This window comes from Bacteroides sp. 51, from assembly GCF_010500965.1.
Taxonomy (GTDB): Bacteria; Bacteroidota; Bacteroidia; order Bacteroidales; family Bacteroidaceae; genus Bacteroides.
Genome location: NZ_QVMI01000003.1, coordinates 1 through 57,671, shown reverse-complemented (window position 1 = coordinate 57,671; position 57,671 = coordinate 1). Strand labels below are relative to the sequence as shown.

Below are 57,671 nucleotides of genomic sequence, written 5' to 3'. Positions count from 1 at the left end.
GTCATGGTGCTGATCGGCAATACATTCTTTCCCCTGCGTGGCGCAGATTCCTTGCAAACCAAGAGAATACGTGGTGTTATTCCCCATACCAGCGGTGTTATCGTGGTTACCGCCTACGATGGTCTGTTTCACTGCGATGGCGATCTGTGTATTCCCTACAAAACAGGAGTTGAAGACTTCCTTACCGAAAATGAAATATTCTGTGTAGCCGCTTCGGATGATTTAATCGCATTAGGCACCGTACATAAAGGTATCGTTGTATTTAACCGCTTAACAAGAGAAGTTAAATATTTCAATGAAAATAACGGAATGCAGAATAATACAGTCCTTTCACTGGCTTTCGATTCATCCGCCAACCTTTGGGCCGGGCTGGACAACGGCATTGACTATGTATGTTTGAGTTCTCCTTTGACCAACCTGTACACCTATCCATACTCTTACGGTACCGGTTACGATGCCGCATTGGCAGGCGACCATTTGTTTCTGGCCACCAATCGCGGGTTGTATTATACAAAATACCCCATTGCTTTGAGCGCCAATCGCCCCGATATCCTGCCCGTTCCCCATAGTAGCGGACAGGTATGGAGTCTCCGGAAAATAGGCGACCAAATCTTTTGTATGCACGATAGAGGCTTATTCCTTATAGAAGGGCTGTCTCTGAAAAGAGTAGGACAGATCAGCGGCACCTGGACCTGCCAGTTGGTAACAGGAACAGAAGATAAAATGTATGTAGGCGTTTATGACGGCCTCTACTTATTGCAAAAAAAGGCCGGTCAGTGGACCGTTGTACACCGGGTAGCGGGAACATCGGACTCCTTTCGCTATTTCGAACAGGAATCTGCACACGTGCTCTGGATGTCCGATCAAAACCGATGTATGCGCATCGAACTAGACCCCACCTTGTCTCGGGTAGTGAAGCAAACCCTGTATGATGCAAAAGACGGTTTTCCATCCGATAAAAGAATACGCATAAACAAAATAGGAAGTAAAGTTTACTTTTCTACAGTAGAAGGCATTTATGAATACAATCATTATGCAAGCCGGATGGAACGTTCGGAAGATATAAGCAGCCGTTTGAATGGTGCAGGACCGTACTATTCCATCAAAGAATACAATGACCATATCCTTGGACTGAATCAGCGCGAGATCTGCATATCCAATCTTGTAACCTATAAACGCGGTGCATCAACCCATATCCTTCCATTAGATATGTCCGCAGTAGAGCTGGTTCGTGGAGCCGAGACTTTAGTCCCACTATCCGATTCGCTGGTGATTATTCCCAATGACAATGGTTTTGCACTAGCCCGGGTGTTGGCGCAAAGGCAGCGCAAAGATTACAGTAAAGCGGTCCATATTCGTAACGTATTCATCTCTTATCCTAAAGATTCATTGATCTATACCGATAATTTCCGGGGTGAGAAGCTACAATCCAAAGTTCCTTACGCTCAAAATGCTGTTCGCTTTGAATATGGTATCACCTCTTTCACACACGGTGAAGAAGTTAGTTACCAATACCGGATGGATAATGGCGAGTGGTCCGATTTTACCAAATCAATGGTTAAGGAATATAGTAATCTATCCGAGGGAGAACACACTTTTCAGGTAAAAGCCGTTTTTGCCGATGCCATGTCAGCTACCGATTCTTTTACTTTTCGGGTGCTTCCTCCGTGGTATCGTACCAATATTGCCTATATCTGCTATATCTTGTTGTTTGCAGCCTTGATGTGGTATGTGTATAAATGGGATGATGTGCGTGTGAAACGTAAAAAACAACAAGCCGTTGTCGAAAAGGATAAAGAACTTCAGGAAAGGGAAAGGGAGTTTGAAAAAGAAAATGCACGTAAAGAACGGCAGATCATTCAGCTAGAGAAAGATAAGTTAGAGCACGACCTACAGTATAAAAGTCAGGAAATGGCTAATCTTATGATCAACTTTGTACGTAAGAATGAGATTCTGACCGAAATTAAAGCTGATTTATTTAAAGTTATGTCGGCAGCAAAAGCCGGAGGTGGGAAAGACATAAGGCAATTGCTGTTGTTGGTAAGCAATAAAATTGATTCAAATATAAAATCAGACGATGTGTTGAAGCGCATCGAAGAGCAATTCGACTTGGTGCATAATAACTTAATGAAGCGATTACAAGAGAGGCACCCCGATTTGTCGCTCAACGAACGTATGATGTGTGCATATATCAAGATGAATCTTTCTTCTAAAGAAATTGCTCCGTTATTGAACATCTCTGTTCGTGGAGTTGAAACTGTCCGCTATCGTATTCGTAAAAAACTGTTGCTTGAACGTGAAGATAGCCTGACCGATTATCTGAATTCAAACTTTTAAACTTATTTTGAAACAGGAGAGGCTGAGGTGAAAATTTCAGTCTTTTTTATGTATTTATGTTCTTTAGCATATTTGACGAATTTACTAAGCGTATTATTAATTATTTGATAACTAGTTGTTTACTCTTATTTGACGTATTCCTGGCGTATTGTATTTTTCTGATTGGCGTATTCGCGAATAGGTGAAATTTCTCTAAAATGTCTTTCGAAGTCCTATGTTTGTACTGTTCAAAATGAGCAAGTAGTTAATCTTAATTATTAAAACTTATGAAGAAGTTATTCTCTATTTTATTTCTGTTAGGGGTTACACTTACTGTATTTTCTCAGAACATACAGATACAAGGTGTAATCGTAGGTGGGCAGGACAATGAACCTCTGCCTGGAGTAAATGTATTGGAGAAAGGTACAACTAATGGTACGATAACCGACCTTGACGGTAATTTCACATTATCTGTTCCTTCCGATGCAGTTCTAACCGTATCTTATATAGGATACAAATCTCAGGAAATCTCAGTAAAAGGAAACAAATCACTCCGCATTCTATTACAAGAAGATTCCGAAACACTTGACGAAATCGTTGTTATCGGTTATGGGGTGCAGAAAAAGAGTGTGGTAACGGCTGCTATCGCCAGAGTATCTGCCGATGATCTTGCAGGTGTCGCTCCTGTGCGTGTAGATAATGCATTGAAAGGTTTGACTTCGGGTGTACAGGTAACCACTACTTCCGGTCAGCCGGGTGCTAGTGCGAAAATTCGCGTTCGTGGTACAGGTACTATTAATAACTCCGACCCACTTTATATCATTGATGGTATGCCTATTGATGGTGGTATTGATTATCTGAACCCTAATGATATTGCATCTATTGAAGTGTTGAAAGACGCTGCATCGGGTGCGGTTTATGGAGCTCGTGCTGCTAACGGAGTTGTATTGGTAACCACCAAAAGCGGAAGAGAAGGTAAAATGAAAGTCACTTACGATTTCTCTTATGGTTTTCAACGTCCTTGGAAAGAACGCGACATGTTAAACGGAACTGAGTATGTGACTTTAATGAATGAAGCCAGTAACTATGATAAGAAAGGTGATATGTATGCAAATCCGGAACAATATGGTAGGGGCACAAACTGGCAAAAAGAAACATTTAATTATGATGCTCCGGTTGTGAACCATCAGGTAAGTATGAGTGGTGCTACTGATAAAGTAAACTATTACCTCTCTTTAGGATATTATAATCAAGAAGGTATTGTAGGTGGTGATTACGGACGTTCGAATTACAAACGTATGACTATGCGTTCGAATACTACATATACCGTATTTGATGAAGCTAAGAGTCGTAACTGGTTAAGTAAGTTGGTTGTTGGTGTAAATGTAGCTTATTCCCGTATTAATAATACAACACTTGAAACGAATAGTTTGACTGGTTCGGCGCTTGGTAATGCTATATTTCTTTCTCCGTTAATGGATGTATATGCAACTGACGAACAGACCTTAATAAATGATCACAAGATTGATGTTAATAAGTATGGGGAGTTGATAAGGGATTCTAAGAATGGTAAATTGTTGAATATCCCTGATAAAGAATTTAATGAAATCTCTAATCCGTTGGCTTATCTTTCCTTACCTGGAGAAAAATATAACTCGGACAAGTTTGTTGGAAATTTCTTTGCGGAACTCACCCTATGGGATAATTTGAAATTCAAATCTTCTTATGGTACCGATCTCGCATTTTGGGGTACTGATGGTTGGAGCAAACCTTACTTTATTGGAGCTAATGCTCACAATGATAAATCTAAAGTGTGGTCAGAAATGAACCGTGGTCTTACATGGCAAATAGAAAATGTTCTGACATACGACAAGACATTTGGAGAGCATTCGTTTGCATTCGTTTTAGGTCAGTCGGCTAAGGAATTTACAGGCCGTAGAGTGAAAGGTGATAGACAAGATATGATTGCATTGGATGGTGATAAGGCAAATTTAGACTTTACTACGGGTCTTGCTTCCGATGGAAAACGAGACACCGAAGGTGGTTTGAAAGACCCTTCTACATTGGCTTCCTACTTTGGGCGTTTAAGTTATAACTACGCCGAACGTTATATGTTGCAGGTTACTGTACGTCGTGATGGTTCTTCAAATTTTGGACCGAACAACAAATGGGCTACATTCCCTTCTGCCTCTTTGGGATGGAATATTACAAATGAAAAGTTTATGGAAAAGCGCCCATCCTGGTTGACAAATACAAAGCTTCGTTTATCCTGGGGTAAGAATGGTAATGAAAATATTGGTCCTTTCAAATATACGGCTAATGTGGCTATGAATAATAATTATGTATTCGGTGGCAGTGGTAACCAAACCATTATTAATGGAAGTAAACCTAGTGGTACTCCTAACGCTGATCTGAAGTGGGAAGAATCGGAACAGTATAATGCAGGTCTTGATTTTGGTTTCTTTAACAACTCTCTTACTTTTAGTATTGACTATTTCAAGAAGAAAACTAATGGCATGTTGAAAGAAATGAGTGTACCTTCTTATCTGGGTGAATCTAAACCTTGGGGTAACGTAGGTGAGATGGAGAACTCGGGTATTGAAATGGATTTGGGATATAAATTTCGCAGTGGCGACTGGAATTTTAGAATAGGAGCTAACGCTAGCTACTTGAAAAATAAATTGATCAAACTAGGTAACTCTGATGGTTATGAAATGTATGACCATGTACATCAGCTGGGTAACGTCAGCCGTGCGGAAAATGGTGAAGTATATCCATACTTCTATGGGTTCAAAACAGGTGGTATTTTCCAGAATCAGGATCAAATCGACAATTATGTAAACAGTAAAGGTGAAAAAATACAACCTGACGCACAGCCGGGTGATGTGATCTTCCTGGATTTGGATGGAAGTGGTGATATTGGTGGTGGTGATAAAACCAAAATAGGTAAAGGAACTCCCGATTGGACGTATGGCTTTAATTTTCAAGCTTCTTGGAAAGACTTTGACTTCAGTATGTTGATTGCGGGTTCTATTGGCAACGATATCTTTGATGCGACTCGTCGTTTGGACTTGTATTATGTTAACCTTCCTAAAGAAATGATGAATCGTTGGCACGGTGAAGGAACTTCAAACAAAACACCACGCTTCAGTTGGACTGATGAAAATGATAATACCCAAGTATCAGACCTTTATGTAAAGGATGGCTCTTATATGCGTCTGAAGAATATTCAATTAGGATATACACTACCAAAAGTGTTGACCAGCAAAGTGTTTGTATCTAGTTTGCGTGTATATGTAGCTGCTGAGAACCTATTGACTATTACAGGTTATAAAGGCTTCGATCCTGAAATCTCTTACGATAAATCGGCAGGTATTGATAGAGGTATCTATCCACAGGCTCGTACATTTACCCTTGGTTTCAACCTTAACTTTTAATTTATAAAGACTGACAATATGAAAAAGATAATAATAACTTGTTGTGCTGCTCTAAGTATGATTGGAGCTACTTCATGTGGAGATAGTTTTTTATCAGTTGATCCACCTAGTAGTGTACCTATTGATGGATATTATGTTACTGAGGCCCGTTTAATGGAAGCGGTGACAGCAGCCTACGATCCCTTGCATTGGTATGATTATTTTGCAGGATGGGCACCTTTGAACCTAGTGTTTGACTCAATGAGTGACGACCTGTATGTCGGTGGAGGTAATACAGGCGACCAAGGCCAGATTCACTTGATATCACAATTCCGATCGGACCCAATCAATACGATTGGAGGTGCGTGGACTGGTAGTTATTCGGGTATCAATCGTTCCAATCTGGTGATTGCAGATGTTGAAGAGGTTGAAGGACTGTCCGAGGCTGATAAGAACAAGTATATCGCCGAAGCTCGTGTGTTGCGTGCATGGTATTATTCAGTTCTATGGAAGCTATGGGGAAATCTTCCTTTCTATGACAAGAATCTAACGTTCCCTTACATTACAGAACAAAAAACAGCTAAAGAAGTCTATGACTTTATGGAAGCGGATTTGGCTGAAGTACTTGATAGTAAAGTTCTTCCAATGAAACGTGAAGCTGAATGGGCAGGCCGTGCCACACAAGCTATGGCGGCTATGGTTTATGTAGAGTATGTAATGTATCAAAAAGATGAATCAAAATATGCCAAAGCTTTAGGTTATATGAAAGATATCATCGCTTCTGGGCAATATTCACTACAGCCATTTGAGAACCTTTGGGAAACTGAATATGAATGGAGTGCTGAAACAATATTCGATATTAACTTCATAGCTAAAGGTGGTAAGAGAGACTGGGGGGCTGCACAAGCTGCCGGTGGTACCGTACTTCCTGCAATGATTGGTATCGATGGTTTAAAGGGTAGTCCCGACTATGTTAGTGGCTGGGGATTTGGAACTATAGCAAAAGAAGCTTATGATGCTTATGATACCAATGATAAACGTCGTGATATTGGTATTCTTAACATAGAGAAATATATCACAGATAACGCAGCTAAGGGTATAACTGTTGAATATGGAGGACGTTATCAGAATACTGGTTTCTTCTTGAGAAAGTATTTAGGCCGTATCGGCGGAAATGACGGTGCCGTGGCTAGTGGTGACCTGAACTGGGATAATAATCTTCGTATCTACCGTTATGCTGAAACACTGCTGAATGCAGCAGAACTGGCTTTACGTATAGGTGATGCTTCTGCACAAGGTTATATGGATCAGGTACGTACCCGTGCCGGATTGAGTTCTGTTCCTGTTACATTAGATAATCTTTTATTAGAACGTCGTCTTGAATTTGTAGGCGAAGGTAAACGCTATTTCGATTTAGTTCGTTTTGGTAAGGCTGCTGAAGTATTGAAAGCAAAAGGTGGTAAAGTTCTGGAAAACGGGCAATATACAAAGGATGGTATTCCTGAACGTGTTCAATGGACAGAAAACAAGAAATATCTTCCGATTCCTCAAAGTGAGATTGAAGCAGCCCAAGGTACACTGACTCAAAATCCATATTGATAAAATAGCGAGGAACTGCAACTTGTGTGCAGCGCCTCGCTGCTAAAAGATAATATCATGAAACTACTAAGAGTATGGCCTGCTTGCCTTCTTCTGCTGACTGTTGTTTCCTGTTCGAAAGGACCGGAACCAAAAGATAAAGCATTGGAAGCCAAGGTAGAGAAATTGCTCTCTCAGATGACGTTGGAAGAGAAGATCGGGCAAATGAACCAAATCAGCTCTTTCGGTAACATTGAGGATATGAGCGTAATCATCAAGAAGGGTGAGATAGGTTCCATCCTGAATGAAGTAGACCCTTTACGGGTTAATGCATTACAACGCGTAGCTGTGGAGGAATCCCGTCTGGGCATCCCGTTGCTCATTGCCCGCGATGTAATCCACGGATTTAAAACGATTTTTCCTATTCCACTAGGACAAGCCGCATCTTTTAATCCTGAGGTAGCAGAAGAGGGGGCCCGTGTAGCTGCTATTGAAGCATCTTCCGTAGGTGTCCGCTGGACGTTTGCTCCGATGATTGATATTGCCCGCGATCCACGTTGGGGGCGTATTGCTGAAGGATGCGGTGAGGATACTTACCTGACCTCTGTTATGGGGGCAGCTATGGTCAGAGGATTTCAGGGAGATTCTCTGAGCGATCCGACTTCTATTGCAGCGTGCCCGAAACACTTTGTTGGTTATGGGGCTGCCGAGGGTGGACGTGATTATAATTCCACTTTTATTCCCGAACGCTTGATGCGTAACGTATATCTTCCCCCGTTTGAAGCGGCTGCCCGTGCAGGCGCTGCAACTTACATGACTTCTTTTAATGATAATGATGGTATTCCTTCTACCGGAAATGCCTTCATCCTCAAAGAAGTACTCCGTAAAGAGTGGGGATTCGACGGTATAGTTGTGACTGACTGGGCTTCTGCTACGGAAATGATCTCGCACGGGTTTGCTGCCGATCCTAAAGAAGCGGCATTAAGATCCGTCAATGCAGGTGTTGATATGGAAATGGTGAGCTATAGTTTTGTTCGTAATTTGCCAGAGCTTATAAAAGAAGGTAAAGTGAAACAATCGACGATAGATGATGCCGTACGCAATATCCTGCGTATCAAATTCCGTCTGGGACTTTTCGATAATCCGTATCTGGATGAAAAGAAACCATCGGTATTGTATGCCGAATCGCATCTTGCTGCGGCAAAGAAAGCTGCTGTGGAATCGGCTATATTATTGAAGAATGATAACCACACGTTGCCGTTGACTTCAAAAGTAAAAACGGTTGCTATTGTCGGTCCGTTGGCAGATGCTCCTTATGAACAAATGGGAACCTGGGTGTTTGATGGTGAGAAAGCACATACGCAGACTCCGTTGCATGCCATCCGGGAGATGTATGGCGACCGCGTACAGGTAATCTATGAACCGGGTCTGGCTTATAGTCGCGATAAGAATACGACAAATATAATAAAAGCTGCGGCAGCTGCTGCTCGTGCGGATGTGGTATTGGCATTTGTCGGCGAAGAGTCTATTCTTTCGGGTGAAGCGCACTGTTTGGCAGATCTTAATCTGGTTGGTGCACAATCGGAACTGATTGCTGCTGTTGCAAAAACCGGTAAACCAGTGGTAACAGTTGTTATGGCAGGACGTCCATTGACAATTGGCAAAGAAGTCGATTTGTCTGCCGCTGTACTTTATAACTTCCATCCCGGAACGATGGGTGGACCTGCTATTGCCGATTTACTATTCGGTGCGGCAGTACCCAGTGGTAAAACTCCGGTTACTTTCCCTAAAATGGTTGGACAGATACCGATGTACTATGCTCACAACAATACCGGACGTCCTGCGGCACGTACCGAAACTTTGATAGATGACATTCCGGTTGAAGCCGGACAGACTTCGCTGGGAAACACTTCCTTCTATCTGGATGCCGGTTTCGATCCACTTTTCCCATTTGGCTATGGATTATCTTATACAACGTTTGAATATAGTAACATTCAGTTGTCGTCTGCTACATTAAATAAGAATGATGTGTTGGCTGTGACATTTGATTTGCAGAATACAGGAACATATCCTGCAACTGAAATTGTGCAGTTGTATATTCAGGACAAAGTTGGTTCGGTTACCCGTCCGGTAAAAGAACTTAAGCGTTTTACCCGTGTGGCACTGGAACCGGGTGAGAAGAAGGCAGTGACTCTTGAGTTGCCTGTCAGTGAATTGGCCTTCTACAATATAGATATGATCAAGACTGTTGAACCGGGCGATTTCGGATTATGGGTTGCCGGCGATAGTCAAACAGGTGAAGAATTAGTCTTTAAGGTAATAGATTGAGCGACAATATGTCGCAGTACAGTTCTTAATTAGTTTGTTGAAAAAGGGTCGGACCATTGACAGTATATGGTCCGACCCTTTATTGTATATCATCCGACCTTTTATATAAAAGGTTCGGATGTTAGAATGCACTTGGGTGTAGCGCTTCGCTGCTTACTTCAATTTAGCATAACCGTATACAGCGCGGTTGCCCAATTCTTCTTCGATACGGAGAAGTTGGTTGTATTTCGCCATACGGTCTGAGCGGCTCAATGAACCAGTCTTGATCTGTCCGCTGTTGGTAGCAACTGCGATATCTGCAATAGTTGCATCTTCTGTTTCGCCCGAACGGTGAGAAGTCACTGTAGTATATCCATGACGGTGAGCCATTTCGATAGCATTCAGTGTTTCAGTCAACGAGCCGATTTGGTTTACTTTGATCAGGATAGAGTTAGCACAACCTTCCTGGATACCTTTCGACAAGAAGTCAACGTTGGTAACGAACAAGTCGTCGCCAACCAACTGGCAACGGTCGCCGATGCGTTCGGTCAGCTTCTTCCAGCCTGCCCAGTCGTTTTCGTTCATACCATCTTCGATAGAGTCGATTGGGTATTCGTTGATCAGTTTTTCAAGGTAATCCACTTGCTCATCAGCCGTTCTCTTCACGCCCTTAGCGCCTTCGAACTTGGTGTAATCATACATTCCGTCCACATAGAACTCAGAAGAAGCACAGTCCAGGCCGATAGTGATGTCTTTCTTTGGCTCGTATCCGGCAGCCTTGATGGCGGTAAGGATAGAATTCAAAGCATCTTCGGTACCTTCGAGGGTAGGAGCGAAACCACCTTCGTCGCCTACAGCAGTGCTTAAACCACGGTCGTGCAATACTTTCTTCAAAGCGTGGAATACTTCAGCACCCATGCGCAAACCTTCGCGGAAAGTTTTTGCACCTACGGGGCGGATCATAAATTCCTGGAAAGCGATAGGAGCATCACTGTGCGAACCACCGTTGATGATGTTCATCATAGGAACAGGCAGTACGTAAGTGTTTACACCGCCGATATATCTGTAAAGAGGAAGTTCCAGGTAGTTGGCTGCAGCTTTGGCAACAGCTAGCGATACGCCCAGAATGGCATTGGCACCCAGTTTTGATTTGGTTTTTGTACCATCAAGTTCGATCATAGCGTAGTCGATACCTCTTTGGTCCGTAGCAGGCATACCGATCAGGTGTGGAGCGATGATGTTGTTTACGTTTTCAACAGCCTTTAATACACCTTTACCAAGGTAGCGGCTCTTGTCGCCGTCGCGCAATTCCAACGCTTCGTGTTCGCCTGTTGATGCACCCGATGGTACAGATGCACGGCCCATAACGCCGCATTCCAACACTACATCTACTTCTACTGTGGGATTGCCTCTGGAGTCGAGGACTTCTCTTCCGATAATTTTCTCTATTTTCATGTTTAATACGTATTTAAAAAGCACACAAAATTATAAAATTATTTGGCTTGTTTGTATAGCTATTTATGGGTATTTCTACCTGGTTTACTCACTATAAATGAGTAAACCATTATACGTGAACAAACGAAATGGGTGAATTGTTCGTGTGTGATTCTTAAAAATAGTTACATGCTGGGGCTTAATCGCTTGTTAAGTGTAATATCCGTATTAGCTTTAAAATCAAACTCTCCGAATTCGTAGCCGTTAATTATTAGTTTATATTTCCCATAGCCGGGCAATTTGACCGTATATTCCAAATCGTACGGGCAGGTGCAGTTGGCACTGGTAGACTCTTCTTTTTCAGTGATATAGATAATGCCATTTCCTGCGTTACAATCAAATGTGATCTTTCCGGCTGCACAGTTCAGTATGGCATCTATATGTTTTATATTTAATAGCCCATTGTTTGTTGTTTTTAGTTGTACAAGTTCGGATATTGTACGGGTATATAAACTCTTACACTCGCCGTGGGTAGTGTTGCCAACGGTGGTCATTTCAGATCCTTGCGGAGCGGAGGCCATATCCGAATCTTCGGCTTTATCACAGGAAATAACAAACACGATAAGGTGAATGAACAGTAGGGCGTAGATACTTTTTTTCATAAAGGACAATTCTGTTATTGATTGTATATATCTTATAAATCCCTTGTGAAACGAAATATTGCATAAGCGGACTTATATTTTTTAAGAAAAATTATAATAGCACATTATATTCCCAAAAAAGTGAATTATCTTTGCAGGCAGAAGCTAGAAGCTAGTAGTCAGTAGTAAGGTCTTGTATGGGATTGGCCTTACTACTGACTACTAGCTTCTAGCTACTAAATTCTAACCTATAACTACTAGTAAATGAATTATTATTCTCCTAAAGAGATTGCGGCAGAGTTTGCTGCTTCGGGTGTATATAAAAGTAGCCTTTCTATATCTAAATTTGCTGTTATTGCCATACTTGGTGGTGCGTTTATTGCTTTCGGCGGGTTGCTGACCGTAATGGTTGCCGGAGGAATGCCGGGCATAGGGGCCGGAAACCCAGGTTTAATCAAGTTTATAGCAGGAGCGTTGTTTCCCATCGGACTGATCATGGTGTCCGTAACCGGGGCCGATTTATTCACCAGTGATTGTACGGCGTTTACGCTGCCATTGATGCAAAAACGTATTCGGGCAGGAGTGTTTATCAAATATCTTATCCTTTCTTATCTGTTCAATTTTGTTGGCGCTCAGATTGTTGCCTATCTGCTTTCATCAGGGGTAGGGATGCTGGCTAATGATCCCTGGCAAGGATATTTGTATGGTTTGGCCGAGGCTAAAGTGGATCAGCCGTTTATGAAAGTGTTTATAAAAGGTATTGGTGCCAACTGGTTGGTATGTCTGGGCATGTGGATGGGGTATGCTGCAAAAGATATTATCGGCAAATGTATTGGTATATGGATTCCTGTCATGCTGTTTGTGACGCTTGGTTATGAGCACTCCATAGCTAATATGTTCTTTATTCCCGCCGCCATTTATTCGGGCGCAGATATTCTGTGGAGTGATTTTATCATTCAAAACCTGATTCCGGCAACGCTGGGTAACTTCGTTGGAGGAGCCGGAATGGTAGGGTGTGTGTATTGGTATCTTTATTTAAAGAACTAGGCAGCGAGGTACTACTCAAAGTCGCGGACTACAACTCCAAGCAGCGGTATTAAGTCCATGAGTTGTGAGGAACTGACAATGGCTCCACGTATATCCTGAATGGTAAGTGAGAGCCGTTCGATGTTGGACGTTCTGAAGTCTATTCCTTTTAGTGAAGTTTGTGAAAAATCGGCTTCACTGAACCGGCAAGTGTCAAAAGCAAGATTAGAGAAACGACAGTTGTTAAAACTGCCTTGTTGGAAATCGCATTCGGAGAAACGGACCTGTGTTAGTTTTGACATAGATAGATTGATATACTTTCCGTTACAATCGTGCATCTTTACGTGATTCAGCGTTGCCTCAGAGAGGTTGGCTCCCAGGAGTTTGCACGAAATAAATTCTACGCGGTGAAAAGAACTTTCTGCTAATTGTATATTGGATAAATCGCAGTTTTCGAACCGGACATCGCTGATTTGCGCCGATTTAAATAAGCAGTCGAAAAAGAGCTGCTGGCTGAATCTACAATTTCGTATCGTCAGGTATGGGCGGTTGATGGTATCTGTAACTCCTTTACTGAAATGAATATATTCAATAATATCCTCTCTTTGTAATAAGCCTTTTAAATCGTCATTGCTTTTTAATTCTTCACTAAGGAACGGTGGAATAACTTTGATTGGCTCTGCCTTGGTTGGTTTTCTTTTTATGGCCATCTTCCGGTTTATATTTTATGTGTGATGTAGGCGCCTGCCAGCACAGCAAGTATGCCCAGTATAACACTCGATAGTATATATATGGTAAGTGTGATGTATGCTCCTTCTCTGAAAAGGAAAAGGCTTTCGTTGGAGAAAGTAGAGAAAGTGGTAAAACCTCCACATAGCCCGACGGTAAGGAACAGGCGGGTTTCATAAGATAGGTTGAAGCGTGTGGATAGGGCATAGAAAATCCCAATCAGCAGACTACCTGCTATGTTGACAGTAAACGTAGACCAGGGAAAGCCGACAATCGGACCTTTACCGTTGATCAGCAAATGAAGAAGATAACGGAAAACGCTTCCCAATCCTCCACCTAGAAATATATATATCAGTTCTTTCATACGCTAAAGCCTCCGGATCAGAGTTAGATGATTCGGAGGCTCAAAAATACAAAAAGGGATGGATAAGTTAAGACTGTTGTGTACAGTTTTATTTTAGAATGTTTTGCCTGACTCCTAACTACTGACTACCAACCACCGCCAGTGCAATCGTTTTCGCAAAATTAGTTTATAATTTATGTATATACCGAACAAGTTTATGGTTGGGGTGGTTATCTTTGTGTCAAATAATTCTAATTTAGCTGATTATGAAAAACGGTAGAAACTTATCTGCAAAGATAACCTGCTTATTATTATCAATGTTAATGGGTACAACGATGATGTTTGCCGAAAGTATAACCTCTCCGAATGGGTTGTTAAAACTCAGCTTCTCTGTAAATGCAGCCGGAGAACCAGTCTATGAACTTTCTTATAAAGATAAGGTAGTAGTAAAACCTTCCAGGCTTGGCTTCGAGTTGAAAGCCGACAGCGGTGAAGAAATGCAAACCAACTGGAGCACCGAAGGCGGTAAGGGAATTGGCGCTAACCTGATGAGCGGTTTTGAATTGACTAACGCTAAAACCTCTACTTTCGACGAAAGTTGGACGCCGGTATGGGGTGAAGAAAGCGAGATTCGTAACCATTATAACGAATTGTCTGTAACGCTTACCCAGAAAGCACAAAACAGATATATTGTTGTTCATTTCCGTTTGTTTGATGACGGTTTGGGATTCCGTTATGAATTCCCCGCGCAACCCAATCTGAATTATTTTGTGATCAAGGAAGAAAATACACAGTTTGCTATGGCGGGCGACCATAAAGCATTCTGGCTTCCAGGCGATTATGATACACAGGAATATGATTATACCGAGTCTAAACTATCGGAGATCCGCGGATTGATGAAAAGCGCAATTACGCCTAATTCGTCTCAGACTCCATTTTCGGCAACCGGTGTACAAACCGCACTGATGATGAAGAGCGACGATGGACTTTATATCAACCTGCATGAAGCTGCTCTAATTGATTATTCTTGTATGCACCTCGAACTTGACGATAAGAACATGGTGTTCAAATCATGGCTTACTCCCGACGCACAGGGGTGGAAGGGGTATATGCAGACTCCTTGCCAGTCGCCTTGGCGTACGGTTATCGTAAGCGATGATGCCCGCGATGTTTTGGCTTCGCGCATGACTTTGAATCTGAATGATCCTTGTAAATACGAAGATACTTCATGGATTAAACCCGTAAAATACATCGGTGTTTGGTGGGAAATGATTACCGGCAAAGGCTCATGGGCATATACCGATGAGTTGGCTTCCGTACAATTGGGCGTTACGGATTACACTAAAACCAAACCCAATGGCAAGCATTCGGCTAATGATGAGAAAGTTAGACGTTATATTGATTTCGCTGCCGAACACGGATTCGACCAGGTGCTTGTAGAGGGCTGGAACGAAGGTTGGGAAGATTGGTTTGGAAAGTCAAAGGATTATGTTTTCGATTTCATTACTCCTTATCCTGATTTCAATCTGGTAGAACTCAACAAATATGCTGCATCGAAAGGTGTTAAACTGATGATGCACCACGAAACTTCTGCTTCTGTCCGTAACTACGAGCGTCATATGGATAAGGCTTATCAGTTAATGGCAAATCATGGATATAATTCAGTGAAAAGCGGTTATGTGGGCGATATCATTCCTCGCGGCGAATATCACTACGGGCAGTGGATGAACAACCACTATCTGTATGCCGTGACTAAAGCTGCCGATTATAAAATTATGGTAAATGCGCACGAGGCCGTTCGCCCCACTGGTCTTTGCCGTACTTACCCTAACCTGATAGGCAATGAGTCTGCCCGCGGCACGGAGTACGAAGCATTTGGCGGTAGCAAACCATTCCACACCACGCTTTTGCCTTTCAACCGGTTGATTGGCGGTCCGATGGATTACACTCCGGGGATTTTTGATACTAAATTGTCTTTCCTCGGCGAAGGCGAACACAGTTTTGTGCATACCACTCTGGCTAAGCAGTTGGCGCTGTTCGTAACCATGTACAGTCCGCTGCAAATGGCTGCCGACCTTCCCGAAAGTTATGAACGCCATATGGATGCCTTCCAGTTTATTAAGAATGTGGCGATTGACTGGGACGAAAGTAAATACCTGGAAGCAGAACCGGGTGATTATATCACGATTGCCCGTAAAGCGAAAGGTACAAACAACTGGTTTGTGGGAGGAATTACAGATGAGAATCCGCGTACTTCGACCATCACGCTAGATTTCCTTGAACCGCGAAAAGAATATGTGGCTACCTGGTATGCAGACGGAATAGATGCGGATTACATCACCAACCCAACATCATACCAGATTAAAAAAGGAATAGTTACTTCAAAAACAAAGCTCTCTACGAAGCTGGCCCCTAGCGGTGGTTATGCCATCAGCATCATCGAAGCTACCCCGGCCGCGCGGCAAGGTGTCGTAACCAAGTTGAAGATTAAATAGAATAAGGTTAGTTTGATTGTTTCGGCGTCAGCCGCAATGAGCCGAAACCAAGTTTTTAGGTATTAGATTGATTAAGTTGTGCTCGGAAAGAGGCTGTCTGATTCACTTCAGATGGCCTTTTTCTTCTACCCAGTATGCACTTAACCCTTCGCTTAACTGCACTGTAAGGCTGGCAAGTTTTTACTTAACCTCTATAAAGGATGAAGAATAGCGCTGTTTTTCGCGAAGAACAGCGCTATTCTTCCGGAAAAACAGCGCTATTCTTCATCCTTTATAACGTTTGCGTGCCAACAGTTTACTTATTGCGTACAAACTCCTTATTCGTAGCGTGCCGATAGTACATTAATACAGTATCTGCTATTTCCCGGCCACGCTGGTTGCCGATTCTTCTTTATTCATCTTCTTTTATTTTTTTGCTGATTATTACTGACGCAAAGATATGCGAGAGGCAAATGGCAATCAGAAAAAAGAAATGTCTTTGTGATACTCGCATCTTTTTTTGTACTTTTGTGCCACACTAAAAAAAGGAAAGAATAATGGGAGGTTTTTTTGGAACGGTCTCGAAGGCGAGTTGCGTGACCGATTTATATTACGGAACGGATTATAACTCGCATCTGGGAACAAAGAGAGGAGGGATGGCTACTTATAGCCAGGAAAAAGGGTTCACCCGAGCCATACATAACCTGGAAAGTGCTTATTTCAGAAGCAAATTTGAACCGGGACTTGAAAAATTCAGTGGAAACTCAGGAATCGGAATCATCAGCGACACGGATGCACAACCCATCGTAATCAACTCCCACCTCGGACGCTTCGCTATCGTCACCGTAGCAAAAATAACCAACCTCAATGAACTAGAGGAACAACTACTCGCCAAAAATATGCACTTCGCCGAACTCAGTTCCGGCAACACCAACCAAACAGAGCTTATCGCTCTCCTCATCATCCAGGGAAAAACCTTTGTCGAAGGAATAGAAAACGTTTATAACAGCATCAAAGGCTCGTGCTCTATGCTAATCCTTACAGAAGACGGAGTTATCGCTGCCCGCGACAAACTCGGGCGCACACCTATAGTAATAGGTAAAAAGGATGGAGCGTATGCAGCAACAAGCGAGTCTTGCAGTTTCCCCAATCTTAATTTCGCAGTCGACCGCTACCTTGGTCCCGGCGAGATTGTCCGTTTGCGCGCCGATGGTATAGAACAAATGCGTAAGCCCACGGAAGATATGCAAATCTGCTCTTTCCTTTGGGTGTACTACGGTTTCCCGAATTCATGCTATGAAGACCGGAACGTAGAAGAAGTGCGGAGTACAAGCGGATATAAAATGGGTCAGGAAGATACCACCGACGTCGATCTGGTTTGCGGTATCCCGGATTCCGGCATCGGACAAGGGTTAGGCTATGCCCAGGGACTAGGAGTGCCTTATCGCCGTGCCATAACCAAATATACTCCGACATGGCCTCGTAGTTTCACACCAAGCAATCAGGAATTACGTAGTCTTGTGGCTAAAATGAAACTAATTCCCAACCGTGCAGTGCTGGAAGGTAAGAGAATCGTTTTCTGTGACGACTCAATTGTACGCGGAACACAACTCAGAGATAATGTGAAAGTGCTTTACGAATACGGAGCAAAAGAAATTCATATGCGTATCGGTTGCCCCCCCCTGATATATGGCTGCCCGTTCATAGGATTCACCGCATCTAAAACAGATATGGAACTGATCACCCGCCAGGTGATTAAAGACCTTGAAGGAGATGAAAATAAAAATCTGGATAAATACGCCACCACAGGATCTCCCGAATATCAAAAAATGGTAAGTGTTATCTCAGAAAGATTAAAACTAACAACACTCAAATTCAATTCACTCGAAACCTTGGTCGAAGCCATCGGACTACCAAAATGTAAAGTCTGCACCCATTGTTTCGACGGTTCAAGCCGTTATTAAGTTGAAAATTGAAAGTTGAAAATTGAAAGTTAAGAAAGCGGTAAGGTTAACTCCGTTGAGAATCTTTAACTTTCAATTTTCAACTTTCAGCTTTCAAATTACTACCTTTCGCCTATAAATCAATTTAGGTATACTTATAAGTAAACCTAATTTTCAACTTTCAACTTTTTAACTATGGACGTAACAAAACGTTTTTTGAAATACGTAAGCTTTGATACACAGTCTGACGAGAATACCGAGGTTACCCCCAGCACTCCCGGTCAGATGGAATTTGCCAAGTATCTGAAAACCGAATTAGAAGAACTCGGTCTGGAAGATATCACACTCAACGAACATGCTTATCTCTTTGCCACCCTTCCGGCAAACACCGATGAAAAGATCCCTACCATTGGCTTTATAGCACACATGGATACAAGCCCCGACATGAGCGGCAAGAATGTAACCCCACGCATTGTACAAAATTACGATGGAAAAGACATCGTACTATGTGCCGAAGAAAACATCCTGCTCTCTCCTGCCCAATTCCCTGAACTATTGGCACATAAAGGAGAAGACCTGATCGTAACCGACGGTAAAACACTTCTCGGCGCCGACGATAAAGCCGGCATTGCCGAAATCATGTCTGCTATTGCCTACCTGAAGCAACACCCTGAAATCAAACACGGTAAAATCCGTATCGGATTCAACCCCGACGAGGAAATCGGTTTAGGAGCACACAAGTTTGATGTACAGAAATTTGGTTGTGAATGGGCATATACCATGGACGGCAGTGAAGTAGGAGAGTTGGAGTATGAAAACTTCAATGCAGCTTCGGCAAAAATAACATTCAAAGGCCGTAACGTGCACCCAGGCTATGCAAAAGATAAAATGATTAACTCCATGCTTCTGGCCAATCGTTTTATGTCGCTGCTTCCGGCTAACGAAACCCCTGAACATACCGAAGGATACGAAGGATTCTACCACCTGGTAGGCGTTACCGGCGATGTGGAAAAAACAATCATTAGTTATATCATCCGCGACCATAGCCGCGAAAAGTTTGAAGCACGCAAACAAGAAATCCAACATCTGGTAGATCAGATGAATAAAGAACTGGGACAAGACGCGGTTTCGGCCGAAGTGAAAGACCAATACTACAATATGCGTGAAAAAATAGAACCGGTTATGCACGTTATTGATCTGGCATTCGCCGCAATGGAAGCCGTTGGCATTAAACCCAATGTAAAACCTATTCGCGGTGGAACAGATGGTGCGCAACTTTCTTTTAAAGGACTGCCTTGCCCCAATATCTTTGCCGGCGGACTCAACTTTCATGGACGATATGAATTCGTTCCTATACAAAGCATGGAGAAGGCAACCCGGGTGATCGTTAAGATCGCCGAACTGCTTGCAGCATCTAAGTAATTGAAACACAGATTAACACAGATTCCCACAGACTAAACAATAAAATCTGTGCAGGTCTGTGTTGTTCTGTGCTAAAAATAAAAATCTGTGTTAATCTGCGTTAATCCGCGTTTCAAAAAGAAATACTAATTATGAAACAAACACCATTTACTGAGAAGCATATAGCTCTTGGAGCTAAAATGCACGAATTTGCCGGATATAATATGCCTATTGAATACTCCGGTATCATTGACGAACACCTCACCGTGTGTAATGCCGTCGGTGTATTTGATGTTTCGCATATGGGCGAATTCTGGGTAAAAGGACCACATGCCCTGGAATTCCTACAGAAAGTAACATCCAATAACGTGGCAGCATTAAGTCCGGGAAAAATACAATACACCTGCTTTCCCAATGAAGATGGCGGAATTGTAGATGACTTCCTATTGTATCAATATGAACCGGAAAAATATCTGCTGGTAGTCAATGCCTCAAATATCGCGAAAGACTGGGATTGGTGTGTGAAACACAATACAATCGGCGCTGAAATGGAAAATGCTTCCGATCATATGGCGCAACTAGCCATACAAGGCCCAAAAGCTACTGAACTATTACAGGAACTAACCCAGATCAACCTCTCGGAAATACCCTACTATACATTCAAGGTTGGAGAATTTGCCGGTGTGAAAGAAGTCATTATCTCCAATACCGGCTATACCGGTGCGGGAGGATTTGAATTGTACTTCTATCCCGAACACGCAACCCAGATCTGGGATGCTATATTCCAGACCGGAGCCAAGTATGGAATTAAACCCATTGGCCTGGGAGCTCGTGACACCCTTCGTCTTGAAATGGGATTCTGTTTATATGGAAACGACCTGAACGATACCACCTCTCCGATTGAAGCCGGCCTGGGATGGATTACCAAGTTCGTCGCAGGCAAAGATTTCATTAATCGCCCGGCGCTTGAAAAACAAAAGAATGAAGGCACGGCACGGAAGCTGATTGGCTTTGAAATGATTGACCGTGGAATACCTCGCCAAGGCTATGAACTGGTAGATGAGGCAGGAGGGAATATCGGTGTAGTAACATCCGGCACTATGTCTCCAACACGTAAGATCGGAATAGGTATGGGATATGTAAAGCCCGGATATACCAAACCCGGCACGGAAATCTATATTGATGTCCGCGGACGTAAACAGAAGGTCGTGGTAGTCAAACCTCCGTTTAGAAAATAACATTCCGACGACTTTAAATTAAAGACTGTCCCAAAAGAACTCTCTTACCGTAGGGGCGGTTCGTGAACCGCCCAGCCATAGGACGTAGTTTCCAATGTGCTATCGGGCGGTTCACGAACCGCCCCTACGGTAATCATAGCCTTTTGGGATAGTCTCTTTAATTTAAAGTACTATCCGGTAGTATTAAATCAGTATCTGCATTTGCAATACTTTCCAGCCATTTAATCAGTTCCCGTAACTTACTGCGGCTGCATACAAACTTCTTCTGATCATTATTCATGATCTTAATATAAATCTCCCTGCTTTTAGGAATAACATAACTTATGGCCGTCTTGTTAATCATGCATTGGCGATTAAGGTAAATGAAGTTATTAGAACATACATTCTTCATTTGCTGTAATGTACTGTTTACCTCGGTCAAGGTATATTCGCGCGTATAAATCGTCAATCCATTTTGCAGGGTTTTCTCAACTGCTACAATAGAGTTCACCGGAGTGGGGTAAATACCAATTCGTGTTTCGAGAATTATAATCTTACTTTTTCTTATTTGTTCCATTGAATTTGCTCTTTGATTAGATTTTGATAGAAGTGTTAAAGTGATGGTTTGTGGTTCTCTCTCTCAGAAACGATATACTGGTATTAAGTGTTGTTCACTGCAAATATATATAAATATTATCTTAAAGAATCTATTTATATATTTGTTTTTGTCTATAAAAACTTTTTAATTCTAAATCCTTTTCATTTGTCTGTTTTGTTTTATTTTTCCGTTCAGTCCCCAAAAACGACCGTTCGGATATTGTTTGTTTACCGTACATATTTAAAATTTTACCGTTCGTTTTTTTAGCCTTTTTATGCTTATGCCGATTAAAAGTAATAGTTTATCTTTGCTGGTAAATAAATGTGATTTTATGTTTATAATATCATAACCACATTTTTATTTATTTGAGTTAATATATTGAAAAACAGTGAATTTAGTGTATTGAAGAGTGGTTTTTAATAAGGTGGATTATTGGATTGAACATATGAATTGAATTCCTCGCCATAAGTGTTTGTTACTTTATTCGTTTTAAGTAAAATATATACGTTTTGCTTAAATCCTACTTCTCTCGGAGTAATAGGCTGAAAGTATATGTGAGGATTCGTAATATGTTGAATTTGAATCAGTTTTTGAGTGTTGATGTAATTTTATTGTAAAAAGTTCGATTGTGTAAAAGTGTAACATTGTAATGTTGTAATTCTTGTATTTGTTATTGTAGTATGTGTATTTATTATTGATTTAAAATTACTTTATAACTATTTATTAATTAATTTGATGTTATTATGAGAAAGAAAATTATGTTAGTAGCGGCCTTGGCCGGAATCCTGTCTTTGGGAGCTTGTGTAGACGATAAAGAGTCGGCTTCAGTAGAAGCAATACGCAATGCGAAAGCAAAACAATTAGAAGCTCTTGCCACAAAGTATAATGCTGAGGCAGAAGCTGCGTTGATCTATGCTAATGCAGATAAGGCTATCAAAGAAGCTGAAGCTGCATATAAAAGAGCAGAAGCAGAAGCAATGCAAGCAGAGGCTGATCAGCAAAAACTGCTTCTTGACAAAGCAAAAGAAATGTATGCTCTTGAAATTGAAGCTGCTAAGGCAGAAGCTCAGGCTGCAATAGCTAAAGCTAAAAAGGAAGCACAAGAAGCTGAACAAGCATTGTTAGATGCAGCAGATGAGAGAATAGCTGAACTTTATAACGTTTACGCACGTGAAGCAGGTATACTTTCTGACTTAAATCGTCAATTGCTTAATGAAAAAACTACTTTAAAAGGACTACAAGCTGACTTGGTTCAGGCAGAAGCTTATGTTAAGCAACAAACTATTATTCATAATAATACAATTGCACAGAAAACTGCATTACTTGATGCATTGAAAGCACTGCCTGCAAACGATAGAGCAGAGCTGGAGGCAAAAATCGAAGGTTATAATGCAGAACTGAAACCTTTGTATGCAGAAGTTGCTGTTAAAAATGATGCTTATACTAAAGCTAATGATGCTTACTCGGATGCAAGAGAGGATTTACTTCCATATTATGGTTCCACTTCAAGTGTTAAGCTAATTGAAGCTGTTAAAACATTGCGCAATGATTATTCATATAGTCTTATAACATATGTAGATTATGATTTAACTGATAACAAGTCTATAGATCAATACTCTTTGGTTCAAAATCGTGTTACATCAATTAAAAATAGTCTGACTAGCAATACAGTTTATTATAAAGAGATTCTTGGTGCAGCAACTGTAGGCACTACTCCTGCTACCGGAGTTTATGTTGGTTTGGAAGCACGTCAAGATGCATACAAAGCAGCTTTGGATACTTATAATGCAGATAAGACTGAAGGAAACAGATATGCAATGGAAGCTGCAAAAGCAGAACTTGAACGTTATCAAGCAAATGAATTGGCAAATGCAAAACAAGATCTTGAAGATGCTAATGCAAGACTTGCCGAATTCAATGCTTTAGTGGCAACATTTACAGGAGCCGATTTAACAGCTTACAATACTGCGTTGGCCGATTTGAAGAAACTGGCTGAAGCATACGAAGCAGCAGAAGATGCACTTAATGAAGTTTATAACAAGATTAGCGATATCAACGACTTGAAGAACTCTGTAAGTGGAATTCTTGCAGGAACAACTGACTTACCAAAAGAAATTGCTACTGCTGAATTAGCTATTGCTACTGCTGAACAAGCTATTGCTAATTTGAGAAGTGTAAGTGATAAAGAAACTGCAATTGCTTATGCAGAAGAAGAAATTGCAATTCTTGAAGCTAAGATTGCTGCTAAGAAAATCATTGTTGCAAAAGCAAAAGCGGCTCTTGATGCAGCTTTGAAGTAAGTTTGATTAATAAAAACGGTAATAAAAAGTAATATGAATATAAAAAGACTTTTAATATTAGCCGTTGCACCTATGATGTGTCTTGCAGTTGTCGCACAGAATCACAATAACAGAGATCAATATACTCCGAAAAAAGGTGATTTCACTGTAGCAGCTACGTTAGGATACAACAGTTATGCCAATATCACAGCTCCGTCAGGTCTACTGACGGACTATGAAGCGGCCGCCCTTTCTACCAACTGGACAGATAAAAAAATGATGGTTGGATTCGAAGCGGGCTGGTTCTTCAAAGATAGATGGAAACTGAATTTAGGTGGCGGTTTGAACTTTACGAATAACCCAGGTTATGCAGCCAAAGAGGGTACATATGATTCGAGTACCGGAGACGAAGCCGGTGACGGATCTGTACCAAACTACCGGGCAGTAGGCGATGGAAGTTCCTTGGCATTCAATGTATTTACTGGTGTAGATCGTTATTTCGATGTAAAAGCTGTTTCCGGACTGATGTGGTATGCAGGAGTTCGTGCAGGATTTGCATACGGACAAAATCAAGTGAAGTACGATGAACCGGAATCAATGGGTAAATCGGTTGCAGAAACCTATAATCTGCGTGGCTCATTTACAATTGGTGCAGATTACTTCCTCGTTCAAGGACTTTATGTTGGTTGTCAAATCGACCCCTTTACTTATACATACAATACGACAACGCTTAAACCTCAGGAAGGGTTAAGTAACTTGTCAGCGGATAGCCATAATTTTAGTTTGCTGGCTGCTCCGACAGTAAAGATTGGGTTCAAATTCTAGTCTTTTTCAGACATAGAACAATCTAACCATTAATTCCCTTGCAGCACTTGTTGTTGCAAGGGAGTTTTATTTGTAGGATAAGTGACATATCTCTTAGAGGTGTCATTGCAATAGCTTAACTTCTGATATCCCGACCCAGTCATCGCCCAGCACGATGCGTATATCGCTGGCGGTTGTTCCCTTGAAATGGAAGTTCAAAAGTTGGTCATATGTGGTTATGGTGCCGGAATATACGGTGAGGAATTGTCCCCCTCCGCCGGAGAGTTGTATTTCAAAATCTGCCCCGGCTCCACCATCACGGTGGAAAGCTATAGAAACACGGTCCACTTTGGCGCTGCCCGGTAGGGCGAGAGTGATGTAATCTCCCTTGTTGCCTTCCCAGAAGGTGGACAAGTCATTATCAATGGCATTTCCGACTATTTCCATACGCGTGCTGGCACTTATACGTGTGCGTTCCCCACTGTTTTCGCTGGCGAATGGCTGATTCGGGTCGAATACCGTTAGCGTACCGTTCAGCCGGATATCGGTCGAAGAAGAACCTATCATTAGTGCAAAGTCTCCCGGTTCTACTACCCAATGCATGTCTGCATTCAGTAGTTCCAAGGCCTTGCGGTCTATGGGGAAAGTAACTTCCCTGGTTTTACCGGGTTGTAAGTGAATGCGTTCAAACCCAGCCAGATTTTTCTCGTAGGTGGTGATGCTACTCAACACATCGCGTACATAAAGTTGTACCACTTCATCTCCTGCTAGCTGCCCCGTGTTTGTCACCCGGCAAGTGGCGTATGCCGTTTGGTGGGGAGTCATGATTTTAGGAGATATTTTCAGGTCGCTATATTCAAAGGTGGTATAACTCAATCCGTGTCCGAAAGAATATAGTGCTCCGTTGGCACGCGACATATTGCCTTCCTTTCCCGGGTTCTTTCCGCCGTCAATCTGCGCATTCGGTTTGCTGGGGAAGTTGAAGGGAATTTGCCCCACTGTTTTTGGAAAAGTAACCGTCAGTTTCCCGCCGGGGTTATAGTCTCCGAAAAGGACATCTGCCACTGCTTCTCCTCCTTTTGCTCCCGGATACCAGGCTTCCAGTATAGCAGGAACAAATTTATCTGCCCAGTTGACGGAAAGCGGACGACCGTTGATAAGTACCAGTACGACCGGCTTTCCGGTGGCTACAATGGCTTTCAACAGGTCAAGTTGACGTCCGGGCAGGTCGAGACTGCTGCGCGATTTGTTCTCACCGCAAGTTCGTTGTCCACCGCCTAAGACCACCACGGCTACGTCGGCTTGCCGGGCTTGGTTGACGGCTTTCTGTATATCAGCTTCTTCTTCTGGTGTCAATGGAAAATCAATCAGTTCCGACTCCGGCCAATTGGCGTCCACCAGGTCGCACCCCTTGGTGTACAGTACTTCGGCTTTTCCCGCGATCTTCTTTTGAATTCCTTCCAGTATGGTGGTAACTTCCACAGCCAGAGGACCGTAGTGAGTCAGTGCATACGATTGTTCATCGGCGTTCGGACCGCAAATGGCTATTTTCCGGATGTTTGTAATATCCAATGGCAATAGATTCTCGTTGTTCTTCAAAAGAACAAGCGATTCGCGAGATGCTTGCAATGCTACTTCTTCATGGGCGGCATTCTCTACGATCTCGTCGGCTCCTTTCAAATCTGTCTGATAGGGTCGGTCGAACAAACCGATGAGGAACTTTACCCGCAGGATATCGCGTACCCGGTCGTTGATTGTTTCTTCACTGATGGCACCTTCTTTCACTAACTCTCTCAGTGGCAGTACATACGAATCGGGAGAGCGGAATGTGCAGCGTACGTTCAAACCGGCTTCTACGCTCTGGCGAACGGCTTCTTTCATGTCGCGGGCTGTTCCGTGCTTGGTATAAAGGTATTCCACGGCATCGCTATCAGATACCACGTAGCCGCGAAATCCCATCTCTCCGCGTAGGCGGGTGGTGAGCCAATAGTGACTACCTTGAATCGGGAACCCATCATAATCATTGTAGGAACTCATCACCCCAAGTAAGTTAGCTTCCTTTATCACTCGCTTCCAGGGATATACATGGATGTTTTCGACTTCTCGGGGCGACATTTGCGGATCTACCCGTGATAGCCCTTCGCGCCCGCCTTTGTTATTGCTATAAGCAACGAAATGTTTGGCTGTGGCAGCCACCATATAATCCTTTTGCATGCCACGCACCATTTCGATACCTAATTCGGCTACCAGGTAAGGCGATTCGCCGTACACTTCTTCATAGCGGCCCCATCGTTGGTCGCGACCGACATCGAGTATGGGAGCATATACATTGGTATATCCCAGCATGCGGGCTTCCAGTGCGGTAATCCGCCCCACCTGATGAATCAGTTGGCGGTTCCAGGTATGTCCCAGCCCCAGTTGAGTGGGAAAATTGGTGGCTTTGTAGCTCTCTACACCACGTATGCCTTCGTTGGTAAAATCGACGGGAATACCGAGTCGTGTTTCTTCGATAAAGAATCGTTGTACTTCATTCAACGCCCACGCATGGCGGGAGGCAGGCCACACATTCTTATTGTCCGATACTGGCACACCCCATTGTAGGAATCCGTTCAGGTGTTCGTCGATAGCTCCGATACCGTCTTTCCATAGTTGCTGTTTCCATTCGGGGGTAGGCAGATCGTCCTTCAACACCCGTTTGTATCCATACAACGTCACCATCTGGCATGTTTTCTCATCTAGTGACATTTGGGACAATAGGTCTTCTATCCGTGCATCAATAGTGGCAGTGGGGTCTTCGTATGTATCCTTTATGCCATTCTTGTTAAAGTCTGTCCAGCCTTTTTTATATATATCGGTACGAACAGGTTTGTAAACGGCAGGAGTCTTTGTAGTGTGTTGGGCAGCAAGCCAACCGCAGCTGCCCAACAAGAATAGAGTTATTAATGAATGTTTCATACAGGCAAATATAACGATAAAAGTATCGTCAGAAAGTTCAAAATGTATGTTTTGAACGAAACTGTACCTATTTGCTCTTTTAATGTACGAATTATGTCAGTCGTATCTTTGAGGGGGGCTTATTGCGCTTTCTTTACGGCATCAAGCATGGCGTGTGCCCAGTAGTTACGTAATCCAAATCCTTGAGCTTTACCTTTACCGTCCAGCATCTCCAATACCTGGCGGCTGGCAATGTCGAAGAATACAACTTTGAAGGAACCTCGTGCACTTGCTTTGTTTAGTACCTCAGCAACCAAGACAAGCCCTGTTCCTTCTTTAGATTCTATTGGCAGATTTTTGATTGCTTGTTCAACTTGTTGCGTAGTTAGTTCATAGCCCCCATATCCGTTGATTAAAAGCCCGGACGTGTCGATCTTATCGTTTTGTTTTTCAACCGGACCCAGGTCTACGGCATTGACTTTTATTCCCAATATCTTTTGCACATTATATTTCTTTGGCTCGCTCAGAAATAATCTGTTCATTCCATAGAACGCTTCCTGAAATTGATAAGGTGAGTTGTCGCTTCCATACACTTTAACTAACGAGAAATCCGTGCCATAGAATGTAACATCCGAATACTCGTTTTTTTGTCCGTAAGCCATGATGCTTATCAATGAAAACAGGAGTAAAACTAATCTTTTCATACTTAAAGTTTTTAGAGTTAATAAATACGTGTGCAAGCAAAATTAATAAAAAAAATAATACGACATCTATTTACCCGCATGGAAACTTGAGGGTAGCACCTTGCTACCGGAGATCAATGAACTTAATCGTTTTCCGGCTCATGGGTGGCATTTGAATCTTTGCGATATATTCTGCCGATTCAAAGTTGATGGATGGTGCAACGCGAACTTTTGAGCGGAACAAATCTTTTATCTCTTTGGCAAACGTTTCGCTACGGTCTTCGCTACCCACGCGGATTAAGATCTCATCCGTACCTAAATCATTAGTGTATACTTCGATCACATAGTTTATCACCTTCGGGATGCTATCCAGTATATCGAACAGGGCAGGAGGGTACAGGGTTGTTCCTTTATATTTTATCATTTGACCTTTTCGACCTAATACAGGACTGAGGCGCATCGTATTTCGCCCGCATTTGCATTGCTCCATATGATGATGACAGATATCTCCGGTTTTAAAACGGAGAAGCGGCATGCCTTCCACTCCCAAAGTGGTGATGGTAACTTCGCCGGCTTCACCCGGGGCTACGGGTTGGTTGTTGTCGTCCAGAAATTCAACGATAATCAGTTCCGGTTGTAAATGCCCGCCACACAGCCCGGTACATTCGGTGAAGGAAGACTGCATCTCTGTTGAGGCATAAGTGGAATGAAGTTGCAATTCCGGCCATTTTTCCTGTATCCTTTTGCCTAACGTGTTTAGTGTGAAGTCCTGATTTCTAAGAGATTCGCCAATGCAGACGCAGCGACGCAGTGAGCAGTTGTTATGATCTATATGGTTCTTCTCGGCAAATTCAATAAGTTTAATCAGGAAAGAAGGCACTACCATTCCGCAAGTTGGGTGAATACGTTTGATGGTGTCCCATTGCAACTCCGGTATTCCGTTGCCTACGCGGGCAATTCCCATTCCCAGTTCGCGTGCTCCAAGATAGTAAGCAAGCCCTGCCATAAAACGACGGTCGATAGTGGTCATTAATTGAAGAATATCATGTCTGGTACAACCGGCAGTTGTAAAAGATAAGTATTCGTTGTAGGATAGCCGATCGAGATCATTGGAGGTCAATGCGAAAGTAACCGGATCTCCTAACGTGCCCGAGGTGGTGACATAATCAATAATCTGATCTCTATCTACACAGATAAACTGCTCATTGAATAATTGCAGGTCGGTTTTTGTGGTTACAGGTAGCTGCCGGAGGTCTTCAATCGTTCTTATCGTTTCAATGTTGATGTGATTTTCTGCAAACATCTTTTGGTAAAATCCGGAATGTGTTTGCAGATAGGTCAGTTGTTCGATCAGCTTTTCCTCTTGAAACGCTTTGATCGTTTCTGCCGACTCGTATTGTATATGTGGGTTCTTTTCCATACGGATTATTTTTTATTGATCTTCTTTTGAATACGTTCTTTTTCTCCTTTTTTAGGAATGGGCAATGTGAACGCTGTCTCCCATGCTGCTTTTGCTTTTTCTGTTTCCCCGATGGATAGGTAGTAATCTCCCAGAATCTCATGGGTATAAAAAAACATTGGATTGGATGCTTGGTAAAGTTGCAACGTATCTTCACTGACGGCTTCTTTCTTTGCACCTTTTTTTCGGATAAAAGGGGTTAGTTGTCTGTAAGTCAGTAGTTTCTGGTATTCCGGTTGCTGCAAGAATGAATCTGCTGGTATAGTCAGTTCTTCCAGATATAGTTCACGGCTGAAATCCAGACTATCATTGAATATTTTGTTTAAGTCATAAGCCACATACTTACCAGATTGCCAGGGAGAGGTTGATACCCAGATTAATCTTTGCTCCGGCTTAAAAATAACGGAATGATGAGCGATGAACTGGTTGATTGCCATTTCATTGGCTAAACCTAAATCAGCATCATCCCGGCCTTTATAATTGCGCAAAACATGAGCAGCCTTCTGCTCGTTCATTTTTCCCTCTTGCGCCAATAATTCTTCCAACCGTTCAAAACGGTAAGGGCTGTCGGAGGTTTCAATATTCTCTCTATTGTTTTTCTCGTGGGCAAACGCCTCGGATTGGTAGTGATTGGTACAAATCAGCTGTTGTTGTTCATCCTGGGTGAACAATGCTATGTTGTCGGGCGATTTTTCAATAATTGCTGCTTTGCCATCTTTGGCCGATCCGATCAGTATGGATTCAGCAACAAACGTTTTCCGCTTTTTGGCTATCTCATAAGCCTCATCAATTGTTTGGGCATATTGTAGAATCTCGCGCGTCAGTACGGAAATAGGAGTGGCCGATGAGGTTGGCATGGTCGATTTTGCGGCATTGATGGTTACCGTAAGCCCATGTTCATTCATTCCCGAAAGTACGCCCGTCATTCCCACCCAGCCGATAGTAACAAAGTTATGTCCTGTTGATGGGCGATAGAAAGCCACCTGTTTGTTGCGGGCGAAATCATCTCCCATATAAAAGTCAAAGTTACGACCTATTACTAACGAAGAATCTTCGCTATGCATCCCCCAACTGGCAAATGAGCTACATCCTACAAGCATATAGTCCTGCATGGCATGTCCTAAATCGTGGGCGGCATGGTAGTTCAATTGTCGCTCGTATGGAGTACCGATCATGTCATATTCATGAGTACAGGATTGGGATATGGCATAAATCTCCTGACGATATTCTTCCGGGATATTCTCCCCCAGGTTTCTATTGAACAGAATAATAAAGAACCGGAGAAACTTCAGATAACTGTCCGAAGGTATAATCTCCCGGATTTGATCAACAAATACCTTCTCCTGAAAATAAAGCAAATCTTCGGATAAATGCCCTATGGCTTCACCTCGCTGAAAGGCATCTCCTTCAACATATAGTTCCCACAATCCACTCTCGCTTTGCCTTAAAGCATTTGGACCATACTGCCTATATTCTGCATGGAAACTTGGATGTACTGCCTCGCTACCCGCATGGAAACTTGGTAGCCCCGCCTCGGGGCAGGGGGCGAGCATATCTGCTGTGGAATACAAGTACCAGACCCATGTGGTTAAAATCAGGATAATGGCTAATAAAGCAATACCTGTATATTTCAATAATCGTTTAATCATCATTCCTTAATATATATTCTCGCTGCGGTACGCTGCCGCTATGCATTTCCTACCTTTTTAGCCAGATATTCTTCGCCTACCAAACCGGCACAGGTAATCATGGAGGTTAGGGTTACTCCAAGCGCACCATGTAGATTCAGGTTCTGCCCTGTCAGGAGCAAATTACCGATTTTGGTTCTGGACGAAATAAATCCGGCCTGTGGATATTTATAATTCTTAATGATACCGTAGGCCGATCCCTCTACCGTGGCCGTATAGTCGCGATAACTAAGTGGGGTAGTGGTATATTGAGCCTCAACCTGCCCATCGAATGATATGCCTTGTTCTGCAAGGAAAGCAAGTATATCATTGGCTTTTTTCTCTTTGAACCGGCGGTAAGCGTCGCCTCGTTTTTCAGGAGTGGTATTCTCCCATTCCAGAAGTTCATCCATATACATAGGCGTAAGTATGCTGATAACCTCGGCAAAATCTCCGTTCAGAAGAGAGGTTTGTGAGGAGATCATGCAACTCCTTGTCGTTCCGATATGTTCTGTCTTATCATACCAAACGTTTTTATTTCCATGTATATACGTATTCCGGTTGATATATGGATATGTATCCTTTTTCATAATCAGATACAGGGTAAATACACCATATGTATTCTCTAAAGAATTGATGCGCGAAAGGTACGCGTTTCTGATACTGCGCGATTTGTCTGTCAGTTCAAACGTACGTTTCGGATGTACGTTGGATATTATGTATCTGCCTTCTATCCGTTCCCCGCCATTGACGATAACTCCTTTTGCCTGTTCGTCTTCCACGATAATACGTGTCACTTCGCTATTATTGCGTACCGTACCTCCATTGGAACGAATCACCTCAATCAGGGTATCGCTAACCTGCATACTGCCTTTAACAAAACGATAAGCTCCTTCGATATAAGAATTATTCACCATTCCATGATGATAGAAAGTCGACTTTTCTTTGACTCCCCCGTAAAGTAAGGAAGAACCTGCCAACACATTTCTAAGTGTCGGGTTGGACGTAATATCAGCTATCGTTTTTGCTGCCGACATTTCAAAGTATTGGAATCCGCCGTTTGTGAACAAACCTTTTTTCAGGCTGTCTACATTAATCAGGTTGCCAACGTCTTTTAATATGGAAGTGTATCGGCGTAGGTTTTCACGTTCGGTGGGGAAATGTTCGGATAGTGTATCTACAAACCGTTCATGCCCCATTGCAAAGTCATATGTTGTATTGTTGTAGCATATCCGGTCAAAGCATGCTTCATCTAACCGGCGGATATCCAATTTATCCATAATACCGAAATACCGGAAATACTGATTCATAATCTGGCCTTCTCCCAAGCTGCCTACATAATGAATGCCGGTATCCAGAAGCCGTCCTCTACGGGTGTACGTCTGGAAACAACCTCCGAAAAGCTCATTCTTTTCGAGTACACAGACGTTGAAACCTTCTTTACTGAGAATAGCTCCACATTCCAGCCCTCCAAGTCCGCTACCAACAATAATTACATCATATTTATTCATAGCACTTATTGCTTTCTAAACACATAAATCGTGTTTGAGGTATATTTATCGTTCTTGATCGTTTCCAGTTGCATGCCACATTCGCTTGCTATTTGCTCCATTTGTTCTCCGGAAGTAAAGCACAGTTTCTGTTCAGTTTTATTGAACCCGATGATTTGTGTTGATAGTAATTCCGTGAACTTTGTCAGGCGATGCTTATGTTCGTCCGAAGAGTTGCCGTCTCTCACAATGATCATGCCGTTGGGCAGAAGTCTTTCGATACACCTTTTCAATAATGTTTCCTGGCTTTCGTAATTCATATAATGTAACATATCACTCAATATAAACACATTGCTGGACGGTAAATCATAGGTAATGGCATCGGCACAAACAAACTGTGTCTGATCATTGTGCAACCAGGCATGATTGGCCACAGCTATTTTATCTTCATCATAGTCAATACCCAGCACTTTCCTTTCGGCAGACAGGAGATTCAGCATATAGCATAGCGGACCAAAACCACAACCGATATCTGTAATTTGCCCGCTTCGCGGAATCAGGTTGTTGAATATGCGGTAATTCTTCTCCATTTTCACTTTGATGCGGATATACCATTCTTCCACCGGACCTTTATAAATATAGTTCTGCACCAATGTTTCGTAGAAGTAAGGATTGTCCGGAGTGTCTTTTTCCAGACATAAAGCTTTATATTCTGCCCGCATATAAGCGGATATACGCTTGGTGCGCTCCTGGTAGGTTGTTCCCCATGAACTGTCTTTGTGGGAGATACGGGGCAATATCTTGCTAACAATAATGCTTTTCCGCAAGTTAAATGGTTGTGCTTTTGCCGAGATACGATGATTTCCATAAAGCAGTACCGGAATAATATCCATCTTCAACGTTTCGGAAAGATAAAATGCGCCTTTATGGAAACGTTTCATTTTCCCATCGTATGTTCGTGTACCTTCGGGGAAGATGGCGATGGAATATCCTTCTTTGATCTTATTCTTGAGAAGGTCTACCGAAAGTTCATAACCATTGCCTGTATAGTAGAAATCGACATAACGAATAATGAATCCGAAGAGAGGCGATTTCCACACCCATTTCTTTGTCACCATAATAATCTTAGGCGAAAGGGACAGGATTACGAGAATATCGATAAAAGATTGATGGTTCGCTATGATGATTCCCGGTTTTTCGAACGTTTCTCCTGAAACGTTGATTCTTTCTTTTTTGGCAAATGTACCAGATGCAACGATCAACCGGCAGCAACGATGAATAATATAACATACGAAATGCTTTTTGCCGGACTTCTTCATCGGAACGGGTATCAATAATAAGATAATGAAACCAATTACAATGCAGCCGATAGTAAAGATCAGGAACATAAATGTACTCCGTAGAATACCAAATAATGTGTAAGGCGGAAGTCCTTTTTGGGCAGGTCTGGCAATAAAGATATTAAAGAAGATGGGTTGTATGGTGTAGGACACCAGCACAACTACCACCATGCCAAGTATAGATACAACAGAGATGGATTGCAGTGCCGGATGTTTGGCAAATATCAATGCCCCCATTCCTACAATCATGGTGAAAGCTGCAAAGAATATGGCCGTTTTATGGGAGTTCAATACTCGTTGTCCCGTACGGAATTTACTCTGTAACCCATCCATGATGAAGATGCTGAAATCATCGCCAATACCAAAGATGAAGGTCGAAAGGATGATATTTACGATATTGAATTGTATCCCCAATAGTCCCATAATACCAATAATGATGACCCAACTGATTAGCATGGGCAGGAAGCTCATCAGTGTTAATTCTATCCGCCCATACGAAATCCATAGGGCAAAGAATACCAGGAAGGAGGAGATATAAAGAATCAGGTAGAAGTCATCATTTACGGCGGATACCCATTTATTGGTAAAGTATGCCCGGTCGAAGACGACAATGTTCGGATCGGAGTTGAAGGATTGATACACCATGTCTTTGGTATCATCACTTAAACGCACCTGGCTGACGATCATGGTCAGCGAGTCGGCCGTGGTTTGCCACTCGGTCAACAGTTTATTGCTGATTTGGTTTTCATTGGAGTTGTAATCCAATGTTTCGAACGAGGTATTCAACCAATTAAAGAACGGGTCGAAGGAGCGCTTACGGAATTTGTATTTATCGGCTTCACTTTCCACCGTTTGGCGGAGGTGTTCTTTCTTTTCCGGTGTCCAGTACGCATTCCATTTCCGGAGCCGTTTTTCCTGTTCATCCTGCGGAATAAGGAACTGTTGTACGGTGGCGTATTCTTTGATTTGGTTTTCTTGTTTCAGGTCGGCCAGTTTCCGGTTAGTCCCCGCGTAGTTGGCCGTTGCCTCATTCATGTCTTTGCCTACGGTGACAAACAGTATGGTTTTCTCCGTTTGGTTGAACATATCATTCAGTTTGTTTTCGGCTTGCTTTAAATGCTTAGGCTCGTAGTTTAGCTCCATCATGTTTTCGTTGAAGCCTACACGTTGTGAGGCGAAAAAGCATATGATGGTAATGATTACCAGCGTACCTACCAGCCACTTGTTCTTATCAAAATGATACGCATTTATGCGTTCGATAAAATGAAGCACCTTGCCTTGTTTTACGTGTGCCTGACTTTTCAGGAAATGAGGCAGGTAGATGAGGCAGAACAGGGTGGTGCCGATAAGTACCAGAGATGCGAAAAGCCCGAAATCGCGTAACAGGTCTGAGCTGGTGAACAGTAATCCAGCAAATGCACCGATGGTTGTAAAGCTGCCGACGGTCAGCGGGTAGGCTATTTCTTTAATGAGCTGCTGCACGGAATTGACATGATTCTGATGGGCCAGCATATGGATGGAATAGCTCAGGGCAATACCGAAAACGACTGAACCGGCTCCCACGGCAATGGCCGATATGGTGCCTTTGATGAAGAAGATCAGGCAAAGTGCGAAGAGTGCTCCGAATAGTACCGGGGTGATAATCAGCGGAATGGCTCTTTTACGCTTGAATACCATAGAAATGAAGATCATGATAATCACCAGTGCGATGTTGGTGGTGATTATGGTGTCTTTCTTAATCTGCCGGGCATTGTAGACGGCTACGGAGGGGCCACCGAAATAGGAAATCCGGATCTCCGGGTTTTCGCTGTTTAGCTTTTGTATGGCTTCTTCCAGTACATAGACGAGGCGTTCATTATCACCTGTACTTCCTGTGCTGAACACCGGACTGATGAACATGAAAGAGGTGGAGCCGTCTGTGGAGAAGATATGCCCATTGACGATTTCGTAATTGGATTCCAGTTGAAAGTCTTGTAAGTGTTTCAGCGTACTTCCTCCCAGGCCTAATGGGTCGCGCATGATGAAGTCTTTGAGCGCGATTCCGGCAGGAGAGAGCAGGTTGCCGTAGTTTTTCTGCATGGCGGCTTCGATAGATTCCGTATGTAGGAGGGAATCGAAGCGTTGGTAGTCGGCATCGGTCAGGAAGAGGGGGAGATGATTGTATACAAAATCCCGCATATTACCGATGATGTTATCGTCTACTTTGTAGAAGATGTCTTTGATGTAGGTATCTCCGAGTTGTTCGGTGAGGATTTGTTCTAGTTGTTGGGCGAGTTCTTCGTATTTGCTTGGGTCAGATCCTCCCCCTGCTCCCTCCAGAGGGGGATACGATGCCGATGAAGTCCCGCTGGGATACGATGCATCATCATCTGTATTTAAGTTGCTATTCGGCATCGTGTCCCCCGCTGGCGGGGGTAGGGGGTGGATATCATTAGCCGAGAACATCACAATGATCTTATCCTTAATCTTCAGATTCTCGAACACCTTGCCGGCCACTTCCGCACTCTTGGTATCGGGAAGGAACCGGGATACGTTCTCCTCAAAACGGATTTGGAGGGCGAAGTATGCCATGACGGCAACCCAGATGACCAGCGATGAATAAAGCAGTAACTTATGCCGTTGGAAGAATTCGTAGAGTTGGATAAACAGCTTTGTCATGATGTGTGCCCTTTCCTGCAAATAGCGAGTATTCCGCCGAAAATGAGTCCGATAACTACACTGCATATCGCTGCAAACAAGACGCTACCGATTAAATACTGTTCCAGTACGGTGCGGATATTATCAAAAGAGACGTCGGTGAAGTTTAGTGTGGTTGGCCTTCCTAATACCAGGCACCCGGTTAGATAACTGCCATAGAGGATGAATGGTATCATAGGCGGAATGCTGATGTTGGCGGCTACAATAGCGATTACCGTGTTTAGTTTGAGTAAGCGCGAGAGGACCAATGTAACCAGCATCTGATAGCCCCAGATCGGTACAATGCCCATAAATACCCCCAGCATAACGGCGAGTGTCATTTTGCTGTTGGACTCTTTGGAGTGCAGGATATGCTCGTTGAAGAACTTCTTGATATTGCTCCACGTAAACTGGCGGAAGAAGTTCCGGGGCCATATCCATAGGAAGGCAATGAGTACCAGGAAGGTGTTCAGTATGCTGATGCGGGTGAAATCGCGTAGCGGGCGGAAGTGCGAAACACGTTCGCCTTCGGGGGGATAGTACACATGGATGCCGATGTTCCTCACCGGGATGCCTTTCCAGGCGGCGAAGACGATAGCTTCCAACTCGAACTCGTATTTGGAGGTGTAGTATTTCATGTTGCCCATCCGTTGTACGGGGTAGAGGCGGTAGCCGGACTGGGTATCTTGTAGCTTAATGCCCGTTTCCAGTTTGTACCAAAAGTTGGAGAACTTATTGGCGAAGGTGTTCTTGCCGGGCATGTTTTCGGCCTCAAGGTTGCGGGCGCCTACCAACAGGGCATCGGGGGTGGACTCTATTTCGGTGATGAACACGGGAATGTCCGAAGCGAAGTGCTGCCCGTCCGAGTCGAGGGTGATGGCATAGCGGAATCCTTTTTCCCTGGCCAGGCGCAGTCCGTTCTTGAGTGCGGTGCCTTTGCCTTTGTTGCGGGGGTGGGTGATGATCTGGAAGTCCGGGTAGTCTTTCAGAATTTCGGCGGTATGGTCGGTCGAACCATCGTTTATGACGATGATGTCGGGGGCGTAGGCGCGGACGTGGTTCAGTACGTCGGCCAGTGTCTTATCGTTGTTATACGTTGGGACGATGACCGCTACTTGTAGCGCCCTGAGCTTTTGGTGCCAATATGCCGTTGTTTGTTCTGCCATACCTTTGCGGAGGTTACTTCCTTGCGAGGGTTGCTTTTAGTTTGATGAAGTCTGTATCTCCGGTTCTTCCGTCGGCCAGGAGTTGTATCTGGTGGTCTTCGAGTTCCTTGACGGCGAGGTTGAGTTGCAGCCGGGGAGTATCATAAGGGTTTATGGCGGAGAGGTATTTGCAGGAGTTGACTTGGGCGTATTGGAGTGTGCTGTCCATCAGTTCTTCCAGGCATTCTTTGATGATTTGCAGGGTACATACGCCGGGCAATACGGGGTTGCCGGGGAAGTGTCCCTGGTATACGGCGTGGTGTGGGTTTAGCTCTACGCTTACCGTCCATGCGGTTTCGCCGGTGGTTTCTTGCGAGAGGGGGGTATAGAATTGTGCGATTAACATGTTATGGGTTATTGGGTTCTAATTTATCTAATTGTATCTTCAACCGTATCCACGGATGTTTGATTTGTATCCTTTGGGGTTGGCTGCCGGAGAACTGGCTCAATGAGATGATTGTTTTCCCCATTCCTTTCCCGCTGGTTCGCCGTTCAAAGATAGCACTTTTCTCTTTAATGCGTACGGGTTGGTTGGGTAGAAAGACTTGTTTGAAGTCATGTTCCAGTATCCGGAGTAGGTTTTTCTTGCGCATAGGCTCTATGCAACTGTTTACGTGCAGGCTGTCGCCCCGGAGGGAAAAGTCGAATATGCTGAGTCCGAAATAGGAGGTGAAGAGTAGTCGCACTTCGTCATCGGTCATGCGGCGGGCGATGAGCATGCCGCTGAAATGGTGCTTCATAAAGTCGAGTTGCAGGTTGAACTGCTGCGATACGGTATCTGTGGTCACAATTTCGGCCCCGCCGGCGGACTGGTTGTGGAGGCGTGGCGAGCAGGACGTGGTGCCGATGCCGATGCAGATGAACAGCAATAGGCTAACGTACCGAGAAAACGTTTTCATCTGTGAGTGAGTTAAATTTCTTGTTCAGGAATTCGTATTCGGTGTAGTTGGTGGCTGTTTCGGAAAGGCGCAGCCGGCATACGGACATGTCTGTCTTGTCAAGGTGGATTTCCATTTCGGCGATGTATGCCTGAATGGCTTTGTTGGTTGGTTTGATCCGGACGAGGTAGTATTTACTATCTTCAAAGTAGGATAGCTGGTAGTTGGACGATAGTTTGGAGAGATCGCCCACCATGCAGGCGGTGAGCATGTCCTGCATTTGGTTCATCATTTTGTTGGAGCTGAGGTTCATGATGCTCTTTTTGCCGTCGGAAACGATTTTGAGCCGGGCGTTGTTGATCACGATCAGGTAGTTGAGGGGGCGACTGTACTGGAGGCAGATTTTGTTTTCTTTCTTGTAGTAGAAGCGGCCGCGGGAGGTTACTTTCTCGTCGAATACGTCGAGGTATTTCTGCTGTATGAAGTCGCTCTCGATGGATTGCAGGGTTTGGGCTTCGGCGGCTAAACGGTTGTTGAACTGGTCCGTGTTGCTCATCGGGCGCATTTGGGCGTGGCCGATGGTGGCAAAGAGCAGGCAGAGGAGGTGGATGGCTATGCGTTTCATTTTTCTTATTCTTTTGAGTGGACAAAGATAAGAAAAAAATCCGTCGCAGGGCTTGTGCGTACAAGTCGTGCGACGGAAAGAATAACTTAAGGCGCGGGCCAGTTGATGCTGCCGTCGCCGTTGAGTAGCGTGTTGGTGGATACTTGTACCTTCGGTTCGGTGATTTTGTACCAGACATAGCCAAAGTGACCAATGGTTTGGGTGCGGTTAAACCAGCAGGCGGCGTATTGGACGTTACTGCCGTTCTCTACTTAGTATGTTTCAAAAACATGCTAAAAGTAGCATTCATTTCGGTGAAGCCCTTTGTTTATGGGGGATCTAACGGAATGAGTGAGACTTCTGGCCTATTTTTCGTTTTCTATAGAGTAGAAATAACGAAATCGTTCTGAACATTGAATTTCCGCTTCTTCAGCTCCTCCAATATGCGGCCGAGCAGTACCTCGCTCCCCGGCATCCGGTCGTGCAGTAAAATAATGGAACCCGGGCGGAGCCGCTTATGGATGTGGCTGATTATCTTTTCGTGCGAGGGTTGTTGCGTGTCCAGTGTGCGGATGTTCCACCCCATTGTCTTGTATCCCAGGCGTTTAACGACCCGGGCTATGGTGGGATTCGTTACCCCGAACGGCGGACGGAACCAAACCACCTTCTGACCCGAGGCTTCTTCAAGTTCCCGGCGGCATTGCTCCAAATCCGCCGTCATCCGTTGGGTGGAATAGAGAGGAAACCGCCACGTATGGGCGTACGAGTGGTTGCCGAGGGTGTGCCCCTCGGCAACCATGCGCTGTATAATCGCCTCGTTTCCTTTGACCTTCGACCCGATGCAGAAGAACGTAGCCCGAACGTGGTGCTCCTTCAGTACATCCAATACCTTGGGCGTTTGCACCGGGTCCGGACCGTCATCGAAGGTCAGGGCAACTACCCGCTCATCTGTCTGCATCCGGCAAAACGCTTTGATATATATTCCGGCTCCGATGCTGTAAGAGGCATAAAACAGGAACCCGAGGACCAGTGCAAACAGTATGAATAGGGCGATGATCATGGGCGGCTGACGAGGATAAACGATTTCTCCCACTGGTAGGCGTTACGAACCAGAATGTGGCGGATGCTCTTATCCTCACTCAGCTTCTGCACCGCACGCCAAAGACCAAAAGCAATGGCCGTTTGATATTCGCCGCACTGCCGCTTGAACCTCTCGTAAGGCGTGCGCGGGAAGTAGAGGTTACGGAAAAGATCCTGTCCGTTATCACTGGTTATGGAACTCCTGTCATAAATCAGGAAGTCAATGTCTCTGACGGATAATCCATACTCTTCCAGATACTCTTCGATATGACGTTGGCCATACGGAGAGGTAATGCGAGCCAGGCTCTTGTCCGTCTTCTCACTGCCGAGCAAGAAGAATTGCGCCCCTTCTCCACCTACGTTCTGCCGGAATGCACCCAGCCGTTGGTGGATGGCGTGCGAGGTGGGCGTCATTTCGTCGAATGCGCCGACCAGTACCTTGCGGTCGCCCTCATCGAGGCGGAGCATCGCGTCGAGCAGGGCCGATTCAAAGCTCACCCCGCGGTGCACGTACGTCATATTATACCCCTGGTTCCCGCAGAGCATTGCAATCTGCGCTCCTACCGTGTTGAATGTAGATTGAATAAACGGAGTGGGGGTGAGCAGCTGCTCGCGGTTATCAAGCAGATTGTTCATGAACCTTTCCGTATCGGCCAGGCAGCCCAGCCCCGTGGCGGTGATAATGGAATCAATCTCTTCGACGGGTGTGTCGCTCAGGCACTGCATGGCGCAGGCCACGCCCATCTTTACGATGCGACTCATCCGGCGGCGTAGCGCGGGGTTCTTGATCAGTTCTTTGTAATCGGGCTCGCTGGCCGTAAGATATCCTTGCGATGCATCCCCTGACCCGGGATGTATGGATGCCATGCTGTTTATATATGCTGGTGTTATCATAGATCATAAATTGGGGGTGCGGTAACGTCTGTTTTAGAGAATAAAAGGGAGGTGTTGCTTCCGCCGAAACCAAAGGAATTGGAAAGGACGTGGTTGACCTCGATATCGTCCAGGAATACCGGGATCGGTTTCAATCCGGTTTCTTCCATCGGTGTGCGGAAGTTCAGGTTGGGATACAGTACCCCGTGCCTGATGGCCAAAGCCGAAAGTGCGGCCTCTATTCCTCCGGCTGCCCCCAACGTATGACCGATAGATGCTTTTACCGAACTGAATGGCGGTATTTTATCGCCGAATACGCGTTTCAGTGCCACGCTCTCGGCAAGGTCATTGCTTGGTGTTCCGGTGCCGTGGGCGTTGATGTAACTAATCTCTTCGGGCAATATGCCGGCCATCATTATAGCCTCGCACATGGAACGGTACGGCCCATTACCTTCGGGCGAGCTGGCCGTTTGGTGGTACGCCTCGTTGACGTTGGCATAGCCGGTGAGTTCGCAGTACGGATCGTTCATCAGGTCCTTTTCATTTTGCAATACCAGGTATCCTGCTCCTTCGCCCAGGTTCAGACCCGTGCGGTTTTGATCGAACGGGCGGCAATGCTCTTTGCTCAGAATTTGCAGCGAGTTAAATCCGTTCATCGTAAACCGGCACAAAGCATCCGTACCCCCTACCACAACCGCGTCCAACTGTCCGCTCCGGATGAGCCGTGCGCCAAACATAATGGCATTCGCAGCCGACGAGCAGGCGGTACTGATGGTGGTTATGATGGCTCTGTAACACTCTGAGATGTACAATGCTTCGGCTATGGCATCGCTGATCCCCCCACAATCGTGCAGGCCTATATTGCGCAGCTTTCCTTTTAGATTGTTTTCCCGGAAAGGGGTATAGAAGTTCTCGCTCAGATCCATTCCTCCTGTAGAGGTGGCGGAAATGAATCCGATGCGTATGTCATCCATATAGAGTCCATCCAGATCGGCATCGCGCATGGCTTCCTGGGCGGCGTGCAGGCCTAATAGGGCTGTGCGTGGAAGTGTCCCGGTGGTGTCCGTTATATCTTTAAGTTCTTCATTGGTTAGCTTTACCTCGGATACGGGTACGTCGAGGGCTGTAGGGAAAAGGCTGATATTTGCCATGCCGTGCTTTCCTTCGGTCAGCATGGTCATGTTTTCTTCTGCATCAAGCCCTATACCGGAAATAATGCCAACTCCGGTGACAAATATACGTGGCTTGCTCATTACTTCTGATTGGTTGTGATGTATTCGGCTAATGTGCGAATGGAGTAGAATATTTCTTTTCCTTCGCCTGGGTTGGCTATTTTAATGCCGTAGTTACGCTCCAGAATCAGGATGATTTCCAATGCGTCGATAGAGTCCAGGCCTAGGCCTTCTTCTCCGAAAAGAGGGGCTTCGGCATCAATATCTGCCGGGGTGATTTCTTCGAGGTTCAACTCTTCAATCAGTTCGTTTTTTAGCTTTTCTATTAATTCTTCCATTTTTGTATTGTTTTATATGGTTCATCATAAATAATTTACAATCTTCCTTAGTTGCCGGTTTTAACCGATGGATTATAATATGGTAGCGAAGCCGCTTTTCCTCTGTGGTTTTTAACCTCCCCGAATGTATGAGGCCCATTGTCAAAAACTACAAAAGTGTTGTCAATAATTTCTTTTAGAGACTATCGGTTAAAATCTGCGGAAAAGGAGACAGAAAATCATTAATTTTCATTCATTTCCAATCCGGTTTTACTCATTGTCAATAATTCAAACTCAGCCTCATAATCATCATTCAGCAGCTCACACCATCCAATAACGCAATATTTCAGCTTATTTCTGTGCATAACTGTGCATGCATAGGCTTTCAACTCAACTAAGTTACATTCTTTATTAATAAAAAAAGAATTTTCTCCCTGTATTTTATGCCGGATACATATCTCGCCTATTACTACATTAGGTAATGTATAGACAAAAACTGCCGGACTGGCAGCTGCATCGTCATAATTGACAATTATAGTCTGGTGTTTGATATCAGTGTGTAGCGAAGCGTTTTTATTAGCCAATATAATACCGATTTCAGTTGGAGAGTAGCTTATATCTTTCAAAATATAGTGACATGCCATGTATCCAAGCTTACAAAGGTCGTCCATCTTATAAAACTTCATATTACTCTCGCCCAACGTTTTATAAGCCTCGCGAATGAAAGTAGGAAATGACTTTTCTCCGGAAGTAAATATGGTCTGACTGTTTACGGTGATCTGACCATTTTTAATGGAAACGGTAGGCAGCGGTAAGATGTTGTCTGAAAAGTTCTTCCACTTCCCCTCTATCGGGTACTTCTCCTCGGGCAGGTGGGGAGCCGGTTTAATTAAAACAATCGCTGCATTACACCCCCCAAAGCCCGATGCAGTCTTTACACAGGCTTCGATCGGTTTGTCTATATGCTGCGCATGTACTTTGATGGGCATTGGTACGCCCAATTCCTCAAACCCAAGCGTTCCAAATACCGTTTGTTCTTTCAGTTCATGCGCACAAACGATAGTTTCAATTATTCCCGCTGCTCCCAGCGTATGACCGAAATACGATTTCATGCTGTTCACCGGTGCATGTTGGAGTTCTGCCAGATGGATTGCTTTGGACTCCATCTCATCATTATAGACGGTGGCTGTTCCGTGTGTATTTACAAAATCAATATCAGAAGCTTCTATTCCTGCATCCTCCATAGCCTGGCGCATAGCATAATATAACCCATCTCCGGTGCGCGATGGACCCGATATATGATTGGCATCATTGCTGATTCCTCCACCGGCCAGTACAATGCCGCCGGGTGTTTGTTCTGTAGTTAATAGAATCGTGGCACATGCTTCGCCCAGGCTTAGCCCGTCTCGTTTCGCATCAAAGGGACGGCATATCTCCGGACTGACAGATTTGAACGAAATAAATCCGCTGGTAATGAAGTGGGAGAGTACATCTCCACCCGCAACAAGCACTTGTTTGTACTTTCCTTGTTCCATCAACCGTTTGGCTACTACCAAAGCCGATACTCCTGAAATGCAAGCGTTGGAAATGATACGGAAGTTCTGTCCGGCATGAAAATATCCGGCTACCCGTTCGACCATTTTCCATAGGGAAACCTCATCCGAGTAATCTTCGTCGGTATGCCCACTCAACAGATCAATGTTCCCTTTGGTGGTAGAAAAGATAATGCAACTGTCGGGTGAACTTAAATCTACTGGATTTGCTGCCTGTGACAGGGTTTCGGTGATGGATAAGATAAACAATTGTTCCAGTCGTGAATACTGTTCCAGCTTGTGCTGCTGTACATATCCGGCAACCCTTTCCTTATTAATAGTAGCGGCTTGTACGGGTATGTCTGAAATGTCTGAACCATCTTCCGGTGTATGCAACTTTACGCCACTCTGATAATTCCGGATAGCGTGTATATTTTCCTGTGTAGTGAAACCCAGCGCACTGATTATATTGTCGGCTGTTAGGTATATATTTACTTGATGTCCCATTTCTTTTTCCATTCCAGATAAAACTCAGGATTGGTTAGTTCCAGTTCTCTGTCCATGTTGATGAATACCTGTGTGCTTTTTCCTGTGGCGGCAACAGCCCCATCGGAAGCACGATATATCGTATATTCAAAGAGTATCTTGGCCGATGGAGAATTGATATAGCGCGTTTCGATAATGGCTTCGTCTCCAAATACCAACGATTGTTTGAACTGGCAATCCAGTTCAACAATAGGCACCATATACCCTTGCTTAACTACATCCATGTAGCCTATCCCATATTTATCGCCAAAAGAAATTCTTCCGTCTTCGAAATAGCGTACATATTCGCCATGCCATACAATGTGCATGGAATCAACCTCGCTGAAACGCACTTTAATCTGGGTACGGTCTACAAGTGCAGCAACGTTTTCTACTTTTTTTCTTCTCATTCTTTTTTTAGGAATATCTTCATCCGTCCTTCGGCAATCAATGTATCTTCACTTTTTACCTGGGCAGAAATTAAGGTTATATCGCCCACTTCCTGCATTACGGTGATTTCTGTTTTCAGTTCGCTGCCTACAACAGGTAGTTGGTGGATTTTCATTTTATCGACCGAACCGATGAATCCTAACGGAACGGGTGCTTTTTCTAGTAAAGCGATATAGCCCACACGAGCTGCTGCGGATTGGGCAATATGTTCAATTACTCCGGTTTCTTGAAGCATTCCGTTCTGGCAGAATAGGTTTTCTGCTGTAACAGTTAATCCTGAAAAGGATTTCTCTTCTTCTACACCATAAAACTTATCGATCATAACGATAGGTGGTCTTTGGGGTAGTAGTTGAAAGATTTCTTCTCCTTGCATCATATTTATATATTCATTTACTTCATTTCCACACCGTTTACCTATTCCTATTTAGCTTTTACTACCATAATACTATGTCCTAGTCCTAACCCATCATGCATGGTTTCCACTTCCAGCCCGGCATGGTGCACACAACGGATCATATCATCCGTATGATACATTTTACTATTACCATTGGCCATGGCTGTAAAATATATACTTGTTTGTGCCAGGCAATATGCAGCAGTCTCGAATTTCTGACGGTTCCAGAACGTCTCCATGATATAAAGCTTTGTTCCGCTTCCCATGGATTGTGCAGCGCGTGAAAGGATGCTTGTCACTTCCTCTTCCGAGAAACAATCCAGAAACTGACTCATCCAGATCGCATCAAACCCTTTGGGGAAAGGAACGGATTTATCCAGTAAGTTTGCTCCATAACCATGTATGCGTTCTGCACCTTTCAGTCCGGCTGTTTGTTGCTTCATAAGTTCCAGTTGTTGAGGCAGGTCCATAATGGTTACTTCAACCTCGCTGTTGTATTCAACACATTTCATTGCCCATCTGCCCGTATTGCCACCCACATCAAGAAGTTTATGTGGTCCGTTGGCAAATACAATTTCGAGTGCCTGATCAAAAGAGCAATCAGAGTAATAGTGATCAAAACCAAACCAGCTTTTTTGGACTTGTTCGGGCAGGCTTGATAATCCTTCATATATAGTAGGCCATTCGCCGAATACTTTCAATCCTTCCGGCTTGCCGTTTAGCAATGCCTCTTCCAGACTGAAAAGCCCCAGGTAGTTTACGTCATGGTTGAACTCCATATTGACACGGGCCATTTTATCATTTAATAGAAACCAACCGGCTTTAGCCAACACAAAACGATCCTCTTTAATCAACACTGTGCCGATAGTTAACGAAGATTCCAGTAATACTTGCGCCGCATATCTGGATAACTTAGTTTTTTCGCTGATTTCAGCCAGCGTTAATCCTTCACGCTCTTCTGCCAGCAAGGCAAATATCCCGAATTTGACCATCAGCCGTGAGACTTGAAATACGATTGGCCCAAAAGCTATCTCTTGTGCAAGTCTTTGTGCTTCTACCGCAGTATGCTGTTCTTTTGAATACCTTTTCATTTACAATTTACAATTTACGATTTACAATTTAACCATGCGGATGATTGTTTTACAATTCCCCCCTGTCATTGAGGCTGTGTAAAAACTCCCATTCGTCATTGGTAGGAACGAAGTAATCCAGCTTATATGTCTTGTGAACTGGATTGCTTCACCTACGGTTCGCAATGACGTACCTGATCCTGAGTTTTTACACAGCCTCCATTCCGCATGGGACTTGGGTGCAGCGCCTCGCTGCCGCTGCCGCTGCCACTGCTACCCCAGAAAGGGTAATAGTTGAACCATTGTTCAGGGTATTGTTTTACTATATTTTCAAGCGCTTTTACGTATTGCTCTAAAAGTATTTGTTCCGGTCTTTTCTTTTTCCCGCCATCCGCATGGAAACCTGGGTGTGGCGCCTCGCCACCGCCACCGGCACTGCCACCGGCGTCGGAGAAGTGGAAGTGGTAGGTTCGTTTGGGTTCTCGCATGGCGAAGTAGAACACTACGGGTACTTTCATTCGGGCTGCCAGTAGAAATGGTCCTGAGGGGAAATGTGCAGGGCGTCCCATAAAGTTACAGGTTAACAGGCGTTCGGAATTGACATATCGGTCGCCTTGGAAACATACATACTCTTTCTGCCCGAGCACTTCGGTTATTTTGAACACATGTTCCAGACTATCCTTGTTTACGGGGATGAATTTGTATTCCTTATTTATCCCATTCTTTTCCAGCATCTCTTTTATTTTCCGGTGCTCGGCATCATAGATTACGATATTTATCTTCTTGCCATACTCATGGAAGAAAGGCGCTCCGGTTTCCCAGTTCCCTACGTGAGCTCCTATCATAATCACTCCCTGATCACTGTTCAGGATATCCAGGAATTCCTTATAGTTACCGAATTTGAAATGGAATTTCTTTTCCATTCCCGCGTTGATAGCCACTTTATCTATCAGGATTTGTCCCAGGCGGTAGTAGTTGCGGAATAATAACCCTACCGAGCGTAATCGCCCATATTTCAGAATGTTTCGTGAATAAAACCAGATACTCTTTGTTGCTTTTGGTGCGAAAGGAATATAGTAGGGTACTACGAAGCATAAAAAGACATATGCTGCGGTTACTCCCAGGTATCTGATCAGGTATATGAAAAACAGATAACCAAATGTACCTCCTCTGGTTTTACCTTTCCAAGTCATAAGAGTTGAAAGTTGAAAATTGAAAGTTGAAAATTAAGTATTGCTCATTGAATGTTACCGTGGCTTGTTGAGTGCCGCATGGTAACTTTCAACTTTCAATTTTCAACTTTCAACTCTTGAAATAACCAGATCATAGAAATCCTGGAATGTTTTAATTCCGGCAAAGTCTTGTCCGGTTACGTTGAATCCGAAGTTTTTTTCTACCAGTACTACCATATCCACTAAATCGAGACTGTCCAGTTCCAGCGTTTCCATAAGCGGTGCGTCCGGTTGGATCAATTCGATATCAATCTCAAACTCTTCAGCGAGTGTAGTTCTGATTTTCTCTATAATTTCTTCGTTCGTCATTTATCTATATTATTTATATTTCTTTATAATCAGTGTTGAGTTCGTTCCTCCGAATCCGAATGAGTTTGAAAGGAAGGTGTCGAACGCTGTATCTACCCTTTGTGCGGGAATATTGAGAGCAGCCGATGCTTCGTCCGGCTCATTGAAATTCAGATTAGGTGCGATGAAACTATTATTCATCATCAGCACAGAGTAAATAACTTCACTTGCTCCCGCCATCCACATTTCGTGTCCGGTTTGCGATTTCGTTGAAGTGATATACGGTTTATGCGTCCCGAACACTTCTGCTATCGCCTTGGCTTCGTTCATATCACCGACCGGCGTAGACGTAGCATGTGCATTCACATATTGTATCTCTTCCGGTTTGATCTTTGCATCCCTGATAGCCATTTGCAGCGACTTTCTTGGCCCTTCCACATTAGGCACAGAGATATGATCACCATTGGATGAGAATCCATATCCGATAACTTCCGCCAGGATCGGTGCCCCTCTTTTTATGGCCGACTCATAGCTTTCGACAACCAAACTCGCAGCACCGCCACTCGGCACTAGCCCATCGCGCGACTTATCAAACGGACGGGATGCTTTCTCCGGTTCATCCTGATGCATAGAGAATGCACTCAATCCGTCAAAGCTACCTACAGAGTAGGGGTTAACTTCTTGTGCACCACCACACAGGATACACTCCTGCATGCCCGATTTTATCAGGTAATAAGCCATGCCAATGGCGTGCGAACCGCTTGCACAAGCCCCTGCTATCGTAAAATTAATCCCTTTCAGTTTGAAAATAACCGATAAGTTCATGGTTATTGTTGATGTTAGAGATTGGAATACGGAGCCTGATCCAACAAGTATCGTTTTTTTCTTTTCGCGGATAATATCAATAGCATTGATGACCGGTTCTGCACTGCTGTCATTGCCATACAGAATACCCACATCATTCTTTTCCAGGAATTCCTCGTCTATTCCGGCATTACGGAAAGCCTCAACAGTTGCCATATAGGCATACTCTCCCTGTTCGGCAAGATAAAGACGTTTTTTTCGATCCAGCATGCCTTTCAGGTCCGGACGTTCCAGCATACCGGTGAGCGCAGAAAAGTATCCCATCTCCAACCGCTCCGGTGCCAGTCCGACACCGGATTTGCCGTTATAGAGGGAGTCTTTTACTTCGTCAAGGTTCTTGCCAATGCAAGAGTATATCCCCATTCCTGTAATAACTACTCTTCTCATCTTCTGCAATTATTCACCTCGTAGATAGGTGATCGTTTTTTCTACTTTAGGATATAGTGGGGTATCCTCCTTAAATGCAGGGAAGAACTCACGTATCTCCTGATATATCTTTAGACTTTTAGGGCTTAGTTTATCCTGGCATTCCTGATACTCAATAGCCTGCGTCAGTCCCATAAACTGGATGGCTAGTACCTGAAACGAGTTATCTATAATGGTTTTGGCGATTAATGCCGAGTTTGTTCCCATGCTCACAATGTCCTGATTGTCATTGTTGTTGGGAATGCTGTGTACATACATCGGGTTCGACAATGTCTGGCATTCTGCTGTTGTTGATGTTGCGGTAAACTGCGAGGCTTGCAAACCGTAGTTTAGCCCCAGAACTCCAAGATTTACAAATGGAGGCAGCATTTCGTTGATCTTATCATGGAATAAATAGTTCAACTGACGCTCGCTCAGCATGGTTAGTTTGGTGATGGCGATCTTCAGTTTATCCATTTCAAAGGATACATAATCACCGTGGAAGTTGCCCCCATGGTATATATTCTGCGTTACGGGGTCTACAATCGGGTTATCGCAAGCTGAATTGATTTCATTGATCAGTACTTTTTCCGCATTGGCCAGTTCATCGTACACCGGACCCAATATCTGAGGTACACAGCGTAGTGAATAGAACGGTTGCACTTTGTGTCCGAATACTTTTTCCTGGTGTCCTCCGCTGTAAAGCTCAATTTCCCGTTTCTTCACGCACGTACTTCCTTCAATCCATTCTCTCATGGCTTTGGCTATGAACTGTTGCCCTTCATGTCTTTTGCAACTGTTCAGAGGTTCGGCCATCAGGTCATCGTAAGATGCAGCTACTTCGTTCATCATAACAGAAGCAATGACAGACCAGTTCAGCAGTTTTTGTGCATATAATAGGTTTACGATGCCGATTCCCGTCATAACAGATGTACCATTTGTGATGGAAAGTCCTTCGCGGATATGCATGGAGAAAGGCTTCAGTCCATTTTCTTCCATCACGCCTGCCGTATCACGCCTTTCACCTTTATAAAACACTTCTCCTTCGCCGATCAAGGTCAGCGCCATATGTGCCAACTGTACCAGGTCGCCGCTTGCACCAACACTTCCGTGTTCGGGTATGAACGGGTAAATTTCCCGGTTGATGAACTCCACCAGCAGATTAACCAGCTCAGGATGTACCCCCGACCTGGCTTGCAGGAAAGTATATACGCGGGCTACCATGGCGGCGCGTACATAGATTTCGGGTAATGGTTTACCAGCTCCGGTAGAATGGCTACGGATGATATTGTATTGTAATTCGGTTAACGACTTATCGTCAACCCGGTATTGCGCCATCGGCCCAAACCCTGTGTTAATGCCGTAAATGATTTTATCGCTGGAAAAAGTTTTCAGGAAGTCATAGCAATCAGCTACTTCTTTCATGCAATCTTCTGATATCACTAAGGGTGCTTTCCCGAAGACTATTTTATCCAGTGTTTTTAAATCAATCGTTTTTCCTAGCTCCATTTTAAACAGTAAAGTTTTCTGTAAAAGACGTGCAAAAATAGTGAAATTATATCATAATTAGTGCTTTCTGTGCGGATTTGGAGAAACTCTTTTGGTTTTTGGGGCTTTTTGTGCTTTTAAGGTTAAGGGAAGTGAAAGATTATTTTTGCATAATCATATTATTCATCAAACAAATTAAGTAACCATTTTAGAAAGAGTGAGCACTGATATACATCTGTATTCAGATATTTTTTTGTGATACTTAATCCCATTGGAGTTCCCGGATCTTCTTGCCATGCCAACCAAGTATGTATAAGTGCTTTTGGACGATGAATTGGCGCATATCTGTTTAGCTTTTGAGCTTCAATGGCGGTTAAAGTCGAATTCACAATTGGCAATAGCTGATCCTCTTCCGGGATAAGGTATTTAATAAAGTCCTCAAGCATCCCGTTTAAATTATTATCAGGCATAAGCCATACTCCAATTTTAACTTTTTTACTTTCGTTTAAAATTACGCCTTCGGTAGGTATTATGTCTGGAATCTGATATCCTATATTTGCTAAAATGCCACTAATAGTATTCCATCTTTTGTTTATATCGGCATCTGCATCAACGATTATTCCCATAGTGTTAATTTCAGCTTGTTTTAATCTGACTGGGATTGAATCTATTAATTGATCTATTCCTTTGCAGTCAATGATTTCGAAAGTTTGGGGGATATTACGCTTTTGGCATAATGCATACATTACATGCAAATCGTCATTACCTTCAACTAGTAATTGCTTATTCTTTTTTGTCATTATCTTATTTCAATTTCTTGTTGGTCTGCAATGTTAAGTTCATCAGATGAAAATTCGACCTGTTTTATTTGGCCATCTACATTGTCTAGTCGGATATATTTACCTAGTGATTTATTGTTCATGTTGTTCAGTACTTTGCTGAAACTGGAGATGCAATCGTTACTGTGTGTTGTTGCAAATATTTGGATGTTTAGTTCTTGAGCTAGTTTAAAAATGACAGTCCATAATTTCTCTTGCACAGTGTAATGTAATCCATTTTCGAACTCATCTATAAGTAGATAACCATCGCTGCAATTTACTAAGGATAGAATAATGGTTAGTATTCTATTTATTCCATCTCCCATACTACTTATTGATACAACATCTTTAGTATTTGCCAATTTTACAACAGCCACACGTTCTTTCATATTGTTATCAACAAAAGCAATTCTTTCCGTATTAGGCTCAATGATTCTGAGCGCCTCAATAATATATTGTTCTTTGTCTGTAAGTGCTATATTATCAAATAATGAACTATTAAAACTTTTTTCGGAATTATTGGTGTAGATAAACTGATGTTTCAAAGAAGGTGCTGAAATTGAATTTCTGACATAAGAGCCAAGGCTTTTTTGAAGTGATAATAATTTTGATTGATTGCCAATTTTAATATCAAACCCAATAAACAAATCGCTTATATTATTGATATCTAAATTGTTATCAATAGTAATTCTTCTAATCTTTTCGAACTCATATTTGGCATTTTGGTTCACCTCTTCTTTATAATAAACAAACTGTAAGGAAATTAAGTCTTTTAATTGGGGTTCACCTATTTCTATTCTATCCTCATAATTGAAAGAGAACTTTCTATTAAAGAATAAAGATGAAAGAGATGTAATGTTTTCTTGTAGTATGTCTGGTCTAAGATTGCTGGTGAAATATTCTTTCCTTCCAATAAAATTGGCTACAATACTCTCTACACTTCCTCTGTTGGCATATATGAAAATGGCTTCCAGAAGAGATGATTTTCCAGTGTTATTCTTACCCGATATGAGGTTTACCTGATTAAATGAACTGATATGTAGCTCTTTCAGGTTTCTGTAATTTTTTATATAAAATGATGATAACATATCATATTCTTTTAATGAATTGCAAATATAAACTTTTTCTTTTTGTTTAAACGAGTACTTTTAAAGCTTTTTAAAGTCTTATGGTTTTAGTTTATAGTATCTTTACGCTGTTAATTCATTTTATAATATGAGAAAGATAAATTTTACTCTACTTCTTTTAATTGCTAGTTCTTTCAGTGTGTTTGCTCAAAATATAACTTTCCCATCGGAACAGGGTATAGGTCAGACGTGGAACCGTAGTTTAACTAAACGTATCGGACAGATTGTCGGACAGGAAGCCCGTCGTGGAGGTCAGGAGTCTATAGCTTTGCCATCTTTTAAGTATGGTGATAGCCCGTATCTGGTAGCTGAGTTAGGAATTGAGATGTCGAAGGGATTACATGCCAATTGTCCGGTAACGGACCTTGAAACAGTGCAACCAAGTGATGTGAGGTATCGTGCTGCTTTTAAACGTATTACGGAAGAATCGGGCGTGTTGGAACAGAAAACGTATGATGCGCTGACAACAGCAACTCCGGTTGGGTTACAACAAGAACAAAAAGATCATAAAAGTGTAGCTTTACAAGTTTGCCGGGAATCTATTGTACTGTTGAAGAATGACGGGAATATACTACCGGTTGATAACACAAAACGCATTTTGCTTTCTCTTTCACATTATAACAATAAAAAGGAGAAAGATAAAGTTCTTGCGGGTGCCCGTAAATATGATGTAATAACTGTGGTCTGGGATGCAGAAGATGCAGTTAAGAGTGAATCGAAGATCTGGTTGAAAGTACTTTCTGCGTTGGGTAAACCGGTCGTTTTGGTTTTGTCGGGAGAAGAATCGTTTGCGATTGATCCTCTGATTGAGAGTTCAGTGTCGGCTGTGCTTGCGATGTGGATTCCCAAACAGGTTAATAAAGAGCTCGTTACTGAAGTTATCCGTGGAGGATACAGTCCGGGAAGCCGGCTTACAACTGCTATCTATGATACCGAAGGAAAGGTGCTTTACCCCTTTGGACATGGCTTAAGTTATACTACGGTTACTTACTCGGATCTCACTCTCGAACCGGAAGATACGGAAAAAGGGAAGAATATTATTGTTCGCTTTAAAGTAACCAATACCGGAAAACGTACCAGTGATGAGGTTGCTTTGCTTTATGTGCAAAAAGCCTCAGCTTCGGCAAAGGCCGAGGAGATACGCATGGAGGGCTTTAAGAGAACAAACCTGAAACCGGGCGAGACGAAGGAGATAAAATTTACAATCCGTCCTCGTAACCTTGAAACTTTTGACCAGCAAATGAATGCTTCCGTAACCCCTGGAGAATATAAGGTAACACTCAGTGGGAGCGGAGCGCTACAGCAAAGTTTTACTTACTGATTATCACCTTATCAAACCGTTTGTCTATACAAACACTAACGTCTGTCGTAATAAATTCTCCATTATAAAACAGGCTGAATATCGTGGCAGGCGTGGGGGAGGCTTGTGCTTGTTCCATGGATTCCAGCCTGATTATCTTTAAAGGAATGTTTCCTTATCCGAAAAGGCGCAGCAGATATGCTCTTTTTCAATATTATCTTTTGTCAGGGTGATAAACCGGGCATCCATAGTGAGTCTGTTTTTAGTTTTCTGTTCACAAATATATATGTTCCGTCGAATTTTCATCCACTTTTCTAACTCTTTTATTATATTTGCAGCAGCGAGGCGCTGCACCCAGGTTTTCGATGCCGCACAGATGCGAATTAATAAATGAAATGAAGCGAATTGTTATTATATTGACATTCTTTTTTTTAGGAACACGACTTTACGCACAAACACTCTTCCTCCCTGAATCTATAAAGGAAATGCGGCAGTATGTTGTGCAAGGACGTGTTGCGACCGATTACAGCACGCTTTATTATGAAGAACTGGGAGAGGGTGACCCTGTAATACTGGTTCACGACCATTCCTTATCCAATCTCATGTGGGAACAACAATTCTATACATTAAGCCAAAAGTACCGAATGATCCGTTATGATCTGCGTGGTTATGGCGAATCTTCCTCCCAAATTGAATACGTCCATTTTACACATGCCGAAGATTTAATTGCACTAATGAATGCTTTGAGTCTGGAGAAAGCCCATCTCGTAGGTTTGGGAATGGGAGGTTCAATCGCTACCGATATGCTGGCCATGTACCCCGAACGGGTATCTTCTGCTGTGCTTGCAAGCGGGAACCTGGAAAAGATTCCGGGCCCGAGTCAACCTGTGCTTCCTGCCGGAAGTTCAAAGAAAGACTTGAAAACGGTTAAACAGAAAGAAACAGATAAAGATAAAATCAGGCAAAAACGACTGAACGAAATCCTCAAAACAGCCGGAAGCCAACGTGAAAATATCCGGGAACCTCTTTCTGCAATGATTCAGGCATGGGATGTTTGGCAGGCTTTTCATAAAGAAGCACGCATACTGGGCGGACTGGATACTTACGAAACGCTAAAAGAAAAACGCCCCCAGATTCCGGTTTTGATTGTAGAGGGGAAAGCCAAAGGTAATGCCTATTCTCATACAACGGAGATACTGAACATTTTACCATTAAGCAAATTCATCCTATTAGAGGATTGTGGTCGGCTCTTAAATATTGAGCAACCCGAAGCCTTTAATCAGATCGTTCTGGATTTTATTGATTCCACCGCCCCCTTGTAAAGTCTGGTATTTCTACCAAGTGGCTATCATTATTATTAACATTCAATCATTTACTCCACTCTTCATAATCCTTCTAAACCGTTCATCATCCTCAGCGGTTCCATAGCTTTTGGAATGATAAAACGTATAGAGTTTGAGTATTTCATCAAGCGTAGCTTTATACTCTCTCTCTCTATCGTAGATAAATTCCTTTGACTCATATTTATACTTTCGGCCACAAATAGCCGGGTTAATCCGTTACGCTGACGAATTTCAAGTAACAACAAACCTGATTCTTTCTTTATCCAAAACAGGTGTTCTTTAATCTGATCTATAAGCATATCATTATCCATTCTATTTTTATCTTAAGTATATTCTTTTAATTCGTTTATATTGGGTTGAACACGGTTAGCGTATAACGGATTGGAAATTAACGTGAATTCTATATAAGAGATAAAGTAAAAAGATGTATCTGTAAGGCTTTCAGCCTTACAGATAGATTAGATGGATGATTTTTATATTGAATTCACGTTAATTAGAAATACTCATAACTGATTAATAACATCCGCCTATACTCCCGCACCAGCGGAGAGAGAGTTCATAAATACTGTATTTTACCTTCAACTTTCAACTTTCAATTTTCAACTTTCAACTCTACACGTGTCATCGGAGCAAACAAAGCCCCCAGTTCCTGTGGTGTATATAACGACCGCAGAAAAATAAAAACAGCATCATAAGCATCAATATAACAGCTCCCATCCATTGTATAGCCAAAAAAGCCATTTAACACCTTCTCCAATTTAATACAAATAGGAAAGACCATTTTTTCCGGCTCATATACAACTGCCACCTCTTTTAATTCTTCCATATAGGAAACATTCCCTTTGGTACGAAGCACCGTACAATCCAATATAACAAATTTAGATTTATCAAATGCACTGCAACTGATCTCACTTCCTGCCGGCAACATCATCATTTCCAACCCATAAAGCAGATGCTTTCCTGCTACCGGGCTTTTAAGGAATATCTTACCTTCCAGCAGAAAGAACAGGCGGTAATGAGCCGCATGGGCTATATGTTCCACCCGTCCCTGCCTGAGCCGGTAACATTGTATATGGTTACCTTCATTCATATGTATTCTGTATTTTATCCATACTGTCTTAAGATGTTTCTAAAGTCTCCCTTACCACGCCTGGCTCGGGAGACTTCGCAACAAAACAAATTTAGTGGAGCATGATCGTGATATCACATCATGGAATAGTTCATGCTTAACACGACAACGACTAATTCTATGATACACATAGAAAAAGTTTCTTTTCGATGCTTCTTCAGTGGTTCATTCACATTCAGTTCCTATACTCACACCTGAGAGTCTCTTCCAACTCCCTTTTCTCCAACCGTTCAACACCCATACCGTGAAAGCAGAGCACCGTGGAGTGGTTTGGCAGATGTACCTGAAAACTCCCTGCCGATGGACCAATTCTTAGCTAAACTTCCATACCGGTATTCTAATGCCGGCCAGGACAGCTTAGCTAAGACCATCATTTTAGATACAGCTTGGGTAGGCACACTTAATTTCGGACACACCGAACAACAAACCCATGCTGCAGGAAGGACTTATTCTGGACAGCCCCGTACGGCTGCACAAACAAGGAGAACCCCTCCGTACTGGAAGACGATGAGCCCGACCAGAAGTACGAGTAGGTGCCTGCACTGCTCCAATGCCCGTCACTGTGGTTCCGGAAGCCGGAGGCAGGGAAGCGCTGATCCAATAGCTGAACGTAACTGGGGATTTGATCCAGACCGTAGGCATTGGAAGCGGTGAAGCCAGCGAAAGTACCGTTGGGAGTACCATAAAAACTGGCGTGTTTAGGACTTTGACCAGCTGCCTCACTCAGTGCCTGTTGTTCGGCGGCAGTAGGCAAACGCCAACTACCCTCAACCCAACCCTTATCAGAGATGTAACGACAAATGTCACCCTTGCCGGTAGAAG

Annotated in this window: 45 protein-coding genes and 1 pseudogene (1 of these 46 running past the window's edge); 13 read left to right on the top strand and 33 right to left on the bottom strand. The window is 43.4% G+C overall.

Going from position 1 to position 57,671, the window contains the following annotated elements; genetic code table 11:
* The 4 genes from D0T87_RS03720 to bglX all read left to right on the top strand — a co-directional run.
* Nucleotides 1–2,337, top strand: partial view of a transcriptional regulator gene (locus D0T87_RS03720; RefSeq protein WP_370526817.1) — the 3' portion only. It extends 564 nt beyond the left edge of the window; only the last 2,337 of its 2,901 coding nucleotides appear in the window; the start codon falls outside the window, past its left edge; the stop codon is at nt 2,335–2,337.
* Nucleotides 2,338–2,603: 266 nt separating this feature from the next.
* Nucleotides 2,604–5,753, top strand: coding sequence for a TonB-dependent receptor (locus tag D0T87_RS03715; RefSeq protein ID WP_163172931.1), 3,150 nt, complete (start codon nt 2,604–2,606; stop codon nt 5,751–5,753).
* 18 nt (nt 5,754–5,771) lie between these two features.
* Entirely contained in the window at nt 5,772–7,331 is a 1,560-nt protein-coding gene (locus tag D0T87_RS03710) for a RagB/SusD family nutrient uptake outer membrane protein (protein ID WP_163172930.1), read from the top strand.
* A 57-nt stretch (nt 7,332–7,388) separates the two neighbouring features.
* A complete protein-coding gene (gene bglX / locus D0T87_RS03705; protein WP_163172929.1) occupies nt 7,389–9,638 on the top strand; it encodes a beta-glucosidase BglX in 2,250 nt (749 codons plus the stop codon).
* 153 nt (nt 9,639–9,791) lie between these two features.
* Here bglX and eno read toward each other — a convergent pair whose 3' ends face one another.
* Together eno and D0T87_RS03695 are read right to left on the bottom strand one after the other, a co-directional pair.
* Nucleotides 9,792–11,072, bottom strand: coding sequence for a phosphopyruvate hydratase (gene eno, locus D0T87_RS03700; RefSeq protein WP_163172928.1), 1,281 nt, complete (start codon nt 11,070–11,072; stop codon nt 9,792–9,794).
* A gap of 164 nt (nt 11,073–11,236) precedes the next feature.
* Nucleotides 11,237–11,713, bottom strand: coding sequence for a hypothetical protein (locus D0T87_RS03695; protein WP_163172927.1), 477 nt, complete (start codon nt 11,711–11,713; stop codon nt 11,237–11,239).
* 243 nt (nt 11,714–11,956) lie between these two features.
* On the opposite strand from D0T87_RS03695, the gene D0T87_RS03690 reads away from it, so the two are divergent.
* Nucleotides 11,957–12,739 carry a formate/nitrite transporter family protein gene (locus D0T87_RS03690; RefSeq protein ID WP_163172926.1) on the top strand — a complete coding sequence of 261 codons (783 nt, stop codon included), beginning with the start codon at nt 11,957–11,959 and terminating at the stop codon, nt 12,737–12,739.
* 11 nt (nt 12,740–12,750) lie between these two features.
* Here D0T87_RS03690 and D0T87_RS03685 read toward each other — a convergent pair whose 3' ends face one another.
* Entirely contained in the window at nt 12,751–13,428 is a 678-nt protein-coding gene (locus tag D0T87_RS03685; protein WP_163172925.1) for a pentapeptide repeat-containing protein, read from the bottom strand.
* An 8-nt stretch (nt 13,429–13,436) separates the two neighbouring features.
* Nucleotides 13,437–13,811, bottom strand: a complete 375-nt coding sequence (gene crcB / locus D0T87_RS03680; protein ID WP_163172924.1) for a fluoride efflux transporter CrcB — start codon at nt 13,809–13,811, stop codon at nt 13,437–13,439.
* A gap of 245 nt (nt 13,812–14,056) precedes the next feature.
* Here crcB and D0T87_RS03675 point away from each other — a divergent pair, with 245 nt between their 5' ends.
* The 4 genes from D0T87_RS03675 (at nt 14,057) to gcvT (ending at nt 20,846) form a co-directional block, all read left to right on the top strand.
* On the top strand, nt 14,057–16,285 hold the full coding sequence (locus D0T87_RS03675; RefSeq protein WP_163172923.1) for a glycoside hydrolase family 97 protein: 2,229 nt from the start codon (nt 14,057–14,059) through the stop codon (nt 16,283–16,285).
* A gap of 536 nt (nt 16,286–16,821) precedes the next feature.
* Entirely contained in the window at nt 16,822–18,228 is a 1,407-nt protein-coding gene (locus tag D0T87_RS03670; RefSeq protein ID WP_163172922.1) for an amidophosphoribosyltransferase, read from the top strand.
* Nucleotides 18,229–18,402: 174 nt separating this feature from the next.
* Complete coding sequence (gene pepT / locus D0T87_RS03665; protein ID WP_163172921.1) at nt 18,403–19,629, top strand: peptidase T; 1,227 nt, start codon at nt 18,403–18,405, stop codon at nt 19,627–19,629.
* 131 nt (nt 19,630–19,760) lie between these two features.
* The gene (gene gcvT / locus D0T87_RS03660) at nt 19,761–20,846 is read left to right on the top strand and encodes a glycine cleavage system aminomethyltransferase GcvT (RefSeq protein ID WP_163172920.1); all 1,086 of its coding nucleotides are present in this window, start codon (nt 19,761–19,763) and stop codon (nt 20,844–20,846) included.
* Nucleotides 20,847–21,003: 157 nt separating this feature from the next.
* On the opposite strand, the gene D0T87_RS03655 is transcribed toward gcvT, so the two are convergent.
* Nucleotides 21,004–21,402 carry a LytTR family DNA-binding domain-containing protein gene (locus D0T87_RS03655; protein WP_163172919.1) on the bottom strand — a complete coding sequence of 133 codons (399 nt, stop codon included), beginning with the start codon at nt 21,400–21,402 and terminating at the stop codon, nt 21,004–21,006.
* Nucleotides 21,403–22,166: 764 nt separating this feature from the next.
* Between D0T87_RS03655 and D0T87_RS03650 the strand changes: the two genes are divergently transcribed.
* On the top strand, nt 22,167–23,723 hold the full coding sequence (locus tag D0T87_RS03650; protein ID WP_163172918.1) for a hypothetical protein: 1,557 nt from the start codon (nt 22,167–22,169) through the stop codon (nt 23,721–23,723).
* A gap of 33 nt (nt 23,724–23,756) precedes the next feature.
* On the top strand, nt 23,757–24,527 hold the full coding sequence (locus D0T87_RS03645; protein ID WP_163172917.1) for a BT1926 family outer membrane beta-barrel protein: 771 nt from the start codon (nt 23,757–23,759) through the stop codon (nt 24,525–24,527).
* A 102-nt stretch (nt 24,528–24,629) separates the two neighbouring features.
* Here the strand turns inward: D0T87_RS03645 and D0T87_RS03640 are convergent, their stop codons facing one another.
* The 24 genes from D0T87_RS03640 to D0T87_RS03525 all read right to left on the bottom strand — a co-directional run bounded on the left by D0T87_RS03640 (nt 24,630) and on the right by D0T87_RS03525 (nt 53,038).
* A complete protein-coding gene (locus D0T87_RS03640; RefSeq protein ID WP_163172916.1) occupies nt 24,630–27,461 on the bottom strand; it encodes a beta-glucosidase in 2,832 nt (943 codons plus the stop codon).
* A 119-nt stretch (nt 27,462–27,580) separates the two neighbouring features.
* The gene (locus tag D0T87_RS03635) at nt 27,581–28,144 is read right to left on the bottom strand and encodes a hypothetical protein (RefSeq protein ID WP_163172915.1); all 564 of its coding nucleotides are present in this window, start codon (nt 28,142–28,144) and stop codon (nt 27,581–27,583) included.
* A 103-nt stretch (nt 28,145–28,247) separates the two neighbouring features.
* Nucleotides 28,248–29,543, bottom strand: a complete 1,296-nt coding sequence (locus D0T87_RS03630; RefSeq protein ID WP_163172914.1) for a phenylacetate--CoA ligase family protein — start codon at nt 29,541–29,543, stop codon at nt 28,248–28,250.
* Nucleotides 29,544–29,548: 5 nt separating this feature from the next.
* A complete protein-coding gene (locus D0T87_RS03625) occupies nt 29,549–31,234 on the bottom strand; it encodes a C45 family peptidase (protein ID WP_163172913.1) in 1,686 nt (561 codons plus the stop codon).
* A gap of 35 nt (nt 31,235–31,269) precedes the next feature.
* Nucleotides 31,270–32,760: an NAD(P)/FAD-dependent oxidoreductase gene (locus D0T87_RS03620; RefSeq protein WP_163172912.1), complete on the bottom strand. Its 1,491-nt coding sequence runs from the start codon at nt 32,758–32,760 to the stop codon at nt 31,270–31,272.
* Between the two features lie 5 nt (nt 32,761–32,765).
* Complete coding sequence (locus tag D0T87_RS03615) at nt 32,766–36,737, bottom strand: trifunctional MMPL family transporter/lysophospholipid acyltransferase/class I SAM-dependent methyltransferase (protein WP_239063471.1); 3,972 nt, start codon at nt 36,735–36,737, stop codon at nt 32,766–32,768.
* Nucleotides 36,734–37,921, bottom strand: coding sequence for a DUF2062 domain-containing protein (locus tag D0T87_RS03610; RefSeq protein ID WP_163172911.1), 1,188 nt, complete (start codon nt 37,919–37,921; stop codon nt 36,734–36,736). The genes D0T87_RS03615 and D0T87_RS03610 overlap by 4 nt, the downstream gene beginning before the upstream one ends.
* Nucleotides 37,922–37,934: 13 nt before the next feature.
* Nucleotides 37,935–38,306, bottom strand: coding sequence for a hydroxymyristoyl-ACP dehydratase (locus D0T87_RS03605; RefSeq protein ID WP_163172910.1), 372 nt, complete (start codon nt 38,304–38,306; stop codon nt 37,935–37,937).
* Between the two features lies 1 nt (nt 38,307).
* Nucleotides 38,308–38,859: a hypothetical protein gene (locus D0T87_RS03600; protein ID WP_163172909.1), complete on the bottom strand. Its 552-nt coding sequence runs from the start codon at nt 38,857–38,859 to the stop codon at nt 38,308–38,310.
* Nucleotides 38,834–39,463: an outer membrane lipoprotein carrier protein LolA gene (locus D0T87_RS03595; protein WP_163172908.1), complete on the bottom strand. Its 630-nt coding sequence runs from the start codon at nt 39,461–39,463 to the stop codon at nt 38,834–38,836. Before D0T87_RS03595 ends, D0T87_RS03600 begins: the two co-directional genes overlap by 26 nt.
* Nucleotides 39,464–39,821: 358 nt before the next feature.
* Nucleotides 39,822–40,502, bottom strand: a complete 681-nt coding sequence (locus D0T87_RS03590) for a polysaccharide deacetylase family protein (protein ID WP_163172907.1) — start codon at nt 40,500–40,502, stop codon at nt 39,822–39,824.
* A complete protein-coding gene (locus tag D0T87_RS03585) occupies nt 40,499–41,416 on the bottom strand; it encodes a beta-ketoacyl synthase chain length factor (protein ID WP_203558601.1) in 918 nt (305 codons plus the stop codon). The genes D0T87_RS03590 and D0T87_RS03585 overlap by 4 nt, the downstream gene beginning before the upstream one ends.
* A complete protein-coding gene (locus tag D0T87_RS03580) occupies nt 41,413–42,648 on the bottom strand; it encodes a beta-ketoacyl-[acyl-carrier-protein] synthase family protein (RefSeq protein WP_163172906.1) in 1,236 nt (411 codons plus the stop codon). The genes D0T87_RS03585 and D0T87_RS03580 overlap by 4 nt, the downstream gene beginning before the upstream one ends.
* A complete protein-coding gene (locus tag D0T87_RS03575) occupies nt 42,648–42,905 on the bottom strand; it encodes a phosphopantetheine-binding protein (protein WP_163172905.1) in 258 nt (85 codons plus the stop codon). Before D0T87_RS03575 ends, D0T87_RS03580 begins: the two co-directional genes overlap by 1 nt.
* A 221-nt stretch (nt 42,906–43,126) precedes the next feature.
* Complete coding sequence (locus D0T87_RS03570; RefSeq protein WP_163172904.1) at nt 43,127–44,923, bottom strand: beta-ketoacyl synthase; 1,797 nt, start codon at nt 44,921–44,923, stop codon at nt 43,127–43,129.
* On the bottom strand, nt 44,908–45,351 hold the full coding sequence (locus tag D0T87_RS03565; protein WP_163172903.1) for a thioesterase family protein: 444 nt from the start codon (nt 45,349–45,351) through the stop codon (nt 44,908–44,910). Before D0T87_RS03565 ends, D0T87_RS03570 begins: the two co-directional genes overlap by 16 nt.
* Nucleotides 45,348–45,767, bottom strand: coding sequence for a hydroxymyristoyl-ACP dehydratase (locus D0T87_RS03560; protein WP_163172902.1), 420 nt, complete (start codon nt 45,765–45,767; stop codon nt 45,348–45,350). Before D0T87_RS03560 ends, D0T87_RS03565 begins: the two co-directional genes overlap by 4 nt.
* A 44-nt stretch (nt 45,768–45,811) precedes the next feature.
* Complete coding sequence (locus tag D0T87_RS03555; protein WP_163172901.1) at nt 45,812–46,876, bottom strand: methyltransferase; 1,065 nt, start codon at nt 46,874–46,876, stop codon at nt 45,812–45,814.
* Between the two features lie 152 nt (nt 46,877–47,028).
* A complete protein-coding gene (locus D0T87_RS03550) occupies nt 47,029–48,048 on the bottom strand; it encodes an acyltransferase (RefSeq protein ID WP_163172900.1) in 1,020 nt (339 codons plus the stop codon).
* A 102-nt stretch (nt 48,049–48,150) separates the two neighbouring features.
* Nucleotides 48,151–48,396 carry an acyl carrier protein gene (locus D0T87_RS03545; protein ID WP_163172899.1) on the bottom strand — a complete coding sequence of 82 codons (246 nt, stop codon included), beginning with the start codon at nt 48,394–48,396 and terminating at the stop codon, nt 48,151–48,153.
* 9 nt (nt 48,397–48,405) lie between these two features.
* Nucleotides 48,406–49,626, bottom strand: coding sequence for a beta-ketoacyl synthase (locus D0T87_RS03540; RefSeq protein WP_163172898.1), 1,221 nt, complete (start codon nt 49,624–49,626; stop codon nt 48,406–48,408).
* Between the two features lie 9 nt (nt 49,627–49,635).
* Entirely contained in the window at nt 49,636–51,153 is a 1,518-nt protein-coding gene (gene hutH, locus D0T87_RS03535; RefSeq protein ID WP_163172897.1) for a histidine ammonia-lyase, read from the bottom strand.
* Between the two features lie 158 nt (nt 51,154–51,311).
* Nucleotides 51,312–51,932 (bottom strand): DUF3226 domain-containing protein, encoded by a 621-nt coding sequence (locus tag D0T87_RS03530; RefSeq protein WP_163172896.1) that lies wholly within the window; start codon nt 51,930–51,932, stop codon nt 51,312–51,314.
* Nucleotides 51,932–53,038, bottom strand: a complete 1,107-nt coding sequence (locus D0T87_RS03525) for an ATP/GTP-binding protein (RefSeq protein ID WP_163172894.1) — start codon at nt 53,036–53,038, stop codon at nt 51,932–51,934. Before D0T87_RS03525 ends, D0T87_RS03530 begins: the two co-directional genes overlap by 1 nt.
* Nucleotides 53,039–53,165: 127 nt before the next feature.
* On the opposite strand from D0T87_RS03525, the gene D0T87_RS03520 reads away from it, so the two are divergent.
* Nucleotides 53,166–54,398, top strand: a complete 1,233-nt coding sequence (locus D0T87_RS03520; protein WP_163172892.1) for a glycoside hydrolase family 3 C-terminal domain-containing protein — start codon at nt 53,166–53,168, stop codon at nt 54,396–54,398.
* Here the strand turns inward: D0T87_RS03520 and D0T87_RS03515 are convergent.
* A pseudogene (locus D0T87_RS03515) lies at nt 54,388–54,546 on the bottom strand (YoaP domain-containing protein); the annotation flags it as partial. The gene D0T87_RS03520 and the pseudogene D0T87_RS03515 overlap by 11 nt on opposite strands.
* Nucleotides 54,547–54,772: 226 nt before the next feature.
* Between D0T87_RS03515 and D0T87_RS03510 the strand changes: the two are divergent.
* Nucleotides 54,773–55,699: an alpha/beta fold hydrolase gene (locus tag D0T87_RS03510; protein ID WP_239063468.1), complete on the top strand. Its 927-nt coding sequence runs from the start codon at nt 54,773–54,775 to the stop codon at nt 55,697–55,699.
* A 62-nt stretch (nt 55,700–55,761) separates the two neighbouring features.
* Here D0T87_RS03510 and D0T87_RS03505 read toward each other — a convergent pair whose 3' ends face one another.
* From D0T87_RS03505 to D0T87_RS25030, 3 genes are all read right to left on the bottom strand, one after another.
* On the bottom strand, nt 55,762–56,031 hold the full coding sequence (locus D0T87_RS03505; RefSeq protein ID WP_163172891.1) for a hypothetical protein: 270 nt from the start codon (nt 56,029–56,031) through the stop codon (nt 55,762–55,764).
* Between the two features lie 281 nt (nt 56,032–56,312).
* On the bottom strand, nt 56,313–56,810 hold the full coding sequence (locus D0T87_RS03500) for a hypothetical protein (RefSeq protein ID WP_163172889.1): 498 nt from the start codon (nt 56,808–56,810) through the stop codon (nt 56,313–56,315).
* A gap of 439 nt (nt 56,811–57,249) precedes the next feature.
* Complete coding sequence (locus D0T87_RS25030) at nt 57,250–57,603, bottom strand: hypothetical protein (protein ID WP_370526818.1); 354 nt, start codon at nt 57,601–57,603, stop codon at nt 57,250–57,252.
* Between the last annotated feature and the right edge of the window lie 68 nt (nt 57,604–57,671).

What these genes read in the sequence shown, in the direction of transcription:
- D0T87_RS03615 (WP_239063471.1), bottom strand. Translation starts at nt 36,737, where the DNA reads ATGACAAAGCTGTTTATCCAACTCTACGAATTCTTCCAACGGCATAAG.
- D0T87_RS03645 (WP_163172917.1), top strand. Translation starts at nt 23,757, where the DNA reads ATGAATATAAAAAGACTTTTAATATTAGCCGTTGCACCTATGATGTGT.
- D0T87_RS03675 (WP_163172923.1), top strand. Translation starts at nt 14,057, where the DNA reads ATGAAAAACGGTAGAAACTTATCTGCAAAGATAACCTGCTTATTATTA.
- D0T87_RS03605 (WP_163172910.1), bottom strand. Translation starts at nt 38,306, where the DNA reads ATGTTAATCGCACAATTCTATACCCCCCTCTCGCAAGAAACCACCGGC.
- hutH (WP_163172897.1), bottom strand. Translation starts at nt 51,153, where the DNA reads ATGGAGCTAGGAAAAACGATTGATTTAAAAACACTGGATAAAATAGTC.
- eno (WP_163172928.1), bottom strand. Translation starts at nt 11,072, where the DNA reads ATGAAAATAGAGAAAATTATCGGAAGAGAAGTCCTCGACTCCAGAGGC.
- D0T87_RS03575 (WP_163172905.1), bottom strand. Translation starts at nt 42,905, where the DNA reads ATGGAAGAATTAATAGAAAAGCTAAAAAACGAACTGATTGAAGAGTTG.
- D0T87_RS03510 (WP_239063468.1), top strand. Translation starts at nt 54,773, where the DNA reads ATGAAGCGAATTGTTATTATATTGACATTCTTTTTTTTAGGAACACGA.
- D0T87_RS03690 (WP_163172926.1), top strand. Translation starts at nt 11,957, where the DNA reads ATGAATTATTATTCTCCTAAAGAGATTGCGGCAGAGTTTGCTGCTTCG.
- D0T87_RS03625 (WP_163172913.1), bottom strand. Translation starts at nt 31,234, where the DNA reads ATGATGATTAAACGATTATTGAAATATACAGGTATTGCTTTATTAGCC.
- D0T87_RS03550 (WP_163172900.1), bottom strand. Translation starts at nt 48,048, where the DNA reads ATGACTTGGAAAGGTAAAACCAGAGGAGGTACATTTGGTTATCTGTTT.
- gcvT (WP_163172920.1), top strand. Translation starts at nt 19,761, where the DNA reads ATGAAACAAACACCATTTACTGAGAAGCATATAGCTCTTGGAGCTAAA.
- D0T87_RS03650 (WP_163172918.1), top strand. Translation starts at nt 22,167, where the DNA reads ATGAGAAAGAAAATTATGTTAGTAGCGGCCTTGGCCGGAATCCTGTCT.
- crcB (WP_163172924.1), bottom strand. Translation starts at nt 13,811, where the DNA reads ATGAAAGAACTGATATATATATTTCTAGGTGGAGGATTGGGAAGCGTT.
- D0T87_RS03640 (WP_163172916.1), bottom strand. Translation starts at nt 27,461, where the DNA reads ATGAAACATTCATTAATAACTCTATTCTTGTTGGGCAGCTGCGGTTGG.
- D0T87_RS03715 (WP_163172931.1), top strand. Translation starts at nt 2,604, where the DNA reads ATGAAGAAGTTATTCTCTATTTTATTTCTGTTAGGGGTTACACTTACT.
- D0T87_RS03610 (WP_163172911.1), bottom strand. Translation starts at nt 37,921, where the DNA reads ATGGCAGAACAAACAACGGCATATTGGCACCAAAAGCTCAGGGCGCTA.
- D0T87_RS03500 (WP_163172889.1), bottom strand. Translation starts at nt 56,810, where the DNA reads ATGAATGAAGGTAACCATATACAATGTTACCGGCTCAGGCAGGGACGG.
- D0T87_RS03590 (WP_163172907.1), bottom strand. Translation starts at nt 40,502, where the DNA reads ATGATCATCGCCCTATTCATACTGTTTGCACTGGTCCTCGGGTTCCTG.
- bglX (WP_163172929.1), top strand. Translation starts at nt 7,389, where the DNA reads ATGAAACTACTAAGAGTATGGCCTGCTTGCCTTCTTCTGCTGACTGTT.
- D0T87_RS03620 (WP_163172912.1), bottom strand. Translation starts at nt 32,760, where the DNA reads ATGAATAAATATGATGTAATTATTGTTGGTAGCGGACTTGGAGGGCTG.
- D0T87_RS03560 (WP_163172902.1), bottom strand. Translation starts at nt 45,767, where the DNA reads ATGATGCAAGGAGAAGAAATCTTTCAACTACTACCCCAAAGACCACCT.
- pepT (WP_163172921.1), top strand. Translation starts at nt 18,403, where the DNA reads ATGGACGTAACAAAACGTTTTTTGAAATACGTAAGCTTTGATACACAG.
- D0T87_RS03630 (WP_163172914.1), bottom strand. Translation starts at nt 29,543, where the DNA reads ATGGAAAAGAACCCACATATACAATACGAGTCGGCAGAAACGATCAAA.
- D0T87_RS03585 (WP_203558601.1), bottom strand. Translation starts at nt 41,416, where the DNA reads ATGATAACACCAGCATATATAAACAGCATGGCATCCATACATCCCGGG.
- D0T87_RS03600 (WP_163172909.1), bottom strand. Translation starts at nt 38,859, where the DNA reads ATGAAAACGTTTTCTCGGTACGTTAGCCTATTGCTGTTCATCTGCATC.
- D0T87_RS03710 (WP_163172930.1), top strand. Translation starts at nt 5,772, where the DNA reads ATGAAAAAGATAATAATAACTTGTTGTGCTGCTCTAAGTATGATTGGA.
- D0T87_RS03505 (WP_163172891.1), bottom strand. Translation starts at nt 56,031, where the DNA reads ATGGATAATGATATGCTTATAGATCAGATTAAAGAACACCTGTTTTGG.
- D0T87_RS03595 (WP_163172908.1), bottom strand. Translation starts at nt 39,463, where the DNA reads ATGAAACGCATAGCCATCCACCTCCTCTGCCTGCTCTTTGCCACCATC.
- D0T87_RS03655 (WP_163172919.1), bottom strand. Translation starts at nt 21,402, where the DNA reads ATGGAACAAATAAGAAAAAGTAAGATTATAATTCTCGAAACACGAATT.
- D0T87_RS03545 (WP_163172899.1), bottom strand. Translation starts at nt 48,396, where the DNA reads ATGACGAACGAAGAAATTATAGAGAAAATCAGAACTACACTCGCTGAA.
- D0T87_RS03685 (WP_163172925.1), bottom strand. Translation starts at nt 13,428, where the DNA reads ATGGCCATAAAAAGAAAACCAACCAAGGCAGAGCCAATCAAAGTTATT.
- D0T87_RS03530 (WP_163172896.1), bottom strand. Translation starts at nt 51,932, where the DNA reads ATGACAAAAAAGAATAAGCAATTACTAGTTGAAGGTAATGACGATTTG.
- D0T87_RS03525 (WP_163172894.1), bottom strand. Translation starts at nt 53,038, where the DNA reads ATGTTATCATCATTTTATATAAAAAATTACAGAAACCTGAAAGAGCTA.
- D0T87_RS03565 (WP_163172903.1), bottom strand. Translation starts at nt 45,351, where the DNA reads ATGAGAAGAAAAAAAGTAGAAAACGTTGCTGCACTTGTAGACCGTACC.
- D0T87_RS03540 (WP_163172898.1), bottom strand. Translation starts at nt 49,626, where the DNA reads ATGAGAAGAGTAGTTATTACAGGAATGGGGATATACTCTTGCATTGGC.
- D0T87_RS03670 (WP_163172922.1), top strand. Translation starts at nt 16,822, where the DNA reads ATGGGAGGTTTTTTTGGAACGGTCTCGAAGGCGAGTTGCGTGACCGAT.
- D0T87_RS03570 (WP_163172904.1), bottom strand. Translation starts at nt 44,923, where the DNA reads ATGGGACATCAAGTAAATATATACCTAACAGCCGACAATATAATCAGT.
- D0T87_RS03520 (WP_163172892.1), top strand. Translation starts at nt 53,166, where the DNA reads ATGAGAAAGATAAATTTTACTCTACTTCTTTTAATTGCTAGTTCTTTC.
- D0T87_RS03635 (WP_163172915.1), bottom strand. Translation starts at nt 28,144, where the DNA reads ATGAAAAGATTAGTTTTACTCCTGTTTTCATTGATAAGCATCATGGCT.
- D0T87_RS03580 (WP_163172906.1), bottom strand. Translation starts at nt 42,648, where the DNA reads ATGAGCAAGCCACGTATATTTGTCACCGGAGTTGGCATTATTTCCGGT.
- D0T87_RS03555 (WP_163172901.1), bottom strand. Translation starts at nt 46,876, where the DNA reads ATGAAAAGGTATTCAAAAGAACAGCATACTGCGGTAGAAGCACAAAGA.
- D0T87_RS03695 (WP_163172927.1), bottom strand. Translation starts at nt 11,713, where the DNA reads ATGAAAAAAAGTATCTACGCCCTACTGTTCATTCACCTTATCGTGTTT.